This is a genomic window from Paenibacillus sp. FSL L8-0663, from assembly GCF_038008125.1.
Classification (GTDB): Bacteria; Bacillota; Bacilli; order Paenibacillales; family Paenibacillaceae; genus Paenibacillus; species Paenibacillus polymyxa_D.
In genome coordinates this window covers 934728-992398 of sequence record NZ_JBBOYM010000001.1, presented here as the reverse complement: position 1 = coordinate 992398, position 57671 = coordinate 934728, and the positions used below count along the sequence as shown (strand labels likewise).

53 protein-coding genes and 1 riboswitch (2 of these 54 cut by a window edge) are annotated in these 57671 nt (G+C 43.7%); of the genes, 18 read left to right on the top strand and 35 right to left on the bottom strand.

Features of this window, described 5'->3' with window-relative positions; genetic code table 11:
* Positions 1-457, top strand: partial view of a shikimate kinase gene (locus MKY75_RS04430; protein ID WP_029517614.1) — the 3' portion only. It extends 116 nt beyond the left edge of the window; the window shows 457 of its 573 coding nt (coding positions 117-573); its start codon lies off the left edge, out of view; its stop codon occupies positions 455-457.
* A 104-nt stretch (positions 458-561) separates the two neighbouring features.
* Here MKY75_RS04430 and aroD read toward each other — a convergent pair whose 3' ends face one another.
* From aroD to MKY75_RS04415, 3 genes are all read right to left on the bottom strand, one after another.
* Positions 562-1326, bottom strand: coding sequence for a type I 3-dehydroquinate dehydratase (gene aroD / locus MKY75_RS04425; protein WP_069012909.1), 765 nt, complete (start codon positions 1324-1326; stop codon positions 562-564).
* A 102-nt stretch (positions 1327-1428) separates the two neighbouring features.
* The gene (locus MKY75_RS04420; protein WP_165149983.1) at positions 1429-2685 is read right to left on the bottom strand and encodes an MFS transporter; all 1257 of its coding nucleotides are present in this window, start codon (positions 2683-2685) and stop codon (positions 1429-1431) included.
* Between the two features lie 129 nt (positions 2686-2814).
* On the bottom strand, positions 2815-3726 hold the full coding sequence (locus MKY75_RS04415) for a LysR family transcriptional regulator (protein ID WP_322252480.1): 912 nt from the start codon (positions 3724-3726) through the stop codon (positions 2815-2817).
* A 216-nt stretch (positions 3727-3942) separates the two neighbouring features.
* Here MKY75_RS04415 and MKY75_RS04410 point away from each other — a divergent pair, with 216 nt between their 5' ends.
* Together MKY75_RS04410 and MKY75_RS04405 are read left to right on the top strand one after the other, a co-directional pair.
* Positions 3943-5133: an MFS transporter gene (locus tag MKY75_RS04410; protein WP_029517617.1), complete on the top strand. Its 1191-nt coding sequence runs from the start codon at positions 3943-3945 to the stop codon at positions 5131-5133.
* A gap of 29 nt (positions 5134-5162) precedes the next feature.
* Positions 5163-6053: a shikimate dehydrogenase gene (locus tag MKY75_RS04405; RefSeq protein WP_029517618.1), complete on the top strand. Its 891-nt coding sequence runs from the start codon at positions 5163-5165 to the stop codon at positions 6051-6053.
* Positions 6054-6204: 151 nt separating this feature from the next.
* Here the strand turns inward: MKY75_RS04405 and MKY75_RS04400 are convergent, their stop codons facing one another.
* The 8 genes from MKY75_RS04400 to MKY75_RS04365 form a co-directional block, all read right to left on the bottom strand.
* Positions 6205-7431: an RtcB family protein gene (locus MKY75_RS04400; protein ID WP_340884442.1), complete on the bottom strand. Its 1227-nt coding sequence runs from the start codon at positions 7429-7431 to the stop codon at positions 6205-6207.
* A gap of 247 nt (positions 7432-7678) precedes the next feature.
* Positions 7679-9112 (bottom strand): purple acid phosphatase family protein, encoded by a 1434-nt coding sequence (locus MKY75_RS04395; protein ID WP_029517620.1) that lies wholly within the window; start codon positions 9110-9112, stop codon positions 7679-7681.
* Positions 9113-9360: 248 nt separating this feature from the next.
* The gene (locus tag MKY75_RS04390) at positions 9361-10362 is read right to left on the bottom strand and encodes a Gfo/Idh/MocA family protein (RefSeq protein WP_029517621.1); all 1002 of its coding nucleotides are present in this window, start codon (positions 10360-10362) and stop codon (positions 9361-9363) included.
* A gap of 197 nt (positions 10363-10559) precedes the next feature.
* Complete coding sequence (locus tag MKY75_RS04385) at positions 10560-11201, bottom strand: deoxynucleoside kinase (protein WP_013308920.1); 642 nt, start codon at positions 11199-11201, stop codon at positions 10560-10562.
* Entirely contained in the window at positions 11201-11821 is a 621-nt protein-coding gene (locus MKY75_RS04380; RefSeq protein ID WP_029517622.1) for a deoxynucleoside kinase, read from the bottom strand. Before MKY75_RS04380 ends, MKY75_RS04385 begins: the two co-directional genes overlap by 1 nt.
* A gap of 145 nt (positions 11822-11966) precedes the next feature.
* Complete coding sequence (locus MKY75_RS04375; RefSeq protein WP_029517623.1) at positions 11967-12566, bottom strand: response regulator transcription factor; 600 nt, start codon at positions 12564-12566, stop codon at positions 11967-11969.
* Positions 12563-13696 carry a sensor histidine kinase gene (locus tag MKY75_RS04370; RefSeq protein ID WP_029517624.1) on the bottom strand — a complete coding sequence of 378 codons (1134 nt, stop codon included), beginning with the start codon at positions 13694-13696 and terminating at the stop codon, positions 12563-12565. The genes MKY75_RS04375 and MKY75_RS04370 overlap by 4 nt, the downstream gene beginning before the upstream one ends.
* Before the next feature lie 68 nt (positions 13697-13764).
* Positions 13765-14826: a fatty acid desaturase gene (locus MKY75_RS04365; RefSeq protein WP_029517625.1), complete on the bottom strand. Its 1062-nt coding sequence runs from the start codon at positions 14824-14826 to the stop codon at positions 13765-13767.
* Positions 14827-15039: 213 nt separating this feature from the next.
* A riboswitch (ZMP/ZTP riboswitch) is annotated at positions 15040-15124 on the top strand.
* 113 nt (positions 15125-15237) lie between these two features.
* On the opposite strand from MKY75_RS04365, the gene MKY75_RS04360 reads away from it, so the two are divergent.
* From MKY75_RS04360 to MKY75_RS04350, 3 genes are all read left to right on the top strand, one after another.
* A complete protein-coding gene (locus tag MKY75_RS04360; RefSeq protein ID WP_029517626.1) occupies positions 15238-16104 on the top strand; it encodes a bifunctional 5,10-methylenetetrahydrofolate dehydrogenase/5,10-methenyltetrahydrofolate cyclohydrolase in 867 nt (288 codons plus the stop codon).
* The gene (locus MKY75_RS04355; RefSeq protein ID WP_069012904.1) at positions 16101-16736 is read left to right on the top strand and encodes a cyclodeaminase/cyclohydrolase family protein; all 636 of its coding nucleotides are present in this window, start codon (positions 16101-16103) and stop codon (positions 16734-16736) included. The genes MKY75_RS04360 and MKY75_RS04355 overlap by 4 nt, the downstream gene beginning before the upstream one ends.
* Before the next feature lie 213 nt (positions 16737-16949).
* Entirely contained in the window at positions 16950-18452 is a 1503-nt protein-coding gene (locus MKY75_RS04350) for a stalk domain-containing protein (protein ID WP_069012903.1), read from the top strand.
* A gap of 116 nt (positions 18453-18568) precedes the next feature.
* Here the strand turns inward: MKY75_RS04350 and MKY75_RS04345 are convergent, their stop codons facing one another.
* Together MKY75_RS04345 and MKY75_RS04340 are read right to left on the bottom strand one after the other, a co-directional pair.
* Complete coding sequence (locus MKY75_RS04345; RefSeq protein ID WP_340884440.1) at positions 18569-19561, bottom strand: ABC transporter substrate-binding protein; 993 nt, start codon at positions 19559-19561, stop codon at positions 18569-18571.
* A gap of 193 nt (positions 19562-19754) precedes the next feature.
* Entirely contained in the window at positions 19755-20147 is a 393-nt protein-coding gene (locus tag MKY75_RS04340) for a winged helix-turn-helix transcriptional regulator (RefSeq protein ID WP_068938572.1), read from the bottom strand.
* 143 nt (positions 20148-20290) lie between these two features.
* On the opposite strand from MKY75_RS04340, the gene MKY75_RS04335 reads away from it, so the two are divergent.
* Positions 20291-20965 carry an NAD(P)H-dependent oxidoreductase gene (locus tag MKY75_RS04335; RefSeq protein WP_029517631.1) on the top strand — a complete coding sequence of 225 codons (675 nt, stop codon included), beginning with the start codon at positions 20291-20293 and terminating at the stop codon, positions 20963-20965.
* A 101-nt stretch (positions 20966-21066) separates the two neighbouring features.
* Here MKY75_RS04335 and MKY75_RS04330 read toward each other — a convergent pair whose 3' ends face one another.
* The 4 genes from MKY75_RS04330 to MKY75_RS04315 all read right to left on the bottom strand — a co-directional run bounded on the left by MKY75_RS04330 (position 21067) and on the right by MKY75_RS04315 (position 26915).
* Positions 21067-23922 (bottom strand): S-layer homology domain-containing protein, encoded by a 2856-nt coding sequence (locus MKY75_RS04330; protein WP_340884438.1) that lies wholly within the window; start codon positions 23920-23922, stop codon positions 21067-21069.
* Between the two features lie 422 nt (positions 23923-24344).
* Positions 24345-25052 (bottom strand): hypothetical protein, encoded by a 708-nt coding sequence (locus tag MKY75_RS04325; RefSeq protein WP_039272436.1) that lies wholly within the window; start codon positions 25050-25052, stop codon positions 24345-24347.
* A gap of 136 nt (positions 25053-25188) precedes the next feature.
* Positions 25189-26115, bottom strand: a complete 927-nt coding sequence (locus MKY75_RS04320) for a hypothetical protein (protein ID WP_029517091.1) — start codon at positions 26113-26115, stop codon at positions 25189-25191.
* Between the two features lie 383 nt (positions 26116-26498).
* Positions 26499-26915, bottom strand: a complete 417-nt coding sequence (locus MKY75_RS04315) for a MerR family transcriptional regulator (RefSeq protein ID WP_029517092.1) — start codon at positions 26913-26915, stop codon at positions 26499-26501.
* A gap of 340 nt (positions 26916-27255) precedes the next feature.
* Here MKY75_RS04315 and MKY75_RS04310 point away from each other — a divergent pair, with 340 nt between their 5' ends.
* Positions 27256-28296, top strand: a complete 1041-nt coding sequence (locus MKY75_RS04310) for an NAD(P)-dependent alcohol dehydrogenase (RefSeq protein WP_250267495.1) — start codon at positions 27256-27258, stop codon at positions 28294-28296.
* Between the two features lie 584 nt (positions 28297-28880).
* Here MKY75_RS04310 and MKY75_RS04305 read toward each other — a convergent pair.
* From MKY75_RS04305 to MKY75_RS04295, 3 genes are all read right to left on the bottom strand, one after another.
* Positions 28881-30260, bottom strand: coding sequence for an amino acid permease (locus MKY75_RS04305; protein WP_061831603.1), 1380 nt, complete (start codon positions 30258-30260; stop codon positions 28881-28883).
* Positions 30261-30642: 382 nt separating this feature from the next.
* Positions 30643-31089, bottom strand: a complete 447-nt coding sequence (locus MKY75_RS04300) for a GNAT family N-acetyltransferase (protein WP_340884437.1) — start codon at positions 31087-31089, stop codon at positions 30643-30645.
* A gap of 48 nt (positions 31090-31137) precedes the next feature.
* Positions 31138-31605 (bottom strand): MarR family winged helix-turn-helix transcriptional regulator, encoded by a 468-nt coding sequence (locus MKY75_RS04295; protein WP_029517097.1) that lies wholly within the window; start codon positions 31603-31605, stop codon positions 31138-31140.
* A 197-nt stretch (positions 31606-31802) separates the two neighbouring features.
* On the opposite strand from MKY75_RS04295, the gene MKY75_RS04290 reads away from it, so the two are divergent.
* From MKY75_RS04290 to MKY75_RS04265, 6 genes are all read left to right on the top strand, one after another.
* The gene (locus tag MKY75_RS04290) at positions 31803-32678 is read left to right on the top strand and encodes an SDR family NAD(P)-dependent oxidoreductase (protein ID WP_340884436.1); all 876 of its coding nucleotides are present in this window, start codon (positions 31803-31805) and stop codon (positions 32676-32678) included.
* A gap of 165 nt (positions 32679-32843) precedes the next feature.
* Positions 32844-33524, top strand: a complete 681-nt coding sequence (locus tag MKY75_RS04285) for a hypothetical protein (protein ID WP_029517099.1) — start codon at positions 32844-32846, stop codon at positions 33522-33524.
* The gene (locus tag MKY75_RS04280) at positions 33521-34936 is read left to right on the top strand and encodes a phage baseplate assembly protein V (protein ID WP_340884435.1); all 1416 of its coding nucleotides are present in this window, start codon (positions 33521-33523) and stop codon (positions 34934-34936) included. Before MKY75_RS04285 ends, MKY75_RS04280 begins: the two co-directional genes overlap by 4 nt.
* 12 nt (positions 34937-34948) lie before the next feature.
* Positions 34949-36211: a pentapeptide repeat-containing protein gene (locus tag MKY75_RS04275; RefSeq protein WP_340884434.1), complete on the top strand. Its 1263-nt coding sequence runs from the start codon at positions 34949-34951 to the stop codon at positions 36209-36211.
* Positions 36208-36738: a hypothetical protein gene (locus tag MKY75_RS04270; RefSeq protein ID WP_176715766.1), complete on the top strand. Its 531-nt coding sequence runs from the start codon at positions 36208-36210 to the stop codon at positions 36736-36738. Before MKY75_RS04275 ends, MKY75_RS04270 begins: the two co-directional genes overlap by 4 nt.
* A gap of 5 nt (positions 36739-36743) precedes the next feature.
* On the top strand, positions 36744-37160 hold the full coding sequence (locus tag MKY75_RS04265) for a DUF4280 domain-containing protein (protein ID WP_029517103.1): 417 nt from the start codon (positions 36744-36746) through the stop codon (positions 37158-37160).
* A gap of 113 nt (positions 37161-37273) precedes the next feature.
* Here MKY75_RS04265 and MKY75_RS04260 read toward each other — a convergent pair whose 3' ends face one another.
* Entirely contained in the window at positions 37274-38752 is a 1479-nt protein-coding gene (locus tag MKY75_RS04260; protein WP_069012890.1) for a protein adenylyltransferase SelO, read from the bottom strand.
* A gap of 115 nt (positions 38753-38867) precedes the next feature.
* The gene (locus MKY75_RS04255; RefSeq protein WP_340884432.1) at positions 38868-39317 is read right to left on the bottom strand and encodes a VOC family protein; all 450 of its coding nucleotides are present in this window, start codon (positions 39315-39317) and stop codon (positions 38868-38870) included.
* A gap of 142 nt (positions 39318-39459) precedes the next feature.
* Between MKY75_RS04255 and MKY75_RS04250 the strand changes: the two genes are divergently transcribed.
* Entirely contained in the window at positions 39460-40398 is a 939-nt protein-coding gene (locus tag MKY75_RS04250; protein ID WP_340884431.1) for a helix-turn-helix transcriptional regulator, read from the top strand.
* A gap of 91 nt (positions 40399-40489) precedes the next feature.
* On the opposite strand, the gene MKY75_RS04245 is transcribed toward MKY75_RS04250, so the two are convergent.
* From MKY75_RS04245 to MKY75_RS04235, 3 genes are all read right to left on the bottom strand, one after another.
* On the bottom strand, positions 40490-40861 hold the full coding sequence (locus MKY75_RS04245) for a hypothetical protein (RefSeq protein WP_254327189.1): 372 nt from the start codon (positions 40859-40861) through the stop codon (positions 40490-40492).
* Between the two features lie 160 nt (positions 40862-41021).
* Entirely contained in the window at positions 41022-43196 is a 2175-nt protein-coding gene (gene gnpA, locus MKY75_RS04240) for a 1,3-beta-galactosyl-N-acetylhexosamine phosphorylase (RefSeq protein ID WP_340884430.1), read from the bottom strand.
* Positions 43197-43208: 12 nt separating this feature from the next.
* The gene (locus MKY75_RS04235; protein ID WP_340884429.1) at positions 43209-44228 is read right to left on the bottom strand and encodes a glycoside hydrolase family 88/105 protein; all 1020 of its coding nucleotides are present in this window, start codon (positions 44226-44228) and stop codon (positions 43209-43211) included.
* A gap of 348 nt (positions 44229-44576) precedes the next feature.
* On the opposite strand from MKY75_RS04235, the gene MKY75_RS04230 reads away from it, so the two are divergent.
* Entirely contained in the window at positions 44577-45518 is a 942-nt protein-coding gene (locus MKY75_RS04230) for an AraC family transcriptional regulator (RefSeq protein WP_340884427.1), read from the top strand.
* A 189-nt stretch (positions 45519-45707) separates the two neighbouring features.
* Complete coding sequence (locus tag MKY75_RS04225; RefSeq protein WP_238796277.1) at positions 45708-47132, top strand: pyridoxal phosphate-dependent decarboxylase family protein; 1425 nt, start codon at positions 45708-45710, stop codon at positions 47130-47132.
* A 198-nt stretch (positions 47133-47330) separates the two neighbouring features.
* On the opposite strand, the gene MKY75_RS04220 is transcribed toward MKY75_RS04225, so the two are convergent.
* From MKY75_RS04220 to MKY75_RS04190, 7 genes are all read right to left on the bottom strand, one after another.
* A complete protein-coding gene (locus MKY75_RS04220) occupies positions 47331-47900 on the bottom strand; it encodes an SF0329 family protein (RefSeq protein ID WP_340884425.1) in 570 nt (189 codons plus the stop codon).
* A gap of 54 nt (positions 47901-47954) precedes the next feature.
* Positions 47955-48944, bottom strand: coding sequence for a tRNA dihydrouridine synthase (locus MKY75_RS04215; protein ID WP_013308869.1), 990 nt, complete (start codon positions 48942-48944; stop codon positions 47955-47957).
* 254 nt (positions 48945-49198) lie between these two features.
* On the bottom strand, positions 49199-49447 hold the full coding sequence (locus tag MKY75_RS25555; RefSeq protein ID WP_445671522.1) for an N-6 DNA methylase: 249 nt from the start codon (positions 49445-49447) through the stop codon (positions 49199-49201).
* A gap of 13 nt (positions 49448-49460) precedes the next feature.
* The gene (gene rlmD / locus MKY75_RS04205) at positions 49461-51269 is read right to left on the bottom strand and encodes a 23S rRNA (uracil(1939)-C(5))-methyltransferase RlmD (RefSeq protein WP_340884422.1); all 1809 of its coding nucleotides are present in this window, start codon (positions 51267-51269) and stop codon (positions 49461-49463) included.
* A 222-nt stretch (positions 51270-51491) separates the two neighbouring features.
* Positions 51492-52373 carry a diacylglycerol kinase gene (locus tag MKY75_RS04200; protein WP_013308843.1) on the bottom strand — a complete coding sequence of 294 codons (882 nt, stop codon included), beginning with the start codon at positions 52371-52373 and terminating at the stop codon, positions 51492-51494.
* A 173-nt stretch (positions 52374-52546) separates the two neighbouring features.
* On the bottom strand, positions 52547-53335 hold the full coding sequence (locus MKY75_RS04195; RefSeq protein WP_340884419.1) for a sirohydrochlorin chelatase: 789 nt from the start codon (positions 53333-53335) through the stop codon (positions 52547-52549).
* Complete coding sequence (locus tag MKY75_RS04190; protein WP_007428885.1) at positions 53335-53625, bottom strand: YerC/YecD family TrpR-related protein; 291 nt, start codon at positions 53623-53625, stop codon at positions 53335-53337. Before MKY75_RS04190 ends, MKY75_RS04195 begins: the two co-directional genes overlap by 1 nt.
* A gap of 226 nt (positions 53626-53851) precedes the next feature.
* On the opposite strand from MKY75_RS04190, the gene MKY75_RS04185 reads away from it, so the two are divergent.
* Complete coding sequence (locus MKY75_RS04185) at positions 53852-54367, top strand: tyrosine protein kinase (RefSeq protein WP_307354002.1); 516 nt, start codon at positions 53852-53854, stop codon at positions 54365-54367.
* Positions 54368-54373: 6 nt separating this feature from the next.
* Here the strand turns inward: MKY75_RS04185 and corA are convergent, their stop codons facing one another.
* The 3 genes from corA to MKY75_RS04170 form a co-directional block, all read right to left on the bottom strand.
* The gene (gene corA, locus MKY75_RS04180; RefSeq protein ID WP_029517120.1) at positions 54374-55333 is read right to left on the bottom strand and encodes a magnesium/cobalt transporter CorA; all 960 of its coding nucleotides are present in this window, start codon (positions 55331-55333) and stop codon (positions 54374-54376) included.
* A 573-nt stretch (positions 55334-55906) separates the two neighbouring features.
* Positions 55907-56635, bottom strand: coding sequence for an amino acid ABC transporter ATP-binding protein (locus tag MKY75_RS04175; protein ID WP_029517121.1), 729 nt, complete (start codon positions 56633-56635; stop codon positions 55907-55909).
* Positions 56628-57671: the 3' portion of an amino acid ABC transporter substrate-binding protein/permease gene (locus MKY75_RS04170; protein ID WP_029517122.1), read on the bottom strand. It continues 405 nt past the right edge of the window; the window shows 1044 of its 1449 coding nt (coding positions 406-1449); the start codon falls outside the window, past its right edge; the stop codon is at positions 56628-56630. Before MKY75_RS04170 ends, MKY75_RS04175 begins: the two co-directional genes overlap by 8 nt.

The window sequence follows — 57671 nt, the reverse complement described above, 5'->3', positions numbered from 1 at the left end:
CGTGGACATTGACCAGGAGATTGAACAAGAGTACAACATGCCAACAACAGAGATTTTCAAGACTTATGGAGAGAAGCGTTTCCGTGAGATTGAAAAAGAGCATATTTTGAAGCTGTGCAGCAACACACGCCTTAAAATCATTTCCGTTGGCGGTGGTGCATTTTTACAGGAAGAGGTGAAGCAAGCTTGTTTGGCTTCATCGATTGTTTTCTTCTTGGATTTAAATTGGGATTCCTGGAAAGATCGGCTCAAGATGCTGATTGACACCCGTCCTAATCTACAAAACAAGACTTTAGGGGAAATTGAGGATTTATTCCGTTCCAGACAGGACATCTACGCGGTGAATCACTCCAAGATCGATACAGATCAGTTGGATGCGGAAGAAGTCGCAGACTATATTATTCAAACGCTGAATCTAGGTTGGGAGTTATATGAACCTACTCGGGGATTGAATTAAGAGTTACACCAAAAAGGAGGGCTCCAGCATGCTTATCGCATGGGGGCCCTCCTTTTTGGTTCACTGCGGATATATTACTGACTGGCGAGCATGCCATCCGTCTTTTAAGAATGGCTATGCAGCACCGTCAATATCTCTCTCAGTTCAGTGACAGGAATCTGCCCCGGTGCGGAAGCTTTCTTAGCGGCACCAAAGGTCAAAGCCGAACCAAACAGTTCTCCGGTCAGGCGGCTCACGACACCTTTCCCCGCCATCGACATCGTAATAATCGGCCGATCTGCATGCTCTTCTGCCATAGTACGCGTGGCATCCAGCAAAGTGAGCACATCGGCTGTATTGGTCGGCATCACTGCTATCTTAGGCAGATCGCCTCCCAATTCCTGCGCCTTGCATAATCGGGAAACAATCTCCTCCTTCGACGGCGTCTTATGAAAGTCATGATTAGATATAATCACATACACGTTATGCTTATGTGCTGCTTCTACCAGCGTCTTCACATCAGCCTCCTCATTAAAAAGCTCTACATCAATAAGTTCGACTTGCCCCGTTGCGGCTATTGTACGATTCAATTCCACATAACTCGCCGCACTGATTTCCTTTTCTCCGCCTTCCCGAGCGCTACGGAACGTAAATACGAGTGGAATATTGGCTAAAATAGACCGAATTTCATGTAAGGCAGCCTTTACCTTTTCCAGATCCTCCACATGTTCGAAAAAATCGACTCTCCACTCCACGATATCCAGGTCGAGCGTACGTAAATAAGTAGCTTCTTCCTTCAACTGCTCCAACGTTTCTCCCACCATGGGCACACAAATTTTTGGCGCTCCTTCACCAATCAGGACATCTTTCACCTTTACGATTTTAGCCATCTCTTTCTCACTCCCAAATTACAGTTTCAAGTCGAACATGTACAATAATTCATAGTATAACGCATTCTGAATAAGCATGCAGATGATATGATCCAGTCGTCGTTATTTGGGTTCAAGTGCAATTTTAGGCGACAATTTGCGACTTGCTGGAAAAACTAAACTGTACCGAAAATTAACAAACACCGCCAGTACGATCCCTAGCACATTCACAATAATAGCTAGCATAAAAACACTCGATATCTGAGAATGTTTCAACAGAAAGCCTGTAAACACAGGAATGATCGTGTATGAAAGCGAGGTTGCTGTATAAACAAACCCGGTAATCTGTCCTTTTCGTTGACTAAAAAATTCACTCATTACGGTTAATGTTAACTGAAGTACACCTGATATTGAAAACCCGATAACACTCGCACAAATAATGGAGGCAGCCCCTGACTTGAAAAGGAGAAGCGCTCCAAAAGCCAACAGGGAAATACATGGATAAATAAGAATAATGTGAACTGGTTTAACCCATTTTCTTAACACAATGACCAATACAAACACGGAAACCAGCGAACCCATATTGTAATAAACTAATAATCTGAGAGACTCTGATTCGGTCATACCGATAAACTGTTGTCCAAAAGTAGGCAACCATAACTGCACAATATAAAGCAAGGTAGGTCCCGTAAATCCGAGCAAGATAAGGCATAGCCCTTCCTGCCAAAACCGCGGCTTACTCCGGTCATTTGCCTCCAATTTTCCCGCTAGGCTTGATACAGAATTACCGCCACTTTGCCCCTTGGCGGGCTGCACGCGCATGTCTGGGAACTTCATTTTGAACAAGTACATTGCATTCAAAGCAAATATGAGGGCAGGTAAAAAGAAAGAGAACCCGTAGAAAATATCGTGATTCATAAAAAAGATAATCATTAGCGGTAAAAATGCCGCCCCAACGGATATAAAACCTCTCACCAATACTGTAGCCGAACCAGAGGATTGGGGGAAAGCTTCGATCAGCGCTGGATAAGTACCTGAATCAAGAAAAGAATTCGCTACGCCTGCCAGCACAGCCAGTACGATCGCCATCTCAAAGCTGGAACTCAGCGGTATACCGACCAAGAATACAGCCATCAGTAACCCTGCTGCCACAATAAACGGCTTACGACCATAACGGTCGGAGAGCACCCCGGATATGTACAGGGTAAACAGCCTGCCAAATCCCATCGCAGAAACCAAGAGACTGATGCCTGCCTGATCTGTATGCAAATGCTCTGTTAAAAAGGACATGTGCGATGCCAGCATAATATTAAACATGCCGAACAAAAGATAGTTTACATAAAGTCCTGTCGCCACTGGAAAAGAAGTACGTTTCATCATGAATTCACCTGCTTTTGTAAGTAAGTCTTGTAGTATCAAAACGTGAATCATTTCACATTGCTTGTGTCGATGATGAAGTATAGAACACAATTTAAAATTTATCAAGTTTAAATATTGCGAGACTCCGGCTTAGACACGCTGATGCGTTTTCAGATAAAACTCCTTGCCATAACTTAGGGCAAAGTTCCGAAACTCTACTACTGCCGGGGATAAATATCTATTTTTAATGCTGGCTAGGTAGATAAAACGCTCGTATTCTGGATTAATAATAGGCAATGTTTTGACGTTAAAATAATCTAACGATGAAATGCGGGGCATAACTCCGATCCCGTAATTGATAGACACCAGTCCTGCCATTGCCGTATCTTCTTCAATCTCGCAAATAATCTGTGGCGTAACGCCCGCCTTGGCAAACAAATTCTCAATAATGGGCCGAACCCCACTCTTTTTGTTGAAGAAAATCACCGGATAATCAGCTGTATCCTTAAGATCAATTTGGTTTAAAGTCGCCAGTGGATGATCAGGCGAAACAATGACCACCAGTTCCTGCTGAGCCAACGGAATAAACTCCACATCCGGTTCATTTTCCACGTGAGAGCAGAACGCCACGTCATAGTGTTCCTGCTTCAGGCCTTGAATAATATCGTTCGTATTCCCTTGGTGAAACGAAAAGGAAATGTCTTTACGGGCATCCAGAGCTGAAAAGGCTTGGATTATTGCTGGAATGAAGTGTGAACCTAGTGTGTAAATGAACGCCAAATCTATATTCCCATGACTTGGACTCACTAATTCCCGTAAGTTATGCTCCCCCTTTTCCAATTCATCCATCGCGTGCTCCACATACTTCAGAAAAAATCGTCCGTATTTGTTTAACCGAATATTTCTCCCCTGCTTTTCAAACAGATGAACGCCCAAATCCTTTTCTAATTCTGAAATCGCATGACTTAAACTGGGTTGAGTGATACATAGCCGCATAGCTGCCTGAGTAAAATGCTCCATCTCCGCAAGTACACGAAAATATTGTAAGTGCTTCAGGTTCATAATTATGTAATTCCCTTCTTTAATTCATATTTTAAATTATAGAACCAAACTATGAAAAACGATAAAAATATGCATTGGATTTATAATAACACCCCTTATATAATTAAGACATAGACATTATGTGAATATTTTCACTTGTTTGTGGGCGTACTTTAATACACCTGGACGATGCCTACCTAGGCCATTGATCTAAAATTTATGTTGGGAGTTACACTTATGAAAAATCCTTATATCAGAATGGCAACAGGGCTTTATATCAACTATTTTCTTCTGGGTATGATTAATGTTATTCTCTCGTCGAATATGAGCTTTCTGACCGTGCAATTGAACACGGATAAAGCAGCCATCGGCTATCTGGTGTCAGCGATTGGAATCGGTAAACTGCTCGCTCTCGGAGTAGCCGGAAAAATGTCAGATAAATACGGAAGGAAACCACTGATTGTTATTGCATCATTTGCTTATTTAATCTTCCTAATCGGTATTCCGCTTGCACCTAACTACACCTTGGCATTCGTGTTTGCCATTATCGCAGGGCTCTGCAACTCGATGATGGATGCGGGGACTTATCCCGCACTCATTGAAGGGTTCGGAAAAAAAGCCGGGTCTGCAACCGTCCTAGTCAAAGCATCCATCTCGATCGGTGCCATTGTTATTCCTTTCATGATTGCATTTTTTATTAATCACGATATGTTCTATGGATATTCCTTCTTTATTCCAGCAGGAATTTATCTGCTGAACGGGATTTTCTTGTCAATGACCGCTTTCCCCAACCACAAAGCCGAGGAACAAAAGGCTCCAGCCGAGACTGGTCAATCAACGGATTCGTTCCACAGCGAGCCTAAGTTTTGGCAAGAAGGTTTGTCTCTGATTATTATCGGTTTTACTTCAACTGTATTGTTCATGATCGTGCAGCTATGGCTTCCTACCTTTGGACAAGAGGCTCTTGGCATGGACAAAGCCAGCGCCATTAAGCTGCTTAGCTACTATAGTATAGGTTCACTAGTTTCCGTTATTTTGTTGGCTATGGTACTTGGTAGATTCATTAAGCCCATTACCGTCATGATTGTGTATCCGCTTATTGCCCTGCTTTCTTTGCTGGCTTTAATTGTATGGCACAATCCTGTCGCTACCTTGATCAGTTCATTCTTAATCGGCTTGTCTACCGCAGGCATATTCCAAATTGCCCTTACGGTAATGACGGAATTTTTCCGCAAGAACAAAGGAACTACGACTTCTCTCGTAAACATAGCAGCCAGCCTATCGTTCATCCTGATGCCTTTGGCTACCGGGAGCATGTCCAAAAGTCTGGGAATTACCTCCGTATTCATTCTGGATATTGCGATTGCTGTAGTCAGTATTTTGCTGGCCGTGTTTGTTGCTTATCGATATAAAAAAGTGTTTCATTAAACTACACACGTTACTTGGAGGCTTATATCATGAAAAATGCTGGACGTATTGACGGAAGAACACAATTAATCGGACTGCTAGCTACACCGATCGGACACTCTTTGTCCCCGGCTATGCATAATCTTGCGTTTGAAAAGCTGGGCCTAAATAACGCGTATATGGCCTTTGAAGTAGGCAATGAACAGCTTGAAGAGGTCGTACGGGGGATGCGCGCTCTGAACATACGCGGTTATAACGTGTCCATGCCTAACAAAACAGCTATACTCCAGTATCTTGACGAGCTAGACGACAGCGCTAAATTTACAGGTGCCGTCAACACTGTCGTGAATACGGATGGTAAGCTGAAAGGCTACAGTACAGATGGATCAGGTTATGTTCGTAACTTGCAGGAGAACGGCATTGATCTGAAAGGTAAGAAAATGACACTCGTCGGCTCAGGCGGTGCTGCAACGCCGATTGCTATTGAAGCCGCTCGAGCTGGTCTCGCTGAAATTTCAATTTTCGCTCGTAATGACCAGTTCTTTGCCCGGGCGGAAGAAAATGTCCGTATGATTAATGAAGAGATGAAACATGCCCAAGTCAAGGCGAATATCTATGCATTAGAGAATCAGGAGAAGCTGCGTGAAGAGATTCTTACAAGTCATATTTTCGCTAATGGTACAGGTGTGGGTATGAAACCGCTGGAAGGCAAAAGTGTAATTGAGGATGTGTCCATGCTTCGTTCCGATCTGATTGTAACCGATGTAGTATACAGCCCAGCTAAATCCAAGCTGATGGAACAAGCTGAATCCGTAGGTGCAACCGCCATTAACGGTCTGGGCATGATGCTGTGGCAGGGCGCATTAGCCTTCGAACTGTGGACAGGCCAAGAGATGCCAGTCGCTTATATTAAAGAACAGCTTTTTGCTGATCAACTGTAAGATTTAGAGCTGCTCAACAAGCACATCAAGCCATGAGTTCCTTCTATTATATACGCATATATGTACTTTAAATACGATGCTCGGCGAATGAACACTTCTGCCGGGCATCGTCTTTTTTATGGGTACAGCCCCGTTCTTCCTTCTCTTTTCATTAATCCTTATACGGGTCAAACTCATTGGCCCCAGCCATGCATACCCCGATTGGCTTCAGCACATGCATAACTTCCACGGTCTCGGAATGAGCGTCCAGTACCTCGCGCAGTTTGCGGTAGACGAACGGACTTTCGTCTGTACCTGCTCCGCGCAGCTCGACACCGTAGTTCCGAACAGCCTCCTTCATCTGTACATCCGTGATTTGTCCACCATTCCGTGTGCGGGTTTTCCAATTCATTTTACCGGCTGCCTGGGTACGACTCATAATACGACCTGCGCCATGGACTGTACTATAGTAGGAATCCCGATTTTCTACCGAATCTTTCCCACGCACAATCACCGAGATATCGCCCATGCTTCCTCCAATAAAGCCCATTTGGCCAGGGGCCGAGGGGGTTGCGCCTTTGCGGACTACAATGGTGTCGCGTCCATCATGCTGTTCCTTCCACGCGTAATTATGGTGGTTATGCACCGTAAAATCCGCTTCGGTCCCCATAATACCAAGCACTTGTTCTATCACATAGTCACGTCCCGCATACGCATAGCGTCCGGCAAGGCGCATCGCACGGTAGTACATGTCTCCCAGCTCACTGTTCATATCCAGCAGTACAGGCGGCTGATCCATATGTTCTCCCGGCGCCTTTCCGAGAAACTCCCGTCCTGCAGCCAAATTTAGAAACCCGCTTGCTGTTTTGTGCCCAAAGCCTCGGCTGCCGAAATGATTGGCAATCCAGACCTGTCCTGTCGCTTCCTCCACAAATACATCAACAAAGTGATTACCACTCCCTACTGTACCCAGCTGTTCCCTCGCCAAGGACTTCAGTTTGTCATGTTCTTGTTTCCCAATCGCCGCATATACTGCCCAATCCGGGTCATCGAACAGCTCATGGTCTACCTGAATTGCATTCACACGGCCTACACCAAACGAAATATGACGTGCAATCTCATCCATCACGGCTGAAATACGTTGCATAATATCTGCGGCAAACAGCTTGGATCTTACCGCCTTATTCCCGCAGCCGATATCATACCCTACACCTGAAGGTGAAATTTGTCCGTCATACACCATCACACCGCCAATCGGCTGACTGTAGCCTTTATGATGATCTGCCATCAGTAGCGCCTGAATCACATTACCATTTTCGGCACATGTGCGGGCTTGAGATAGTGCTCCCGGGTCAGGTGATCCCCATACGCGTACTCCATTGATTTCTTGATAAGCCATCGCTTTATCCCTCCATATTTTGCAAGAAAATTTCTATATGTAAAATTGACTACTTTTGAACTTTGGATCTCTTAATAGCATTATGTACGGTTTACCCGCTTCCGAACAGGGCGTAAGTATTACAAGCACAACATCAGACGTCTCTATAAGAAAGTCCCTATAAGAAAATGAAAAAGGATATCCATGCAGCCGACCAGACTGTAGGATATCCTTTTATGATTATTTAGAAACCATTAAATCAATTATACTAATATTTTTTGATGATTCCGAATTGATCCACAATAAAAGGTTTGGCATCATTTTTGTTTTGATCAATTTCGTACGTTACGGCTGTAAGTTTATTTTCGTCTACAGTGATGCCAACAAAATTCTGTACCTGTCCTCGTGTGGGTCTACGATTGTCACTCGGATCCGGGCCATACACTGCCGCATGATTCTCTTCAGCTAGTTCAAAGAGATTATAGTACTTATCTCCAAGTTTTTCACTCGGGTTCTTGTAGTAGACTTTGGGGCCAGCAGTTGCTGGGATGACATAGATACTTCCATCCGGATTCACACTATATTCAATCGTCTTTTCATTTAATGTATCTTTTAATTTGGTTGGCGTTGTTGCTTTACCCTCTTGGTTGATTGGCTTCGTACGAGCGTAAATATGATCGTGCCCCTGCACGACAAAGTCGATATCAAGTTTGTCCATGAGTGGAGCGATTTGGTTACGAACTCCATTGTTATCCATGATGTCAGAATCTGTTGCATGATTAGAGGTAGTGTAGGGACCTTTGTGAATGTTAACAATGATCCACTTTGCACCTGCCTTTTTGGCTGCCGCAGCATCTTTCTTTAACCATGCGACTTGATCTTCAGAAAAATTGGCATATTTCTCTGAGTCCTCATTGGAGTTCAGTACGATAAAGTGAGCATTGCTGTAATCAAAGGAGTAGTACGCTCCTGTTTTAGTAGCAGAACCAGCTGGTTGATTAATATTAAAGTGATCATAAAAAGCGTAGTTCTCATCCTCATGATTACCTGCTGAAGGAACAATGGTTGTATTCAAAAGACTTTTTTGTGAATGTCCCAACAACCAGTCCCACTGCTCTTCTTTGGTACCGGTGTCTACGATATCTCCGTTGTGGACTACAAACTGAGCATTACCTACAGTTTGAAGTGCTTTTTCGAGCGTCTGTGAAGACAATATGGCTTCATCTTCGCTTTTCGCTTGTGTATCAGCTAAATCAATGAAGGTAAATTCGCCGCTCTTAGGAGCCGTTTGAAACGTACCTGTTTCGCTCCATATCCCGCGCGCTGCATCACCCACACGATAATAATAAGCTGTGTCCGCTTGAAGACCTGTAGCTACAGCTTTATGGACAAGCTCTTCTGGAGAATTGGTCGATGGAGAAGAAGTCCCTTCAAATGTAAGAGCACTCGTAAAATCAGCTTCAGAAGCCGTTTTCTTGATTACTTGAACAGTGCTCTTCGTGGAAAGTTTTGAAGTATACCAGGTAAATCCTTTGGAACCTTTTGTGTCTCCATAAAATGTAGCTGTAACTTTACTAATACCATGATCTGTATTCCCTGATGACTCAGCATGGACAGGCAAGGCTGACATGCCCGTAATCAAACCTAGTGCAAGAGCAACAGACATAGATGTTGCTGACCATTTTTGAAACTTCTTAAACATGTGTACACTCCTCTGTGTAGTTAATATGTAAAAGTTATAAATATGATCATATCAATCAAATGTTAATACGTTGTTTTAGGAAATATAGTAATTTGTAAAAACGAGGTGTTAAGTGACCTAGCGATTGAGGAGAAGGATAACTGCTTTACCCTTTTAGGGCTACAAAGCCAAATAAGGCTAACCGTGTATTTGCAAAGTTTGCAAAATCGGCAGCCCTTTGTGCATTGCAATTTCGATCATTCCACTGACTAATGTGCAGAAGTATTTTTCAAATCTGCTTCATAACGAAGGCCGAATTGCTGTCTTGCCTCCTCCATCACTTCAGCGACTGTAAGTGAACACTCCAAAGAGTTAATGGAACTGTTGCGTTCACCAATCTTGATCAGATCTATAAATTCCTGAATTTCATAATACATGGGCTCACGCGTCTGAGCTTTGGTCAGATCCTCAATCGTGCCGTCCCGATAATGAATTTTCACCTCATAGGGCTGACTGATTTTGTCGATCACCATCGTTCCATTCTCACCCTGAATTTCAGCAGGCAGATAGGAATCTGTAATTTTGGAATACATGACGATAGCATCCATATCAGGATACTTCATCACGATACTGCCCTCGCCATCGACACCAGAGGATAAAAGCACACCAACCGCCCGAACCTCCTCAGGTTTGCCGAACAAAGTCACCATAGGATACAAACAATACACGCCAAGGTCCATCAGGGAACCATTGGAAAAGGCCGGGTTAAACGCATTCAATACCTTACCTTGCTTAAAAGCATCAAAGCGGGAGGAGTATTGACAGTAGCTTGCAAAATAACGCCGAACCCGGCCTATTTTATACATATGATCCTTTATTATTTTAAAGTTAGGCATAAGTGTGGATTTAACGGCCTCCATCAGCAGAACATCGTTGTTGCGCGCGGCTTCGATCATACTCTTCACCTCTGCTGCATTAGACGCAAAAGGTTTCTCACACAACACGTGCTTTCCGTGATTCATACATAAGATCGCCTGCTCCGCATGTAAGGAATTGGGGCTGGCAATATATACGGCATCGACCTGGTCACTTGCGGCCATTTGCGCCAGGTCTGTAAAAACCTCCGGCTGGCTGTTATATTTGTCAGCAAAAGCTTTGCCCTTATCCTCTGTGCGTGAGTATACCGCCGTCAGGGAAAATTCGTCCGTCTCCATCGCAGCTTGAATAAACCTCTCTGTTATCCAGTTGGTTCCAACAATACCAAAACGCATCACAGTATCCCATCCTTCCCGTGAGTCATTACAATTCATATGTACCTATTCTCGCATTCCAGCCTAAACTTGTCCACTATACCGTTAGTCATATCTCGTGCTTCAACATGTTTATTCGACAAAAAAAGACTGCGGTCTATCAGCTTAATTTATACTGATTGTACCACAGTCCCTGTCAGTTATTTGGGGTTATATCTCTATTTTTTTGATATTACTTTTCCTACTTCTTCCAAAATAGCATCCATGGAAGCAGGGTCATGTACATCATACTCATCAATGTTCAGACGCAGTACAGGACAGGCATCAAATTCGTTGATCCAATTGGAATATCTGCGATGCATTTGCTCCCAATAAGAACGCTCGGTCTGGATCTCCATCTCGCGACCGCGCTCCTCAATCCGACTCAGAATGGAGGGCAAACTGCCTTCCAGATAGATCAGCACATCAGGGTGAGGGAAAAACGGTGTCATCACCATCGCCTCAAACAGGCTAGTATACGTTTCATAATCGGTAGGATTCATCGTTCCCTGATCGGCATGCATTTTCGCAAAAATGCCTGTGTCCTCATAAATAGAACGATCCTGCACAAAGCCTCCACCAGACAGGAAAATATTCTTTTGTTCCTTGAAGCGTTCCGCGAGAAAATAAATTTGCAAATGAAAGCTCCATCTTTCGAAATCGTGATAAAACTTCTCCAGATAGGGATTATGATCGACCTGCTCCAAAGAGGTTTTAAAACCAAGGCGTCCGGCCAAAGCACCGGTCAACGTGGATTTACCTACACCCACTGTGCCCGCTACCGTAATCAAGGCATTTGCAGGAATGTTGTAATTATTCACTATATAAGCTCCTTTACATCGGAAACAATTTGTTTAAATTGTGCCTGATTTTCTACAAAATCAATTTCATTCCCGTTCACGGTCAATATACGAGGGGAAGGGGACTGTTCAGCGAGAAACTGCATGCCTTTATCATAATCTATGATCAATTGCTCCAGATAGGCAGGGTCCATCTCCTGTTCAAAAGAGCGTGCACGCTTGCGAATTCTCCCCAGCAAGGTATCCAAATCTGCTTTGATATAAATGATAATGTCCGGCTTAGGCATATCATCTGTGAGCAAATGATAGATTTGACGATATTTTTCGAGCTTCACACCCTTAAGCGTACGTTCAGCAAAAATCAAATTCTTGTAGATATGATAATCAGAAATAACAGGCTGAGCTTTCTCGATATATTGCAGACCAGTATCCTCCAACTGCTTATACCGATTGCAGAGGAAGAACATTTCCAACTGGAAACTCCACTCATCTATATTCTGATAAAATTTATCGAGAAATGGGTTCTCCTCGACAATCTCTTTGATTATCGGCCAATGTAGCTCGGTTGAAAGCATCGAAGCTAACGTCGTTTTGCCTGCTCCGATGGGCCCTTCAACGGCTATAAATGGGGCTTGTTTCATGCGGTTCTGCTCCTCCTTGTACTCCAGTCCATCCTGTGGACAACTATCCTATTGTATCACAAGGTAGTACGCTAAAGGCATACCAAATCTATGGATAAAACAAAAAAACAGAGCGCTATATTTTGCTTCATAGCGTCTCTGTTTCTCATTTAAACCAACCTTTTTCATTAAAACGTGTAATCGCTTCGATCCGGTTACTGACACCCAACTTATCGAGAATGACTGAAATATAATTGCGCACCGTCCCTGTCGTTAAATACAGTTCACCAGCAATCTCTTTCGTGTTCTTTCCGTCAGCGATGAGCGCCAAGACGGTCTTTTCACGCTCTGTTAGCGGGTTGACTTCGGCATAAGCATCATCGACCAGTTCCGGAGCATAGATACGCCGACCTGCCATAATACTGCGAATGGAGGAAGCCAGCTCTTCACTGGGACTGTCCTTGAGTAGATAACCGTGTGTCCCCGCCTTGATCGCTCGTTCAAAATACCCAGGGCGGGCAAACGTAGTTAAAATCAGCATCTTGCAGTTCAAGCCTTTGAGTTCTTCAGCCGCATCCAATCCGCTCTTTATCGGCATTTCGATGTCCATAATGCATATATCCGGTTGATGCAGCTTCACCAGTTCTATAGCTTCTTCCCCGTTGCTTGCTTTTCCGACTACTTTCATGTCCTCTTCCAAGTCTAGCAGAGAAGCTAGAGCACCCAGCAGCATACGTTGGTCTTCTGCAATGACAATTCGAATCATGGCCCCACCTCCTCGTTCGGCTTTTCAGGGATATTGGGCACTTTAATGACCAAGGTCGTTCCCTGATCTGAACGCAGCTCCATACATCCGTTCACGAATTCGAGCCTTTCCTTCATACCTTGCAGGCCGTTTCCACGAAGGGTTCCATTTTCTCTCGTAATACCGACTCCATTATCCTGAATCCGAAGAGTTAATTCCTTACGAGACGGCTCAATCGTGATGGAGCAAGCGGTAGCTCCACTGTGTTTCACTACATTGGTTACGGCTTCTTTCATACACATGCTAAGAACATTTTCATTCATTAATGATGTATGCTCCAGCTTCGGGTCTCCCTCTAGAGTTAATTCAATGTGAGCAGCCTTTAAAATCTGCCGAATACGTAGCAGCTCATCCTCTAGTCGCATACCGCGCATTTGAGTAACCATTTCCCGTACCTCTTTTAACGCGCTTCTTGCCGTGAGACGAACATCGTTAATTTCGACATGCGCCCGCTCCGGGTACTGATCCATCAGTTTGCCCGCCAAATCGCTCTTCAGCCCAATGAGTGACAACTTCTGACCTAAGGTATCGTGCAGGTCACGCGCAATTCTTTGCCGTTCCTCCAGCTTAATCAATTCCGATATTTTCTTATTGGCATCCTCCAATTGAACTTGGAGCCGATCGCTTTTGTTGCGATTAAAATTCGTAATCGGAAGGAGAATCACACCGATCAGATTGAGCAGGATAAAAGGAATCTGTTTAATAAAAACGGGATTCTGAGAAACAAAACCATAATTGATCAATCCAATCGTAATAACCATTAAAATAATATACAGCGTCGTAAATGCAGCCTTACTTTTAATATTACCGATCAAATAGGCGATAAATATGGAAAAGTACATATAGCTGAACAGCAGTGTCATGGTAATCGATATGGCAATCTGTACACTGGTCCAAAAGTATATGAGCCAGCCTTTTGAGACAAAAGCCAGTACATAACATGCAAAGAATACCAAAATAATAGCAGTACCCAAAATAATATGACCTGTAGATGAAGAGCTAAAGTAGTAAAAGGGCAGGATATAAAAGACGACCCAAACATAAGGGCTAAGCCCTGTATTTCTTTGGAAGATCTGATACCATTTTTGCATCCTGCCCACCCTCTTCTACTTCACATGACTTATATTCCTTATCTTATCATACCAGGTTTTGTTCAACGTTATTTTCTTTCTGTGCCTACAACAGGTGTAGGCATGGGTTTCGTAACTGCAACACGTTTGCTGAGGAGCGGCTTCACTTGTTTAAAGGTCAAAAAGGTTTTCGTATTTTCATCCCAAAGTCGGAACTTCAACGATTGCAGACTGCTACTCACTGTGATCGTGGTCGCCTTTTGAAGTAACGGTGTCGCTTCATGTGCTTTTTCCAAATTATAATTTGGAACTTTGGGACTCAGGTGATGAACGTGATGAAATCCGATATTGCCCGTAATCCATTGCAATACTTTAGGAAGCTTGTAGTAAGAACTGCCTTCTACGGCTGCATTAATATAACTCCACTCTTCATCGTGCTCGAAATAAGAATCCTCAAATTGGTGTTGTACATAGAATAGCCAGATTCCCAACATACCGGATACAAAAAAGATAGGTGCCTGTACGAGAAGGAAGGCCTGCCATCCAATAGCCCAGCACAACAGTGCATACAATGCAACGATGGATATATTCGTCACATGAGTGTTCATTTTTTCCTTGCGTTTGGCTGTCTTGATATTAAAGCGATAGGAAATCAAAAAAGTATAGATCGGACCTAGTCCGAACATAACCCAAGGATTTCGGTATATACGATAGGCCAACCGTGTCCATGTGGAAGCCTCTGTGTACTCTTCTACCGTAAGCACCCACATGTCACCTGTGCCTCTTTTATCCAGATTACTGCTGGTTGCATGGTGGATCGCGTGACTATTTTTCCATTGGTGATAAGGGCAGAGCGTAATAATACCTGTAATCGTTCCCACAATGTCGTTCAGCTTGCGGCTTTTGAAGAAGGATTGATGACCACAATCATGAAAAATAATAAACGTCCGTACCACAAACCCCGATGCAACAATGGCAATGGGAAGCGTCAGCCAGTACGAAACCGACAGGCTAAGATAAGCAGCATACCACAATAGGATCAGTGGACCCAAAGTATTGATAAGTTGCAGAACGCTGGATTTCGTGTTTATTTTCTCGTAGGGAGCCATATTTTTTTTCAATTGGGCTAATGGGAGTTGTGTCATACTCATTATGATCCTCCTTAAAGATGACGCCTATACCTTGATCCTGTTAGGCGTACATGTTGATCTAATCTCAGTATAAGGAGAACGCTCTAGGCGCTGTAGTCATAAACGTCAGTTCGTGTATATGACATTTGTCATATAGACAAGTAACATAACCCGTTTTCCAAATGTTCGCGGGTTTCTTTTCTGATGATTGTTTGTTAAAATATAAGGTATAATAACGCTGTATGTGACTGGCGAAGTCAGTGGAATGAACCACGAGGGAGCATACAAAAAAAGCGTACCGTTCGCCTGGGAGAAGTATTTGCAGAGGATTCGTCTGTCTTGACGACCTTGTGCAAATACTTTTTTTCGTTTTACAAGACCATGACACCCTGTTGATTCCATTATGCAATAAATTCAGAGGAGGCTCGGACTATGGCTATTATCATGAAATCCAAAGAAGCAGCTGAGCAAGTATATGCAACGATCCGTTCACAGGTAGAAGAAATGAAGCAGCAAGGACACCGTCCCCATCTGGCAACCCTATTGGTAGAAGGTGATCCGGCATCTGCATACTATGCACGGACCAAGCAAAAAATAGCGGAGAAGCTGGGCATCTCATTTCATCTCCATACGTTTGATCGTCATGTTAGCGAAACCGAGCTACTGCACCTGATCGGCAGTCTGAACGATGCATCCCATGTACATGGCATTATGCTGGAACTGCCGCTTCCCCAACATCTTTCCGCCTCCGTTATTAAACAATCCATTGCCCCCTACAAGGATATTGATGGGATTACACCCGATAACAAGCTGGCTACTGTAACAGGTGACGCCGGACTATATCCCGCAACACCTCAAGCCTGTATCGAGCTGCTCAAGCATTACGGTCACACATTGGCAGGCAAAAATGTCACGCTCGTGGGCATCGGACAGACAGTGGGACTTCCCCTTTTCCACATGTTGCAAAGAGAAAACGCCACCGTTACCGCCTGTCATGCAGGTACGCGTGATATTGCAGAGCATCTGAGCCATGCAGACATTGCCTTCGTGGCAGTCGGATGCCCTGATGTGATTACGCAAGATATGGTTCATCCCGGTTTGATTTTGGTAGATGCGGGAATTAATGAGACGCTAGAGGGAAAAATAGTGGGAGATGCCGCTTTAGACGTGGGGGAAAAAGTACATGCTATTTCTCCGGTTCCCGGCGGTGTTGGCACCTTAACGACTGCGATTTTGTACAAAAATCTGCTCAAAGCAATACATCTGCAACACTACTCCAGAGAGGTGGTTTACTCATGAGTGAACTGTCGTGGAATCATTCCATCGGACATTTTCTGAAAGAGGCTGCAAGTGCAGCTCCTACCCCTGGCGGAGGAAGTGTATCCGCACTGGCTGCGGCACTAGGCGCGGCTATGACCTCCATGACCGCCAACCTTTCACAAGGAGAAAAATACGCGCACATCCATGAACAAATCACGGACGTCATTAGCAGCATGGAAAGATTGTCTACACATTGTGAGGAATTAATGGTCGCAGACATCCAATCCTTTGAACAGTATATGACTGCCCTGCGTTTGCCCAAGGAAACAGACGAAGAAAAGCGCTATCGTACCCATTCCCTACAGACAGCGGTGATCGCTGCCATTGAGGTACCCATGCGCCTGCTGGAAGTATGCCGAGACGGATTGTCGCAAGCCTATAACATTGTGGAAGTGTCCAATAAAAATGTGATTTCGGATCTTGGCATCGGCGCGATCCTGTTCGAAGCCGCCGCTCAATCTGCCCTGCTTACCGTCGACATTAACCTTGCTTCGCTGAAAGATTTGGATGTCAAACAATCCTACGAAGCTAAAACAGCCGCACTCCTCCGTGAAATCGGACAAATCAAAGAACAAACCTTATTGATGGTGCGCAGCCGAATAACGGGCTGACCATTGGAAGAACCCGTCCCAAGTCATATTCTGCTTCCATGCTCAAAAATAGCCTCTCAAACCCGCCTCTGCTCGTGGGTTTGGAGGCTATTTTATTGGAATCCAACGATTTGTGGAAAACTTTTCTATATATTCTTCGTCTATTGATAAGGAGATATCCCCCAAGGCGTTATTTAACCTTATATACATTGATGAAGAAATGAGGAAAAACGCATGAAAAGACGTACTCTGTTAATCAGTATGATCGCGCTGTTATTGTTCAGCTCCAGTGCATGGGCGGCCGGTGATGAATCGGCGTCCCGTATTCGCTCCTATGATTCCGGGAGTCTGATTCAATCCGATGGAAGCTTGTGGTTATGGGGCTATAATCAATCCGTACCGACTCGTGTAGAGGATAAGCCAAACGTTGTAAGAACATTTTCGAATATAATCCAGGAAGGCGATCTGATATTTACCTTACAAGATCATTCCGCCTGGTATGTGCCAAGAAACAACATTTCTGAATCCGTGAAATTCATTTCTCTGGAAGGACTACCAAACATCATAAACGTGCGTATTATGAATGATCATGTGCTCGCCCTAAACGCCGAAGGAACCGTATTATCCGCTGATCGAATCGAAAATGGTGGCAACTTTGCTCCTTTTCAAACCCTATCCGGCATCGAAAATGTTACAGAATTGGATAGTTACTATGAAAAAAGACCGCAATATGAGGAACGCTGGATCTTCTTGAAGAAGGACGGAAGTGTATGGAAAAATACAAGGTCCTTGCAGGGCTTCGAGCTTGTTCCGTCATTAAAGGATATTACTGCTATCTCCAAAAACATAGCCTTAAAGAAAGACGGTACTGTATGGACATGGCCCAAAGAATTTGATAAAAATGTAACTCCGTCCGAAACTTTATCCGTATCGCAGATTCAAGCCTTATCGGACATCAAAATAATTAAGACCAATGGAAGTTCCAATCTCGCGATTGATCGACAAGGACGGTTATGGTTCTGGGGTGAAACGGTCACAGGTTACTCAGATAATACAACCTATCACAATGAAAATACCCCTGTGCTATTATCAGGAGTAAAAGATGTTAAAGACGCCTTTTTCGCCGAACGCTCCATACTCGCCCTCACCACAGCTGGGAATGTATATGTTGCGTCTCTAGATGGTGAAAAGTTACCATCCAACGCCCCCTTTACATTGCTTGCTAAAAATATTCAAAGTATCAAAGCAGGTCCACGGCACGTAATCATGCAAAAAGCAGATGGGGCCTTATGGGGCTGGGGTGTCAACAAACACGCGCAGCTAGGTATAGGAGACTATGAGTTTCTGTATAGTTCACCAGTTCCTGTACAAAAACCGATTCTTGTCCGTCTCAATGGTTCGCCTGTCTCTCTGAGTAATGGTGTCATTACCCGCAACGGGCAAGCGTTTATTCCCCTTCGTTCTGTTTTTGATAAACTGGGGGCCGAGATCGCTTATGACTTCAACAGCAAAATAGCAAAAATAGATCAGTCCAAGGCAGAAGATCACCCTGTCTTTCTAGAAATAAATTTCAAAACCAGCCAAGCAAAAGTGAACGGTAAGGCTGTAAAGCTTACCAATCCGCCCTTCATGGTGAATGGTATTGGTTATCTTCCATTAAGGCTGATCAGCGAAACGCTGGGGGCCAAGGTAGATTGGATACAAAAAGAAGATACTATTGAAATTACGACAAAATAGTAAATCAAAAACCAGTCCAAACATGATTCATGTTGGACTGGTTTTTAATGCTATATACTGTGTATAATATGCGATCTCTTATCTATTTCAACAATTTGTTATAGCGCAGAATCTGCTTATTGTTTAGCTTTATTCTCTTTTTCTCTTTCGACCAGCATATCTACGATCATATCAATCTGTCCTGTAATAGCGATTGGATCATAGCGATAATACGTATCAAAATCGTTAAAGAACACTCTATTGTTCTTCACCGCAGGAAGATTCCCCCATACAGCGGACGACTTCAGTTGCTTGAGCGCGTCACCCTTTTTCTCGGGATCATACGTAGTCAGGAACATATAATCTGCGTCATACTGCGGCAATACCTCCATCGAAAGCTGTACCGTTTGTTCCTTGGAGTTCATTGTTTTCTTTGGCAAGTTCAGTTTGAGCGCATTGTACACGGCTTGTCCACCGCGACCCGCATTGTCGCCAAAGATCCAAAGTGCATGCTTGTCCGTCAGCTCATACAGACCGAAAGTTGCCTTTTCGTCAATCACACCTTTAAGACGTGCGCGACCTTCAGCGGCCTTTTTATCAAATGCAGCAATAAATTGCTCAGCCTTCTCCTTTTCCCCGGTGATATCGCCGAACAGCTTGACCGTATCATAAATATTAGTCGTCGTGCCGTACGGAATGTACAGGGTAGGTGCAATTTTAGACAAAGCCTCATAATTCGTATCCTTCATAACCACGATCAGATCGGGTTTGAGTTCCAGCGTCTTTTCCAAATTGGTCGGATCACCCACCTCTTTGGTTCCTTTTTCCTTCAGCAAATCGGTCAGAAAAGGATTTTGAAACGCAGTCGGCTCCACACCCACCACGTTAGCACCCACGGACAGCAGTTCTCCGCCGTAAAAATCCGTTACAATACGCTGTGGCTTAGCAGGAATTTGAATATCCCCTTTAACCGTATTAAAGCTTCTAGTCTCTCCAGTAGTAGCTGACTCTTGCTTATCTCCTGAAGATGAAGCCGGATTACTCCCATTATTATTTCCGCTGCAAGCGCTGATGAATACAGACAATACAAGTAACATAGCTGTCATCATAAAATACGATTTCCTTTTCAACTGATTAGCCCCCTATATATTGTGCAGATGATCTCCCGATACATATGATAATGATTATCAATATCGTAAGAAATATATCAAGCGTCGTCCTTGCTGTCAACTGAAAAACGAACTTTGCACATTCCTTTTTAATAAACCAAAAGACCTGCCAAAATGATGGCCAGGTCTTTTTCGTGGAGCCGTCTTCAAAAACCTACACATTGGGGCTAGGTTGCTGAAGACTGCTTTCTGGTGATCGCTGTTTTGTTTTATATTCTTCTCCCCAATCTTTCATCAAGTTAATAATCGGTATGAGCGTTTTCCCGAATTCGGTGAGAGAGTATTCAACCTTAGGCGGAACCTGCTGGTATACTTCACGGTGAACGACACCATCCTCTTCCAGCTCGCGCAATTGGAGTGTCAGCATACGCTGGGTGATCCCCGGACATATCCGCCGAAAATCACTAAATCGCTTAGTCCCATACATGAGATGATACAAAATAATCCCTTTCCATTTGCCCCCAATCACGTCCAGCGTGAACTCAACTGGACACGCCTGATCATTTCCAGCGGTACATTCCCCAAAGCCGCCTTTCCGATTGCGCATAGGCTTTTCTCCTCCTTAGTATCATTTTATATACTACAGCACATTAATGTGCGTACTTCAAAAACGATCATGTATATTCTAATATTAAGCATGTCACTTGGTAAGCGTCAATTTTAATCACATCCATAAGGAGTGGAATAACGATGGAAACCTTAGCTACTACTAAAGATCAAATCTTATCTGCATACGAGTTCAGACATGCAACGAAGGAATTCGATAGTCATAAGAAAATTAGCGATTCTGACTTCGACTTTATTCTTGAAACCGGTCGTTTATCTCCAAGCTCGTTTGGCTTTGAACCTTGGAAATTTGTTGTCGTTCAGAGTAAAGCTATGCGTGAGAAGCTACTGCCTTACTCTTGGGGGGCCCAAAAACAACTGCCAACAGCCAGCCATTTTGTACTCATCCTCTCTAGACTTCCTGAAGATATGATAGCCTCCTCCGATTATATCAAGAGTATGATGGAGAACGTGCAGCAATTACCAGCTGAAGTGATGCAAGGCAAAGAGAAAGTATATGACGCCTTCCTAAAATCAGATTTTGCGCTGGAGGAAAACAAAAGAGCCTTGTTCGAGTGGGGCTGCCGACAAACCTACATCGCACTGGGCAACATGATGACTGCCGCAGCTCAAATCGGCATTGATTCCTGCCCTATCGAAGGTTTTAATAAACAGGAAATCGAACGCATCCTCTCTGAAGAAGGCATTATGGATGCCAAGCATTTCGGTATTTCTTGTATGGTGGCATTTGGCTACCGTCTCAACGAGCCGCGTGGCAAAACTCGGCGATCTGTAGATCAGGTTATTGAGTGGGTGTAAAACCTTTTCTCTAAAACAAGGGGGTGTCCCCACAGCCATTTCGATGGCTGTGGGGATACCCCCTTTTCATAAAACCTCAGCTCTTAACTCTTTCCAATTACTTACTGATAATTTACTTCTTCTGCAAAGTAAATATCCTTCAAACGATCCTTTACGCGTTGAATTTCATCCGCTGTTAAAGGAGCCGTTGGACATAGCTTGAAGTTCCTTCCGGTGACATAGCTTACGTCCGTGTGACCATCCAAGTTGTAGTCCATCTTCGGAACCGGTTTTCGGGTATAATCGGTAAAGTCAATAATGGACCATGTCGCATCTCCATCCTCTTTGGATAAAATAATCCGCTGTGAGGCATTTTCGGTCCACAAATAGCGCAGATTTGCTGGTGAATTATTGGAATCCATAGCCGTCTTAATACCTGAGCCTCTAAACATGAGCGTAAACTCCGTATGATCATTATTGGATCCTGCTACCGATTCATAAATCTGTTTCAGCCCGTCCACGCCTACAATCTCAACCTTGCGATCAACAGGGAAGTGGTTCACAAAATTCTCCCATATTGGAGCCATGTTATGGGTGTTGGCAAGTGCGTTGATGTCCAAAATAATGGACAAGTAGTTTACCGTATTTATACGTTGATAAGGGTTATCCAAATATTGCTGTACTATATACAGTTGTGGTGCTGCATCCGTCTCAGTCACATATGGGTCAAGCGGATGAAGAGTCCAGCGTGAGGAATCTTTCGTATAGCGCGATCCAATCGGATCAATCGTAACCGAGTTCATGAATACGGTACCGCTATTATCTGCTAGTCCCTGTGCGGGAACAATTGGATTGTCCTTATGGGACCAGTAAGGCATCAATGGAGAGCCCTCACCATACATACCGTTCACATTATATTGTGTAGCCGACCATCCCATCGCGGAAGTAATCCGATAGTGATCTTTAAGCCATTGAGTCTGTTCGGGATTTACCGTAAAGCTGGTCAATGATTTCGGAAGATACTTCCGATATTGGTCTGTATCCATGCTTTCAAACACCGATGGTGATCCCATTGTACCGGATTGGTGCAGCTCATTGAATGCATTGTAACGATACATGTATAGCCACTCATCCATCTTTACTTCCCAAACAGGAAGCCCGGGCTCGGTCTGGTTCGGGTACCCCGCCAGAATTCCGACTTCATCTCCATACTGATCGACGAATTCCAGAACCTGTTTAAGCTGCGGTCGATTCGTTTCTAAAAAAACAAAACCGTTTTGCATGGCCCACGTCACTTTGATATTGGGACCAAAGTGGTCCATCAGCAATTGACGCGCTTGCTTGATTTGATCTACCGTAGTCGCGCTTCCCTGCAGCATGATGGAGACAGCAAAGTATTGCTTTTTGCGTTCTCCCGGTACTACTGTTAATTCCGCATCGGATGTGAAGAGAACCCCTTGAGATGGCGACTCAACCGTGATTTTTAATGGAATGACCGAATTTACTACCGGAATCAAATGCAGGTTAGCAATTTTTCCATCCTCATCAAATATCCCTCTGGAATCCTCTACCCGAAGTATCAAGTCTGAGGGCAGCCATCCAGGAGCTATAACCTCTCCATTAGCATTATGAAATACGTAGGACATATTCCAAGCAGCAGGATCTAAAGTAGCAGCCTCTGAAATGGTATACGTAGCCAAGTATACGGACCTGATTACGTTCGGTGGCTCTGCCGGCGGAGTCTTCCCTTTCACGATCAGCTTGGCCTGAGCTGTAAGGACCTGATAAGGTTTGGCAACGGTGACCTTCATTTCTACAGGAATGAAGCTGTCCGCAACCGGAATATTTTCGGGATGTGCAATTTTCCCTTGTTCATCAAAAATACCTAACCCATCACTAAATGTGTACGTAACACTTGTGACGCTGGCAGCAGGAATGCTTACGGGTCGCCCTTTATTGTAGAGCTGAAAAGATAGCTGATACGAAGGGTATGTCTCCGGTTGATTTACCAGCTCCTGCGCCTTGATCACGACCTCATCTACCAGAAAATCCGAAGAATGATCCGGTGGATCTACCGGAATTACTGGTGGTTTGGGTTTAGGTCCCGGCGGTGTCACCGACGGTTCCGGCTTCGGTTCTGGTGGTGTCACCGGAGATGCTGGTGAATCAGGGCTTGGGCGATGCCTTTTAGGCTCCTCGACTTCCGAATTCACGGGTTGTTGACTAATTTCCGGCGTCACATCGACCTCGATCTTCTTCGATTCTTGTTGGCTGTTCGTCTGAGGCATCGTTGCAGTTCCATCTCCTAATGACCCTAGCAAACGCTTGGCACGTTCTCTCAGACCGTCACCGCCTAACCATATTCGATAAGCAACCAGCGTGGCGTCCTGCCGTCTCACAGACTCTTTAGGATGGAAATAGTGATTCGTATCTCCCTCGATCAGTTCCAGCCGTTCCATCAGCCATACGCTCGTTTGTGCATAATCTGATATATCAGATTGATCCACAAAACTGGATATACCAGCCGATCGGGTATCTTCAGTAACACCAAAATAGCGGGCATACCAAACGGCCATATCCTGACGAGTCATATTGTGCTTGGCACCGAATAATTGATCACTAATTCCTTTCGTAATGCTCTCTTCCTGTAAGGCCTGTACATAAGGTAGAGCCCATGGTGACACATCACGAAAAGAAGTTACGCCTCTGTTATTCGATGTTCGCTTTAAGGTTTTAGCGAAAATGCTTGCCCATTCCTGTCGCGAGATAAAATGTAAAGGTCGAAAGCTCCCATCCTGATAACCCGTAACATAACCTTGAGCAGCCATGGCCTCAATCGCATCAGCTGCATAGGAATGTTCGATATCGTTAAAGGCTCTGTCCGCAAAAACAGGCGCACTATGTATACAGAACAACCAGACAGCCAGTAAACCAGCCATGTAATGCCTAATTTGTTTTAACTTTTTTTCATAATTCATTATTCGGAATCATTACACCTCCTTTACTAGATAGCACTGAGCCACTTTCGCCTGTACTTTCATATCAACTTTGAAAATTAGTCTCTCTTGTTTTCAATCGGTTTTTCATTACTGTTAACACCAAACTGTATATACTTGAATTATCGGAATAATCTCCCTAGGATTGAATAAAGCCAGTAAAAAAAGTAGTTTTGGCAATCTACTATCCTGTTTATTCACCATCTTTTTTTAAGCCGTAATTCCCTATCACTAAACAATGGTTTTCATTGGTAATTAAATATTTATCATCTTTTTGTGTTACTATGTTGATCCCGTATACAAATAAAAAAAGAGATAACATCTGTATCCGCATTCGCTTGAAGAATACAAAATGTTATCTCGTTCTCGTGTACATATATACTTATAAAATCCTGTCTGCTGTTTTAATTCTCTTTAAACTCAGAACCCTTATAAACATAAAAGTAGCCGTTTAAAGCCCCATTTTGTGGATAGGCAGCAGGATCTTTGCCTTTTATTTGACCAACCAACTCTCGATTTATAAACGCAGGGGGGCCTTCCTCAACTAGCGCTTCAGCAGACATTCCAGTGATTGATTTTACTGTGTTGGACCAGAATGTAACTAAGTAGACATCGTCAGCATTAAAATGATAGCGTCCTTCACTTGGAGTTCCCTCATAAAACAGCTCTGCCAAAGAAGCTGCCTCAGACCCTCTCATAAAAATTCGAATCTCATCGGTTCCGTTCCATGTATGAGGAATTCCGCCTTTTGGATTAACGTATTCTACAGTTTCTGGCTCCTTGTCGCTAATAAAATCAACAACTGCATATTTATAAACCTCATCTGTTACACTCTTGGTTGCAATTTCAGTTGTTTTCTCTGTTCTATAGCCACTGAACTTTCCATACACATTCGGGGTTTTGCCAATAGCAGCTAAGGCCTTTTCCTGATCCATGAATCCGGCTCTTCCAGCTACTGGTGTCAGCCTGTACGTCTTGATTTCAGTCCCCTTGTACTGATCCCAAGTGTATTCGTAATAATATTTCGCATAAGATACTCCACTGTTCCAGCCTACGGATAACAGCATGAGAATACCTATCATGAATACTAACGGCCATTTTTTCAACTTCATACCCTCAACCTCTTTTCTCCAAGTACACTCAAATCATCATTAGCATTATAGCTTTTCAATAAATCTATCGACAGTTAAATATTAGAAGAAAGTGTGGATAAATTATGTCCTTGATAATTTACTATTTGCCTGTGTTTTACTGATCGGTTGCAGCTTTGAGACGTTTTTCCATTTCTGTAGACACCATAATGTTTAATAGCCCCATAAGATTATTGGTCTCATCTCTTGCTTTTTGATAGGCCGCAGCGAAGGCTTTTTCATTCGCGGCAGGGTTTTTAATGTCACTTAGTTTCTTCCACTCGGGCTTAACGCGTTGATCGTACATATCGTACAAGCTGATGTCTGTAGGTGTCTGGGCAACAGGCATCATAGACTCAAATTTCGAGGCAACCTTAAAAAATCCCAGCGTATTTTGGACCGATGGACTAGAATAATCATGCGTCTTCATCGCTTCTTCTAAAATATGAAGTCCCTCTCGTGACAAATAGAGCATTTTGACGAGTCCTCTTTCAGTATTAGAGGTTTCCTCCCACTTCTTGTAGGACTCACCTGGAGCAACTCCCTCTGTAAAAAAATTATAAGCTTCATGAATAAATTCATCTGTATTCAGGTGGATGGGTTCTTCTGTATATAAATTCACGACAGAATCACTGTAATTTGCAATGTTTACATGTTTCCCAGTTGGATCGGAAACCCGCCGAATCGGATGATCCTGCACTCGTACCAGTCCATAACGATCGGCAAAGGTAAGAAGCTGCTCCTGCGTCGTATTTAACCCTATTTGTCCTGCTGGCTGATCGGGTTTCGTTGCTTCTTTAGCCACGTCGGAATACGTCTTTCCATTACTTTTTGTAGCTTGGTCTGTAGTATTGCTCACAACACCATCCACACCAGCCTGTTCCGCATTGTCCGCCTTGGCATTCTGGGTAGTCGTAGTGGTTGCCGTTGCTGCTCCAGTCGTAGATTCACCTTCAATTTGCTTCTTGGAGTCACCGCATGCGGTCAGCATAGCAGTTAAACTTATTACAGCAGTCAACAAAATAATATACGCTTTTGCCTTCATCAGTATCTTCCTCATTTCCTTATGTATCATTCTTTCGTGGTTTGATAGTAGACTTCAATAATATGGAATTAATCTTATCAAAAATAAAAATGAGAGAATACTGGACCATACTCCTGATTATCTTCGATGATTCTATAGTAATTCGTTGTTTTCTGAACTAAAGTCGTGGCTCTCAACCTACATAATGGGCAAATTGCCCGTTGACTTTCGGAATACTTGATCCTCGGTACTACTCCTGCCTGTTCAAGTTACATCATATTTGGTTCCTAGTTTTCTAAAACCGATCGTGCTGTTTTAAATCAGTAGGTTGTAGTAAATCGAATATTACAAACGAAAGCACCTGTAATTCATATAGAAATGGATGAATTACAGATGCTTATCTATTAGTTAGTAATGAGACTCCCTATTTTATTGTTTTTATGAATATTTTCCGTTCCGGCATCCAATGCAGTTTTGTAATATGAGCATTTATGTTCAATAACTTCCATTGTTTTTTTAAGTTCTTCCATTTGTGCTTCTACAGTTGCTTTTCGTTCCATAAACATGTCATATCTTTGTTGTAGTGTGGAATCCCCACCAGAACACCAATCAATGAAATTTTTAATTTCTTTGATCGGCATCCCGGTGGATTTTAGACATTCAATTATTTTTAAAGCGTCGATATCGGATTCTTTAAATAATCTTGTTCCGCTAGATGTCCGTTCTACAAAAGGCATAAGTCCCTCTTTGTCGTAGTAACGCAAAGCGTATGCTGTAAGATTCAATTCTTTTGCAACTTCGCTGATAGAATACGTCTTCATCATGTATCTCCTATTCTTAATGACATAGACTTCGAGTTAACTCTATGATATAAGGGGGATTCTATCAAGGTATTTGTAGAATGTCAAAGTCCCCTTATAGGAAAAGTAGAATCAGATGCTATCTAACGAAATATAATTAGCAAGAAAACAACATTACTGAATAGACGCTTATAAACCTGCGCTTGACTTAGAGTTAACTATAAGGATTAACATTGATTTGCAAGAGAAAAAGTATAAATGGAAATGAATGAAGGGGAACTTCAACCGACTTCAGCTAGTTTTCAATTTATACCGATATAACTGCATTCTCTTGAAAAATAAAAATAATTGGAGGCTATTTATGATAACTGCTAAAGCACGAGCTGTCGATGGCCCAGACAAACCGTTTCGATCGGCTGAAATTAAACGACGGGATCTTGATTCACACGATGTTCTGATTGAAATTAAATATGCCGGCATATGCCATTCTGACATCCACACTGCTCACGGCGAATGGGGCCCAGTGAACTACCCTCTCGTACCTGGACATGAAATTGCAGGGATTGTCACGGAGGTAGGATCTGAGGTTACAAAGTACAGCGTTGGTGACCGGGTAGGGGTTGGCTGTATGGTTGATTCCTGTGGCGAATGTGAGAACTGTCGTAAAGGAGAGGAACAATACTGCCTTAAAGGAAATGTCCCTACCTATGCTGGTGTTGACAAATACGGCGAGCCTACACAAGGCGGATATTCTACCCACATTGTCGTAACTGAGGATTTTGTAGTAAAAATTCCAGATAACATTGAGCTTGACGTGGCTGCTCCATTACTTTGTGCAGGTATTACGACTTATTCACCGTTGAACCGCTGGGGTGCTGGTCCAGATAAGAAAGTGGCCGTTGTGGGAATGGGAGGCCTTGGCCATATGGCTATCAAGATCGCACATGCTATGGGTGCTGAGGTAACCGTTCTATCCCAAACATTAAAGAAAAAAGATGATGGCTTGCAATTTGGTGCGGATCACTATTATGCTACAAGCGAACCAGAAACATTTGAAAAACTTGCTGGGCACTTTGATTTGATTATTAACACGGTAAGTGCTGCCATCGATATGGATGCTTATTTTGCACTACTCAATCTAGATGGAACTTTGGTGAATGTCGGTGCCCCTGGGGAGCCGTTGTCACTAAATGTGATGTCCCTAATCGGACATCGCCGTTCATTTGCTGGTTCAATGATAGGAGGCATCCGTGAGACACAGGAAATGTTGGATTTTTGTGCAAAACACAATATTGTTCCTAAAATTGAAGTGATATCGGCCGACCAGATTGACGAAGCCTACAAACGAGTGTTAGCTTCTGATGTGAAGTATAGATTCGTGATTGACATTAGCACAATGTAAGCTATGTAAATCATAAGTTATACAAGTGATTTTAATTGTGAAGGTGTCCCCAAAGTATTACTTGGGACACCTTCACTTTATTCTGTGTACCATCCTATTGTCCATTTCCTCTTTTTGCATTTATTTGTAATCCAAAGATTCCACCCTTAGAATATAATACATTAGGAATAAATAGGAAGGTGGAACTTATCTATGTTTAAGAAAATGGATATTTACAAAATCCTCACTTTAATATTTGCATTAGTTGTTATGATCTCTTCCTCTTTATCACTCGCATACCCGGACACCTATAGGGACTCATACAAAATCACGCAATTTTTTCTAGGGTTTATATTTTTATTTTCGGGAATTACAGAGTTTAAGGCCAATCGTAAGAGTATAGCAATAATCAACTTCTCCATTTTCGTTCTCACCTTTTTTGTATCTATATTTACACTTGTAGTGCGAACAGGCTAACCACACGGTTTTATACCTCAGTAATAACCTTCCATAGCCCTCTCTCTCGTCATGTAAAAGAAAAGCCGAGCGAACTCAGAATCATCTGAATTGCGCTCGGCAAATGTTACGTATTTAGCAATCTTCTTTTAGTTTTCCTCTAATTCTTCAATTCTCTGCCGCTTTCCTATGCCAAAGACAAAATATCCAACAATGACGATCGCCATGAATGTTGCCCCGACAATCAACGACAAGCGTGTGTCTGGATTAAACCACATTCCAACGATCACAAGCAACAAAAAGACAATGGTGATGTAATTACTGATTGGAAAAAAACGAGATTTAAAGGTGTGATCCTTCATTTCATCCTTCCACTTTTTCCTGAATTTAAATTGACTGATGGCTAATGCAAACCACGGTACCATGCCTGGAAGAACACTGGCGCTGTAAATATACAGAAACAGTTTGGAATCAGGCATTAAATAGTTAAATAACACCCCTACCAGTAGCAAGGAAATGGTCGTTATTATACTATTTCTAGGGACGCCGCTTGGAGAAACTTTCCCAAAGAACTTAGGAGCTTGTCCGTTCTTAGCCAATGTATATAACATTCTGCCCGCACTGTAAATACCACTGTTACAACCAGACATCGCAGCTGTAAGTACAACAAAGTTAATGATACCCGCAGCAGCCACAATTCCTACCTTGGCAAAAGTCAGAACAAATGGACTACCGATCTCGCCTATTTGGTTCCAAGGATAAATCGTAACAATGACAAAGATTGCACCCACGTAGAAAATCAGAATACGCCAGATGATGTTTTTAATGGCTTTTCGCAGTGTCATTTTCGGATTTTCTGCTTCACCTGCCGTAATACCCACCATCTCTATCCCTTGGTAAGCCGCTGTTACAATGCAGAGTGCAAATAGAAACCCTTTCAAACCACCTGCAAAGAAGCCGCCCTGGCTGTACAGATTGGATAGACCTATCGGTTGTCCACCGTTACCGAGGCCAAAGAAGATCATCCCCGTACCCACTACTAGCATGAAGATAATGGCGACAATTTTAATCATCGCAAACCAAAACTCAAATTCCCCATAAAATTTCACAGCCGCCAAATTGGCCAATGCAATAATAATTACACCTGCCAAAGCCGGCAACCATTGCGGGATATCCGGGAACCAGTAGCCCACATATACCCCAATCGCAGTGACTTCTGCCATCCCTACGGTAACCCATAAAAACCAATAGCTCCAGGCGGTCAAGAAACCGGCTAAAGGGCTGATATATTTATGAGCAAATGTAGCGAATGAGCCTGTCACCGGTTCAAGAATCAGCATTTCCCCCATGATCCGCATGACAAAAAACATAATAATCCCAGCTAAGAGATAAGCCAACAGTACTGAGGGACCTGCCCATTTTATCGTACTTGCCGACCCCATAAACAAACCGACGCCAATCGTGCCTCCAAGCGCAATCAACTCAACGTGCCGTGGCTTTAGCCCTCTCGTTAATTGTTTCGATTCCAAAAGAACGCTCCCCTTCGTATATGTTCATCATCAAACGCTAATGATCCGGAAAACTGCCCCCAAACATTATTAATTTTTCAGACTGACGTGGTCGTGAGTGAACGACTACAAAGTAGTTCCACGATTCTTAAATATACAAGGAAACCACGTCCTATTTACCGTCCAAACCTTACTGTTTCTAAGACCGAATCCGTAGCATTAGATGCATTGTATGACAAAAAACGCCTAAATACAACTGCTAATTCGCATACATATTTAGGCATGAAATGGAAAGGAAGGTGATTCATGTTTTCTGAACAATGGTCAATTTAATGCGATGCATTAGAGTGCTAAACATAACTAGTTTTTCAATGATAAATATCACGATATTAAGCCTATGTATTTATTTGAGACTTTTTATAAAATTTTTCTGATCCTTGGTAAACATATAGCCACGTCGTTCATAGACCCTGTGAGCCTGTATCCGACTTGGGTGAGATAACAGTTTGATCCCGGAAAATCCATGGGACTTTCCCCACTGTTCAAGACGCTCAATCAACATGCTACCTACACCTTGATTTCTATACTTTTCTTTAACAACAAATCCTAGTATATTCACCAAAGATTCAGAAAAAAGTAATTCATGTGGGCTTCCATGAATATATCCTAATACCTCGTTGTTTTCTTCATAAACAAAGATTACATCTTTTGATTCCTTTATAATCATTTCAATCTTCTCTTTTACTTTTACTTCAGGAAATAGATATAGATTGGGATTAAAGTCTTGGTTTAACAAATAAATATCATGATAATCAGTTGCCCTAATTTCCCTAACATTTTTTTCTTTCACTTTTTGAAAGCCCCCTATTTTCATCATCCGATGCTTTATGTCGAATCATTACTCCTCGCAATCTTGACCGTTAAAACAATTCAGCATACCAATAAACGCTTCAAGTTTGGAATTCTCCCATGTTGAAATACGTTGATAAAACTCATTTTCTTTTTCTTTTAAAGCTTCTAGGGCTTTTTCACGACCATTAGCTGTCAGGGATATTAACACTCCCCGACGATCCTCAGGGTGAGTTTCACTTTTTACATAATTCAAGTGTTTAAGCTGAGTAACAAGTCGGCTGACAGAGCTTCGATCCATAGCGGTGGATTCCGCCAAAAATGTAGCGCTTGCCGGACCGTACGAAAGAAGGCAGCGTACGATCAGAAAAGCCGCAGGTTGTAATGATGGATCGAAAAGTGCCGCTGTTCTTACATTGAGTGCATGTGACGCGCTTATAAGTGCATTAAGTTGTTCACCAAGATTCAGTTCTAATTGCTCTCTTGTAGAATTTGAATGTTGAGTTTTATGATCCATATGTCTCCACCTTATTTGAATGAGTTCGAATATATTTGACATATATCAATTAAAATACATATACTTGATATATATCAATCATATTTTCGGCTTTGGTAAGTGTCAAGCAGAAGATCTACAGTATAAAGCATCTACAACCGTAAAGCGTAAGCATGAATAAGAATGTAATTGGATCGAGAATTAGGAGGATGATGTATATGTCGACATACCCGACTATTGTAATCACTGGTGCTACTAACGGTCTTGGACAATTAGTAGCAATTGAATTAGCCCAACGCGGAGCGCATCTAGTCTTAACAGCCAGAAATGAAAAGCGTGCTGAAACGACTAAAAATATTCTAAAAGATCTGGCGCCAAGTACAAAGGTAGACTTTTTTTTCGGGGACTTGTCTCTTATGAAGGATGTCAGGCGTATTGGTGATGAAATTAAAGCTAATTATCCAAAGATTGATGTATTAGTGAACAATGCTGGATTACATGGATTTGAACAGCGAATAACCTCAGAGGGTTTGGCAGAAATGATAGCCGTAAACTATCTTGCCCCGTGGCTGTTAACGCATACCCTACTCAATTCACTAATGGAATCCACAAATGCTAGGATCGTCAATGTGGCTTCTGAAGCGTCACGCAACCATGGCGAATTAAAATTACCGGAGGATTTAACAGATATATCTGCATTTACCGCAAGAGGTTCATCTAAGATATACGGAAAGACTAAACTTCTTAATATCATGTTTACAGAAGAACTTGGACGCCAGTTGGATGGAACCGGAATCGTAGTTAACGCACTTAATACAGGATTTAACGTTACTGGCCTTGGCCGTGAGTTGGGATTTTCTTCAGTACTTGCAAAAATATTGAACGCTTTGCACATCGGAGACCCACGGAAAGGAGCAGAGATTATTATTCGTTTAGCAACAGAATCTCAATATCGAGAAGTGACAGGTGGATATTTTAATGTTGGCACTGGTAAGCCGATTGTGCCGACATATCCTGGTGGGGATAGCAAGATGCAACGCCTACTTTGGAGTACTACTACCGAATTGTTACGGCAAAAAGGGGTTATGGCATGAAATAGGAGCTATTATCAAATAATGCCCCCCAACGAATGGTTCATTTTGTAAACTAAATCTCTCTTTTAACCGATAAATACATATGCTGGTTCTGTACTTAAATATCTCCTTCCATCTTTACATATTCAAGTACAAACGTGTATTTTTCCTAAAAGGGGGCTTCCTATGAACTATCTAGACGAGCATATACTTAGCCTCAAAGCTAAAATGGTGGATCGGAAGACAGCTAATAACGATAATGTGAAATCCATTCCAGCTCAAACTCAGAAATCGGAACAGTACGGTTCCATGTTTGAAGAAACAAAGCTACTTCATATTGAAAACGATTATCTCGCATTGGAGCCCATTACAATACTACACGGAGAAATTGGTTTCTACATTCCCAAGTCCTTTACTCCTATGCCAATGGAGCAAGCTATAATCAAATATCCTTCAGAGCATCGACCAAAGGTCATTTATACCTCATCTGAGGAGACTATCAATATCACTTTTAATCCTACAGATACTGCTCTGGAAGCGGAAGAGCTGCCCGATTTTGTAGAGCAAATGGCGGATATTTTACGGTCTGTACAACCGATTCGCAACTGGTTAGGTACCGAAATGGTTATCAACGGTTCCGGACTTTCAGTTGGGCAGATTCGTTTTGTGGCGGCGGGGATCGACGGTAATCTATACAACGAAATGCTATTCTTCATCCACAATGGACGAGTTGTCATAGGTTCCTTTAGCTGTCTGGAGGTAGATCTCGAAATCTGGTTACCTGTAGCAGAATACTGGGTTCAATCCCTTTCTGTCCTTCCACCCTCCACCTATTCTACAAATGAGAAAGGAATGACTACACCATGAGTCTGGGATACGATCAAATTCACATTCACCCTTATGAACAAATGGACTTAGAAGAGCTCACCTTAACGAAAAAAGTTAACGAGCATACTCGGCTTTATTTTACAGGTGTTATCCCCGAAGACTTGCAAGACAGTTACGTGGAAACGACAGAAAAAAATACCATCATTGAAGTCAGTCAACAAGATGAGTCTGGCGCAAGCAAACCGCTATTTAGTGGGATTGCCCTCTCGGTCGAGGTAAAAGTCGTGCGAGGTGTGTACTATCTGGAGGTGGAAGCTATTTCCCATACGTACCGGATGGACATGAAGCAGCGTACTCGTTCTTTTCAGTATACGAAAATGACGATTCCTCAAATGCTGGAGCACATAGGTAAGGACTATGAAGGACTGGATGTGATCGACGGAGCTACTGGGGGAGAAGCCATCGGGCGGCTTGCCATTCAGTATCAGGAGACAGACTGGGCTTTTTTAAGACGCATAGCCTCCCGTTATCATACGAGTCTGATGCCTGTAGCCCGTTTTGACAGTCCCAAATTTTATTTTGGTATTGAGGACAGCCCTGCACAGGCGATACTGGATCATACCCGTTATACCGTACGTAAGCAATTGCTTCCTTTTCGTTATTTTCAGGAAAATGAACAGACCAAACTGAGTGAACACGATTTTATTTTTTATGAGGTAGAAACGGATGAGGTACTCGACTTGGGCGCTCAGTTGAATTTTCAGGGGCATAACCTGTATGTCATGGAAGCCTACACCGCCATGAGTCAAGGACTGCTGCGGCATCAGTATGTGTTGGGTTCTTACCAGGGATTTCGGCAAAAAAGCTACTACCAGGATAAGCTGGCAGGAGCCTCATTAAGCGGTGTTGTACTGGACGTACGTCAGGATCAGGTACGCATTCATCTGGATTGTGATGAACAACAAGACGCAAGCAAAGCACACTGGTTCAACTATTCTACTGTTTACAGTGGCGGTGGCCATACTGGCTGGTACGTCATGCCAGAAAAAGGCGATTCCGTTTCTCTCTATTTCCCCGGTAGTCGGGAAGAAGACGGCGTGGCAGGTAGTGCGGTGAGACGGGCAGATCGCAAGAGTACGCATAACCATTTTTCCAATCCACAAATGAAAATATGGCGTACCCCGCATGGTAAGGAAATTCGGCTGGGACCGGATGAACTGGTCGTTACAGGCAAGGACGGCGCTATTTACATCAAACTGGATGATAAAGAAGGCATTCATATCACCAGCAGCAAGCAAGTGAATATTTCGGCAGGAGGCAATCTCAGCCTGTCTGCGGGAAAGACGATGAGTCTGTCCGCAGGTAGTCAGCTCCGTATGGATTGTAACGGCAGTCATATTGAATTAAGCGGGTCAGCGGATATGAAAGGCAGCGAAGTGAAGTCAAATTAAGGATGATTAGCAATGGAAAAGCAAACAGATGTGTTAGATCAGCAACAAGCAGCTCTTCAACAGGCTTGGTCTCTCATTCGCAAAGAATGGGCGTTGAAATGTAAATCAAAACAAACACAACGATTACAGCATATAGTAGAACATTTTCGGGCCTTTTGTGAGCTCGTTCGGCAAAAGCAACTCACAGGTCGTAAAGGTCATATCGGTTACATCACCTACTCCATGCTGCGCACCACATGGCTTGAACAGAAGCCCGTTTATCTTGTTGAAGCTACGGATGCCTTATGGATGCTTGATGCTGAACCCGTTCAGTTGGAATACGATGCAAGTTGGATTTTTCTCTATTGGACTCAATTACATGAACAACTTGGGGCTGAAACCTTGAACCAGCAAGTCTCCCTTTCCGAACTTGAATTAGAGCAGATCATGCTGGAAGCAGCGGGATATCTTCATACGATGATCGTTAGTCTGATTCGTCAGGCTATGAAGCAAGCAGTCCACCTACCAGAGTTTGAGGCGTTGGATCGTGAAGAAGCTTTTGAGATTCGCGTCGGAGAGTATATGGATCATAGTGTCTCCGTGTACCGGGAAGATCGAAGACCCGTGGATGCTAACATCATAAAGTCTTGGCTGGAGGAAAAAGAAGAATCGGCCTACAGCTACCAAGCACTGTCTCAAGTGCAACTGTCGGATGGAGATTACAGTTCCTTGGATTTTCGTTATACAGTCTTTCGCCAGATCGGGATGCAACAAAGCCGATTGCATCACTGTATCCTCGTAGGCACGGTATGGCAAGAAGCTCAGCTAGATGGAACCGACTTTTCGCACAGCCTGCTTCACGGAGCCGATTTCCGTGGCTGTTCCCTGCAAGAGGCTGTACTGGACGAAGTTTTAAGCAATAGCGAATATGGATCGGATGCTTGGCTGGATTGGGAACCGTTAGGATTGGATGGAGTGGATTTTACAAGAGCTAATTTACAGGGAGCTCGTTTTCAACATGCACAGCTTCAAGGAGCTACTTTCCAAGATGCCGCGCTGCAAAGAGCTTTATTTAACGGCGCGGATCTAACAGGTGCCTGCTTTGTAGGAGCTGATGTCACTGACGCTTCGTTTATAGGTGCATGTTTAGTAAAAGCTAATTTTACAGGGGCAAAGCTACACCGGGCAATCTTTACAGATATCCAACTAAGCGAAGCCATTGGTCTTGCTGCTGTAGAAGCACCCCTGGTTACACAGGTAACAGATACAGTGAGTAAAGGGGAGTGGATGTCATGAGATATTTTCGACTCATGGTGGACGAGCGCGTAAAGCATCGGGTAGAGACTGCGCCCCTGTCTCCCTTGCAGGTGGAAGAACTCCTTTCGGGTCATACCATTCAGGCGGAGGACACTCCCCTGTTTTTAGCAGTACATACAGATCCACGAACCGTATATCCGGATTTTCTGGAGTTCCCTTTGCCACTGGTTTCAGACTCCATGAAAGTCCTGTTGGAAAAATATATGCCGGAGCTGGAATGGAAGGTCGCTATACTTACCGATTTTCAGAAGGCCAGGCAGGATGTGTACTGGATATTGCGTCCACCTGTGGTGGATTGTCTTTCCTCACAAACCGAGTGGTATCCTGACCATACCTTGAAGCAGTTGGTACTTAAACACGGAAAAATCCAATCGTCTATATTTCGGATCGCCGGCTTGTTGGAAGCTCATATCTATATCAATCTCGCGGTAGCGGAAAGTCTGCTGCGTCGTCCATTTACAGGTGTTCGTGTGCAAAAAGTGGAGATGTCCACAAAGGAGGAATAATCCGTATGGAAGAAGCAAGTGTGCAGCCTGGATCAGGTGCGAAAAAAAGCTATGTCGTAGCAGGTGCGATTTTAAGCTGTAGTTATGGTACACAGCCTACGCGTTTGAAGCGCCCTTTTAGCCACGGGGTGTATGTCAAAAATAAAGCCCAGATGAATATTGGAGATTATGTGCCTGGAGTGAACATAAAATCTTTTGGAAATTGCTCCAGTCCGCTGAATCCGGCTGTGCAAGCCAGTGAGATGGTCGATATTTATGGGGTGAAAAAGGCTCCGTGTATTCCTGTCCTTACGATGCCTTGGCTGAACGGGAAAAGTGACATGCGCATCGAGGGCCAGCCCGCTCTTACGCAGAACTGTACGCATCAATGTCTTTATTGCGGACACATACAGATCGAAAATGACGGTCAGGAGCTGGATTAATCAGTTGCAGCCTACCAAAATAAAAACAAAATGCGCTGATGAGAGAATGGCTATCTTCTCCACCAACGCATGAAATAGGTTATCATCGAGTTGTTCAACATGATTACATTACATTAGGTACCGCAAAAGGTTCGGTATGAGCAGTTGGATTTCTCAGGCAATGTAGAGTAAATAGCCTGTTCGTCAGAATAAGCATAAGGGTTCGAAAGAACTTCAAGGAGTTGCTCCATCACATGGTAGTCTTCTCGTTCCACCGCAGCTTCCAATGCTTCTTCTACTCGGTGGTTGCGCGGGATGATTGCAGGATTGCTGCTGCGCATCAGCTGATGCGATGAATCTTGGGATTCCTGCTGTCTGCCCAGTCTCGCCTGCCACTGCTCGTGCCACTGGGTGAATTCCTCAGTGCTGAACAGAACCGTATCCTCCAGCTTGTCCAAAGTTAGGGCACGGAAGGTATTGGTGTAGTCAGCACGATGCTTCTGCATGATATTCAGAAGATCCTCAATAAGAGATTCATCCTCCTGCTCTTCGTTAAAGATCCCTAGCTTCGCTCGCATTCCTGCAAGCCAGTGACTGTGAAACATTTTTACAAAATCTGAAATTGCATCCTCAGCCAGTGTGACAGCCTGCTCCCTGTTGTCATGCAGCAGTGGCAAGAGCGTCTCAGCAAATCTCGCGAGATTCCACGCAGCAATATGCGGCTGATTGGCATAAGCATAGCGTCCCTGCCTGTCGATGGAACTGAATACCGTCTCAGGATCATAGGTATCCATGAAGGCGCAAGGACCATAATCAATGGTTTCTCCGCTAAGGGTCATATTGTCGGTGTTCATCACCCCGTGAATAAAACCAACCAGCTGCCATTTGGCAATCAGCTCGGCCTGACGCTTAATCACTTCCTGAAGCAGTGAAAGGTAACGGTTTTCGTCATTGGCAACTTCCGGGTAGTGTCTTTCCAATGTATAATCAGCCAGAGCACGGAGATCTTCGGACGTGCCCCATGCTGAGACGTATTGAAAAGTTCCGACGCGAAGATGACTGGCAGCCACACGGGTCAGAATGGCACCGGGCTGCTCGGTTTCCCGGATGATCGTCTCACCTGTGGATACCACCGCCAAGCTGCGGGTGGTAGCAATACCTAGCGCATGCATCGCCTCACTAATGATGTATTCACGAAGCATCGGACCAAGTGCCGCACGCCCGTCACCACCACGGGAGTATGGCGTTCTGCCAGAGCCCTTGAGCTGAATATCAACCCGTTCACCCAAGGGATTGATCTGTTCGCCAAGCAGCAGAGCACGACCGTCTCCTAACATGTTAAAATGCCCGAATTGATGTCCTGCGTAAGCTTGAGCAAGAGGCGTAGCCCCTTCAGGAATTTGGTTGCCGGCCAGCTCCGCTACGCCATCATTCCTTTGCAGCGCCGTGCCGTTCAACCCCAGTGATGCTGCCAACGGATGATTAAGTATAATCAGCTTTGGTGAGCGGACAGGAGTTAGGTTGAGCTTTGTAAGCATGGATTCCGGCAGACGAGAGTAACTGTTGTCGAAGTTCCACCCTATTTTATCTGCTATTTCTTTTCTCTCCGTCATAGTGTCTCCTTTTCTGCTGTGGTATCTTGGATTTTCCCCTTTTAGTTTTTACCTCTGTCCATTTATTATCCACTTTTCACCATGCTATTGTGCTTTTTAGCTTTTAACAACCTTTTTATTGTAATCGATTATCAAACATTAATTGTATTTGAATACCGAACGGGTCTTCAATAATACCGTAGGCTTGGCTAAACATATTATTAGATAAAGGCACGATAATTTTCACACGATTATCTGTAATTAAGCTATGATAAAAATGTTTAATTTCTTCTAAGTCAGCACTTTGAATACATAATGAAGTGTTATTACCAACTGTATATTTTTCACTGGGATTCATTGTATCTTCTGCTATCATTACTTTTGTTTTTCCGATGGATAAGACAGAATGAGAAATATAATTTTCATTTTCATCCGTAATCTGTATGGAACTGTCACGTTGGGCCATGTCTTGATAGGTAACCAGAAACAATTCCTCTGCGTTGAAGTGTTTTTTGTAAAAATGTATAGCTTCCTTTGCCTTTCCGTTCATGGATAAGAAAATAGCTACTTCCAGTGTTGTACTCATGGTATCAATCTCCTTTATATATAATCTTAGTCAGGATTTTGTAAAATCCTCAGGTAGATATCTTATGAATTTGATATATTCCCTTAAGCTTATTATCATATAAAAAGGTATCAAAACATGACACCTTTATAAGGAGGTTTAGATGAAGAAATCAGAAAGATTAAATGATATGATCAGATACTTAAACAGTCGAGAGTTCTTTAATTTAAATGACCTGATGGATAAATACCATATTTCAAAAAGTACAGCTCTACGTGATATTCATTCATTAGAACAATTAGGTATGCCTATTTTTTCGGAACATGGCAGACATGGACGATATGGTATCTTAAAAAATAGATTGTTATCCCCCATTATTTTTACGATGGATGAAGTATATGCACTGTACTTTGCAATGTTGACGTTAGAAGCTTATCAATCCACCCCCTTTCACTTAAGTGTTAATAAACTAAACGAAAAGTTTGAACACTGTCTTTCTAAAATACAAATAAACCAGATTCATAAAATGAAAAAGGTTCTACAATTTGAAATATATCAGCATACTCATGTTAGTCGTTATTTAGATAAAATTCTAACAAGCATTCTTAATGAGAGCACCTGTAAAGTTAAATATGTAAAAAATAATCAGAATAAAAGTTACTATGTTCAATTTTTCAAAATTTCCGCTAAGTTTGGTCAGTGGTATGCTACTGGCATAGAGTTAAATACGAATAAATATAGAGTTTTCAGATGTGATCGAATCACCTTTGTAGAAGAAGAGGACATCAATTCTGGCTTTTCTATAGATGAACTCTTTAGTCGTTCATTAGAAATGTATCAATCCGAGAAGAGCATTGACTTTGAAGTAGAGATTGTAGAACAAGCGAAGGACATTTTCTATAAAGAACATTATCCCTCTATGAAAATAGAAAATGGTGATAAGACAGTCATTAAGGGATTCTATAATCCTGGAGAAGAAGAGTTTATCGCTCATTATTTTATGAGATATGGTCATTATGTACGATCTGTGAAGCCTGAATCTTTAAAACAGATTATTAAAGAAAAAGTTGAGCATCTCTTGAACCACTATCAAAAATTATAAGATCATCGAAGGTTTGTTCAACATTTCCTCTACCTTTTAGCAAGGAAAAGAAGGATCAAGCTCCTTTTCCTTGCTAACTATGACATTTGAATTATGGCTTCCGTTTGGCGATAACAGCATAGGATACCGTTCTTGTGAATCCAGTTGGATTCCATGCAGTAAAGAACCATCTGTCTTCCGCCGCAGAATAGTTATCGAGAAGATACCCTTGCTGATTTCCAGAGAAAATCCATGAACCGCTAATCAGATTGTAGTCGTTACCGTTAATCGTAGTGCTTCTAAAGCTATTTGGCGGAATAGTGACCGGAGAGAAGGTGAAACGTGCAAATCCATCTCCAAGTTGAGTTACACGAATGGCTTTTTTAAGATTCATAATCACGTGACTTCTTTTTTTTAGCTTTCTTCCCAACTTTGCTTCCGCATTTTTAATTTTCATTAAGGTTGCCTTTCTCAAAGAAATCATCTCCTTAATCATTTTACTTATAGTTAATGATGGAGTAGATACTTTTGAATGGACAAAATCCCCGGTAAATTGGCTTGATTTTCTGGAGGTGCTGAAACAAAAAGCCCTTCCTTAAAATAAAGGAGGGCTTGATACCGCTACTTCTCATTATTTTCCGTTCCTATACCGATTTTGTTAAGCCGATATGGGTGATCATGGTATCATACGGATCTAATTCCATGGTTTGTTTTCCATATTCCGTATCAATCGTCGTTCTTTGAACTTCATCGCTATTGTTAATAACAACCAACATTTTACTTTCTGGATAATAAGCACACTCTGTATATAGGTTATCTGTAATGTACTTCGTTTCATGTAACTCATTGCCTGCAAACCGAATTATATTCAGCAGCAACCTTGTGTTTTCCCAGCTGAATTCGAAAGAAGGAAGGTAGATCCCTTTTCCTTTACCGAAGGCATGAGTAGACAATGCTATCATACCACTCGTTTCCTCCACTACCGCAGCTGACCCATCCGTAAGATAAATGCTATTCTTTGGCGTTATATTGGCTCCTTCAGGCACCAAACCATACTCATCCCTAACCTCATAAGTCCATTTTCCATGACCTACCCTGGAGCCTGTATCCTCATCTAGTCCAAGAACATGTGCCATTCTGAAAAAGCTGTCGTGGCCTTCGACCGCAGAAGGCTGGTTGATGCCAATAAAGGTACCACCCTCATAAACCCATTGGGTCAGTAAGTCCACACACTTGTTGTCATTCCAGTACTCCCCACCACTCCATGCTGAACCAGCAGAGCCGGCATTGATCACTACATCACAATCCTGTAGAATTCCCTGACGGATATCTTCAAAATCAATGAATTGCACTTCAATCGGCAATCCGGATAAAGCCTCATTGACATGAATCAAATCATGCATATACGTTTCATGGAAATGTCCGGACAAGGTCCACGATCTCAATTTTCCCCAGCTATGCAGAATAGCTACCTTCGTCTTCATGTGATAGGGTTTGCCTTCGTGGTGCAGTTCTTTAATTTCTCTAAATTCATTGGCAATCTTTTCGATGTAATCACAAAAATCCGGGTAAGGCTCTACAAGGTGCAAATATCCGCCCAGTCCAATCCGGTCAATAGGCTCCCGCAGCAAGGCGCGCCGGATATTAATCCAATACTTTTTGGCATCCAGCGTGGGGTTTCCCCCTTCCATAAAGGTAGGAAGCCCGCCTAAACCAACCGGAAATAAGTATGGATGCAGCCGAATCTCATGCGTATTCACTTTTACACCTGAACAAAGCCTCGCCTCGTAACCTGAGAACACACATTTAATCAACCCGTCAAATCCAAACTCTTGAAAACGGTCATTGTAAGGCTCCATGCCAACCCAACTGTCATCATAGAAAACATAGGCCAGCTTGTCGTGCCTATGCACAATGTCAATTAATTTCTTGCCAAATTCGATTACAAAATCATTGATAAATGCCATCCAATCCAGCTTGCGCTGCTCAGCCGGGATATGACTGACGCGATATTTCCCGCCATTCACAAAATCCTCGGCAGTCATCGAATACCCGTATTTCTTGGCAAACAGATCAAGCGCCCTTGAGCTTACCGTAAAATCGTATGAACCCCAGTCAGAGAACAGATGGCGATTGCGCTCATTACTGCCCCAGATCCAGACGAAATTATAAAATAAGGAGGTGAACCGAACAACCGTGGTTTCCTTATGATGAAGACACCAATCTTCCATCCAATCCAGCAGATATTGTTGCGTTTCTGCATAGATAGGATCAATCTGCATCAAATGCTCTTTGTCCCAATGATTCGTTGTATGATTGTACATGGAAATCTCTTCCCAGATCCGGTAAGCCATGAAGCTTACCGTGTATTTATGCCAAGGAACAATTCCGGTAATGACCACATTTCCGGATTCCCTTTCATAATTCCACTGTTCTCTTGGAACTTCCTCTCCGGTCGTTCTGTCAAAAACCTGCCAATAGTTAAACGCTTCTTTGGAGTCATTCACTTTGAATTGTTCAGCAAAAAAATCCTCCATCAGATAGATGGATACATAATCCTGTACGGCTACCTTCGGATTTGTAATTAAAAAACACTGCTGCAGCTTATCTAAATTGTGGGTCGCCCACTCGTTATGATCTCTGATGATACAGATTGTAGAATAAATGCCGTATCCAGCGTTTATAATCTCATCGGACAATTGCGTGCCGTCACTATCACGGATGACATCGGCACCCCACCGTTCAGCTAATTTCAGGGTCAATGCCTCATAACCAGATTCTCCCGGTAGCGTAAAGGCCCCCGTAGTTTGTTTGGACAACTTGGTTCCCTCCTAATTCAACATATCAGACAGAAAAGCCAAAGCCAGGCCTTGACCCCAGCCCTGAATCCAGTCTTTTGGAATATTCCGATACCCATCCCGATCTTTCATGACCGCTGTGCCGCCCGATACACCTAGTACCCGTCCGTCCTCGCTAATATGGTTCAAGATGCCCTCCAATGCCTTTTGCACGTATTTGGTATGCAGCGGATTGCCGTTATTGATCATGGCCGCCGCGATACCGCAAGATGCAGACACTTCTTCGTAGGACTCCTCGTCATCCAGTACCGTCCGCCACAGGCCGTTCTCCGTTTGAACACCCTTCAGTGCCGCCAGTTGATCCCGAAGCGAACACTCCACGTCCATGCACTGTGGATACAAATACCAGTCTTTCAAATGAATTTTGACTTGTGACATGGTATATGCTCCCCAAGCATTCGCTCTCCCCCAGAAAAATCCGGACATGTGATCCTGTTTGACATTGTTGTAGCCATGGTACCAGAGACCGCTACTAGGGTCTTGTAGGTATTTGATATGCCAGTAATATTGATTTAAGGCATCTTGGATCATTTCCTCATCCTTTAATTTGGTTCCTACACGAAGCAGAAAAAATGCCGCCATAAACAACGTATCTGCCCATGCCTGTTCTGGAAAATCATTAGCAACGGATACCGTATGCTGCAGAACATGGTCTCCAAACCTGAGGGCATTGTTTTGGATGTAATCCACCTTGCTCATCACAATATCCCAATATTTTGGGTCCCCTGTTTCTTCATACAATGTGATCAGCATATGACCCATGGCACATGTGTTAACCGTCCAGTGCGGCAGACCCAGCTCAATGTATTCATCTGCCCACTGGACAAGCATATTCAAATACTCTTTATTCCCTGTTTGGGTATAGGCTCTGGATACACCATAATAAGCCACACCGCAGGGCCAATCCCACGTTAAATCCATCGCCATTGTTTTTCTGACAACTTTATCGATGACTTTTAATATCTCTTCCTTGTCATAAGTTAATTGAAGCATCTATGTTCTCCTCTCTTTTGCACACGCCCCCAAAGGCGCTTGAGAGCTGTTCGTCACTGTTTTGGAAACGCTTTACTTATTCCATTGTACGCAGTAAAATAGTCTCCATCTAAGCATATTCGCAACAAAACTGCGCAATTCCAATCATTTATGTGAGAATTTTGCAAAAATTCAATAAGCGACTTCCAATAAACAATATATAGGTCGAAATGGTCTAGTTCGTCTATATATTGCACCTTGGAGCGATTGGAATCGAATTTTGAAAAATCCTGATGTATTTCTGCTGGCTAAACTTGACGTAACGTTGACCTACAATCAACTCAAATCCAAGTTGTGGGGGTATTGAATATGCCTAGAAAAAAGAAGCCCATTATAGAATATCGACACTACAGCTTGCCCATAAATTTCCCTGTCTTGCTATTAAGCGGTGAGCGTTGGAAGATTTCAGATATTAAAAGTGAACATCTCCATTTCCATAACCATGTGGAGATTGGTATATGCTATTCGGATAGCGGCATCATGGAGATCAAAGGAGAATCTGTCTCCTTCAAAGCCGGCGATGTGACCTTTATCCCCAGGTATCTTCCTCATACCACGTACAGTTCGCCAAATACAGCCAGTCTTTGGTCTTATATCTTTTTTTCGCCAGAGGACCTCTTTCAACATTCATTTAAAAGTGCTTACAGCAACTTCGAGCCAAATTTGTGGGTGGTGAAGGGAAAAAACTGTATATTGAATAAGGAGCAGTATCCCAAGGTTTATACACTTGCGACTTCGATCGTAGAGGAATTAAAACAGCAGAATCCTTACTATCAGGAAAGTGCCTACGGCTTATTGCTATCCCTATACATAGAACTCCTTAGAATTCATTCCAGGAATGAACTGTTGGCAGATCAAGAAACAGAGCATAGCCTGAAAAACGATTTTGTCATTTCTCCGGTGCTGGAGTACATTACGAAAAACTATATGAACCCCATTACGATGGATTTTTTGGCCGACCTGTGCCATTTAAGTACAACTCATTTCCGAAGAAAATTCCATGAAATTATGGGGACGTCGCCTCTCGATTTCCTAAACAGCACCCGGATCGAAGAGGCCTGCAAGCAGTTAAAAAGCACGGAGGATTCTATTCTTTCGATCTCCGAACAAGTCGGTTTTCACTCCATTTCCAGCTTCAACCGTTGCTTCTCCAGGCTTATGGGAAAGCCGCCAAAAGAATGGCGTAAAGGGGCACAATCTGAAGCGCAATCTGCGAAAGCGTCTATACTGGAGTTTACGGGATGGGTTTAGCATAACAGCAGAAATAAACTTGATAAAACGAACTCAACATCATGAATATGGATTAAACCTGAGCCATATAAATATAGTCTGCATGTGGAGCCTAAAAATAAACGTAATGATGAAATCGGTGAATCTCACAATATGACAACAGATGTTATATTATACTTTGGTTGAAGTTAAACAAAGGAGATGCTTATGATGAATCAAGAACTAAATCAACAATTAGGTGAGATTATTGAGCAGTTCATACATTCATTTATAGCAGAAAACAATAACATTCGATCTCAAAAAGTAATCAACACTGCAGATGGGGATACAATAGCTCATTTAAGGGGAATTGGTTTTCCGAAAAAAGGAAGACCGATACAAGAGGTCGTCGATGAAATGAGGAAAAACGTCTATCCTCACCAAACCTTCATGCAACACCCTCGCTTTTTCGCATTGGTTCCTGGTCCAATGTCTCTTTACTCGTGGTTAGGAGATATCATGACTAGCGCCTATAATACCCATGCCGGAAGCTGGATGCTGAGTTCGAGCGCAAGCCTTTTAGAGGGGGAAGTGATACGGTGGATGTGTGACCAAGCAGGATATCCCAATACTGCTGGAGGCTTATTTCTGTCGGGCGGATCGCTGTCGAATTTGACCGCTTTAGCGGCTGCACGCAATGCAAGGTTATCCGAGCAGGAATATGCCATTGGAACTGCTTATGTTTCAGATCAAACTCATTCATCGGTCGCCAAAGGGCTACGCATCCTCGGATTCCGTAGTGATCAAATCAGAAAGGTTCCAAGTGATAAAAATTTTCGTATGGATGTTTCAGCCTTAGAGAAAAAAATAATGGATGATCAGGCGACTGGCATGAAACCTTTTGCGATCATTGCCACGGCAGGCACAACCAATACAGGAAGCATTGACCCGCTAAACGATATTGCTGACCTATGTGAAAAACATAACATTTGGTTACACGTGGATGGAGCTTACGGTGCATCGATTTTGGCCTCTTCGAAATATAAGCCCCTTTTGAGCGGAATATCGCGTTCAGATAGCATTACCTGGGATGCACATAAATGGTTAATGCAGACCTATTCCTGTAGCGTAGTTTTAGCCAAAGAAAATCAACAGCTCAGAAACTGCTTCAGCACACATCCAGAATATTTGAAAGATGCCGAGACTAATGAAGAACATATTAATTATTGGGATCTGGGTCCTGAATTAACGCGGCCTGCTCGAAGTTTGAAACTATGGGTGACACTACAAGCTTTAGGAACTAATGCTGTCGGTGAAGCCATAGAGCATGGAGTTCAACTCGCAGAATGGGCTGAAGATGAAATCAAAAAACATAATCATTGGGAAATTGTATCCCCCGCTAAGTTAGCGATTGTTAACTTTCGATATGCGCCAACTGGATTATCTGAGCAAGAATTAGATTCACTGAATAGAAGGATCTCCCAAGAAATGACGACAAACGGATACGCCTCTGTGCTTACAACACAACTTAATGGAAAAACGGTTCTCCGAATCTGTGCAATTCACCCAGACACTACGGAAGATGAGATAAGGAATACAATTCAGCTTTTATCGAATATAGCAAGATCATTGAATGAGAGAAAAGTTTTTTTATGATGATAAATTATGAAAATGAAGTGCTACACTTTCTGTAAATAAATGAAAATGCTCAGCATTACGAAAATAAGAGGGGCACACCGCCCCTCTTTGCTGTTTTCCCAGACATCCAAATTATTTGCCATTGTGCAATGCAGCAACAATGAACAGCACTTAATCCTGACACGACGTGCCCCCATCAATGAAAGTTATTTATTTTCATAACGTACTACGCCGTAGTTCATAAAAATACTGCACAATGGGATGCTTTAACTTCATCTTCTCGGTCATGTTTAATATTCGTTTTTTTCCAACTCGTCTGTCCACTAAAGCTAAAATATTCAATAAGATATCATTACTCTCTAAGCTTTCCTCTATAGAAGTAGTTAAAAATTTATTAGCTACAACATTAAAATTAGACTTGCTTAATGAGGCCTGTGCTGAGAAAAGCTCCTTTGCATGTTCTGATATTTTTCTACCTCTTGCAATTACTTGTAGACGCTCCTCGGGAACGTTACCATTAGTATCTTTTCTGACCGTTTCAATGTCTTCATTGCTGATAGGAACTTGGATATCTGGATCATTCTTGATTTCCAACTCCGTCTGATACCATTTGATCGAACTAGTGATATCATTCATATTGAGTATGTTCTTCTTATCTACAGTTATATAACAGATTCCAGACTTATCAGGCAAATAACGGTAACTGGTCGCTCGGTATTCGACTCTTCCGTCTAACGCAGGACAGCGGAAGCTCTCCAGTTGTTGCTTCAATTTACTCCAGGACATATATCCTCCTATGTTTTCAATGCCTACTAACAGCCCGTCTCCCAACTTGGCAATTTAATTTCCACGTTCCTCTACCTCATCATGATCCTTGCTTCCAAACTCATCAAGCAATGTACGCACTTCACTTGTTGATTTGGCGTTCATTAAGCTGTTTCTGAGTTCACTTGCCCCTCGGAATCCACGGACATATATTTTGAAGAAGCGGGCGAGAGGGCTGAACGAACGTGGCTCCTGCGCTGAATAATGATCATGGAGATCTAGATGAAGCCGTAGCAGTTCAAGCAATTCCTCACTGCTGTGTTCCTTCGGCTCCTTCTCAAACGCAAATGGATTCTGGAAAATACCACGCCCAATCATAATGCCATCCACACCATATTGCTCAGCGAGCTTCAAGCCGGTCTGACGGTCCGGAATATCTCCGTTAATGGTCAGCAGTGTATCTGGTGCCACCTCATCACGAAGTTTCTTAATCTCCGGAATTAGTTCCCAGTGAGCGTCTACTTTACTCATTTCCTCTCTTGTCCGCAGATGAATGGACAAATTCACAATGTCTTGTTTCAAAATATGGGTCAACCAGTCGCGCCATTCGTCTACGGTAGTGAAACCGAGCCTTGTTTTTACACTGACGGGCAGTCCCCCGGCTTTGGCGGCCTGAATGATATCCGCTGCGATTTCGGGACGGCAGATCAGGCCGCTTCCCTTCCCATTCTCGGCTACATTCGCTACAGGACAACCCATATTAATATCGATGCCTTTGAAGCCTTCTTTCGCCATACCGATGCTCATTTCACGAAAATATTCCGGCTTATCTCCCCAGATATGGGCCACCATGGGCTGTTCATCCTCTGTAAAAGTCAAACGCCCGCGTACACTTTTGTTCCCCTCCGGGTGACAATAACTCTCTGTATTCGCAAACTCCGTAAAAAACACATCCGGTCTGGCTGCTTCACTTACGACATGGCGAAACACAACATCCGTCACATCTTCCATCGGTGCCAGTATAAAAAAAGGTCGTGGCAAATCACGCCAAAAATTATTCGTCATATCAAAAACTCCTCTATAAATACCAGGACAAATCTTTGGTCCCAAAATGGTAAAGCTAACCTGTTCATGTCCTTGCTTCTTCTTCACATATAACATGTTTAAGCAACGTAGTTCAAACGGCAGTATATGTTAAGCATAGACATCTAAATGAGTATATCATACTCAATAGAGGAGCATACTCCCCAAAAGACTCGCAAAAAAAAGGAAGAGCGCAGCCCCTCCTTGCCATCTTCTATAACGTACTGCACCGCAGTTCATAGAAATACTGCACGGCATAACTTCCCCCAGCCTACGTCGTTCCCATGCGAATAGCTTAAAAAAAGAGCCGAGGAATAATATCCTTGGCCCACTTCGTCAATTTCTACACATGAATACCCAACATTTTCAGCTGATGCCACACGAGCATATTTATCAACATCTACACGATTTAGGTACGTTTCGATAATCTTATTGATGTTTTTATCAGTAAGTTTGTTTTGATTTTCACCTTTTTCAAACGCCAATACACCTCAACTATTAGCCTTTTCTGACCAACAGCGCAACACTCTCCACATGAACCGTATGCGGGAACATATCCACAGGCTGCACTTCCACTGTACTGTACCCACCATCCTCCAGTATCCTTAAATCCCGTGCCAGTGTGCTTGGGTTACAGGATACATACACCACACGTTCTGGCTTCATCTCCAGAATGGTGTCGAGCAGGCGTGGATCACAGCCCTTACGGGGCGGATCGACGACGATAACGTCGGCGGTGATGCCTTGCTCTTTCCACGCAGGAATGACGTCCTCGGACGCGCCTACCTCAAATTTCACATTACGCATTTCGTTCAACAGCGCATTACTTCGTGCATCGTCGATGGCTTCTTTGACGATCTCCACCCCATACACCTGGTCCGCATGCTGAGCGAGGAACAGAGAAATCGTACCGATGCCGCAATACGCATCAATCACCGTTTCTTTGCCTGTGAGCCCGGCATATTCGACGGTTTTGCCATACAGCACTTCCGTTTGTACGGGATTCACCTGATAAAAGGATCTTGGGGAAATCGCAAACTGTACGTTTCCAATGTAGTCGTAGATCACGTCACGACCCCACAGTACACGAGTCTCGTCGCCAAAAATAACGTTCGTTCGCTTTGTATTCACGTTCTGGCATATGCTTGCCACGTGTGGAATATGCTCACGGATACTGCCGATCCACGCATCTGCATGCGGAATATCTCGTCCATTCGTGACGAGCACCAGCATCATTTCACCCGTGCGAAAAGCGGTCTTTACAACGACATGGCGCAGTAGCCCACGTCCGGTTTCTTCATTATATGCACTGATGCCCAGCATTCGGCCAATCTCTTTCACACGTGCGACAACTTCGTCATTACGCTCGTCCTGAATGAGACAGGTGTTCATATCCACAATCCGATGGCTGCCACGTGCGTAGAAGCCACCGACAAGCCCGCCCTCTGTGACACCAATCGGCACCTGGGCTTTGTTGCGATATCGCCAAGGCTCACTCATACCGAGTGTAGGATGCACGACTACGCCATGTACACGCGATATGCTGTCGGCATTTCCATCCGCATTCATGGCCGAATCAGAAGTCGTGACTGTATCGGCCTCACCATCTGTATCTGCAGAAGTAGCCAAAACCTGTGCAGTATGCTCACTGGGCTCTGTAGCCACGCTCAGCTTCCCGATACGCTCCAGCACATCCACGACATGCTGGCGTTTCCAGCTGAGCTGCGCTGCGTAGCTCATGTGCTGGATCTGACAGCCACCGCATTGATCGTAGATAGCGCACGGAGCTGCAATCCGGTCAGGGCTAGCCTGCGTGATATCCAACAGCTTGGCATAGCCATACTGCTTTTTCGTTTTCAGCACCTTTACTCGCACCTTTTCACCCGGTAACGCACCTGGAACGAACAGCGTAAAACCCTCGACACGTCCTACACCCTCGCCATCGTGGTTCATGCCGATGATGTCTATCACGGCCTCATCGTTCTTTTGTACAGGCAGATCGCTACGCTCTACACTAGACCGGTTACGATTGGAAGCTTCCTGACTTCGTCCACCGTTGGAAGAACGACGAGTATCTCGTCCGTTCTTTCTCTTCTTCCGATCCGAATCATTCATATTTTCATTCACATTTCCATTTTTATGTTTGATTTCGGCTTGAAGTAGCCCATTTTCAGCTCTGACTTGAGACTGTTCCGGTTCGCTCTCTCTTGTCGCCTTCATAGTCTTTTTGTACTGCTTTCCTTGAACAGGAGTTGCTGTTGCTGCATTCCGGCGGCTTTTTCCACGTCCGCTACGGTTATTCGTCATGAATGTCACTTCTTTCTGATCTTCTTTTTATGCGGTATTTTCTTTCGTACGTCTAATTTGAATGGTCATCTAAACATACAAACATCAACTCGAAAATGCCGTTACTCCCCACGGAGAACGGCAAGAACCAATATGCTCACACAAAAAAACAACTACCTACTCTGCATTCCATATACTATATTGCGTTGCCGTCCGGAAGCAGAAATATTTCCTCATCATTCCTCACCGGAAAACATTCAAATGATGAGGTAAATTCCGGAATGTCGCTGGCAAGGTGCCTCCCAGTTCGCCATCCAAATTAAGCTGGACGTAGCCAGGTGAAGTCACTTCCATGTAATCTGTTTTGAAATAAACAATCTTCTTGTCCTGCAAATGCTCACCACGCAGCGCGAGTGTTACCAATCGGATCATTTCCGCCAGATTGCATTTCCGCACAGCGATGACGTCAAGCAGTCCATCATCTATTGTCGCCCCAGGAGCAAGCTTTTCAAACCCGCCCACCGAATTCGTATTCGCAATCAGGAAAAGCATAAATTCGTCGTGGATCACTTCCTGACCCGATGCCTTGATGATCAGCTCCTGTGGAGCAAGGCTGACCATTTTCTCCATACCTTTAAAATAGTACGCCAACTGGCCAATCATCGTCTTTAGCTTGCTTGGAACTTCATACGTAAGCTCGGTTAAAGTTCCCCCGCCTGCAATGTTGATAAAGTAGCGGTCGTTCGCTTTTCCGATATCCAGTGGCTTCGGATTTTGACGAATAACGAGGTCGCAATAATCCTCCCAGTGCTTGGGGATGCCCAGTGCTCTGGCGAAATCATTCGTCGTCCCCAGAGGAAACACACCTAGGGGCGGGCGGTTTTCTCTTTCAGCCATCCCGTTAATGACCTCATACAATGTACCGTCGCCACCAGCGGCGATAATCATATCATACCCGCGCTCAATGGCCTCTATTGCGGCACGTGTTGCGTCCCCTTCACCCGTAGTTGCATGGCAAGAGGCTTCAATACCACCTTCATCCAGGCGCTGCAAAACATCCGCAAGACGACGCTTCATTTCCTCACGCCCAGAGGTCGGATTATAGATTAATCTAGCTCTTTTCATTCCGTTACGCCACCCGTATATTTAATGATATTTATATTCACATCGCAGTTCATCATATTCAGTCTGTACAAAATATCATCATACTGGAAAAAGACCTCTTTTACAATAAAAGAAGCCAGACTTTGCCCAAATAAGGAAATTTAAGGCTAAAATGACGCTATAGCCGAACCAGACTATCTATGACTTGACCTCGCTTGCTTCTGCATGCTTTGCAATAATTCATGAATTTGCCTGTCCATCCAGCTTGTGAGCAAAGGATGCGGCAATAAAGGATCTCCTGAATAACGGTATTCGAGCCCCTGCAAGCGTTTAGGAATCACATGACTTGTAAAATATCCCGAACTTAAAAATAGCGGTGCCACAATAACATCATGACCCCGCTCCTGATTCCAATACGCTGCCTTGTCGTACACACTCTCGGGATTTAGCAAAGCGTGGTCCGTGATAATACCGCTCACGCTTTGCACCGTACGGGCCAACGAAGAAATCCCCTGCTCCCAGCGCTGAAAAAAGCCGTTGTGCACACTGCCGTGACCTACGAGTAAAATAACCTCTCTCGCAGGGTCGGCTGATAGCGGGCGAACCTTGTCCCACACCATGCGGGCAACATCTTCTCCGTCATCCAGCGGGCTGCCAAAGTGCACTCGCGCCTTCATTCGAAACGGCATCAAATCTGTTTCTTTGTCCGGCGCATCTTTGACACCCAGCGCATAGCTAATCTCATCTACATGCGTACTGCCTGATGACACAAACAAAGGAATAACCAATATATCTGTTACACCCAAGGCTTCCAAACGGTCAATACCATCTTGAATCAATCTTTCTTTAACCGTTTCCAAAAATGAAACCTCTACCGGTATTTCTTCCGGCAATTGAAGCCTTGCAACTGCCTGATCCACCTGTTCCACCCAATATGGCTCCCTAGAGCCATGGCTGATGACCAGTATCCCAGGACTCCGCATTAGCGTCCCAGACGTTCCAGAGTCATTTTATACCCGTCATTACCATAGTTCAGACAACGTTTAACACGTGAAATGGTAGCTGTACTGGCCCCTGTCTCTGCTTCAATCTGATTATATGTGCTGCCTTTGCCTAGCATACGGGCAACCTCCAGACGTTGGGAGAGGGATTGAATTTCGTTAATCGTGCACAGATCATCAAAAAACACATAGCATTCTTCCAAATTTTTAAGAGTTAAAATAGCTTCGAACAATTGATCAATACTTTTATCATTAAGCTTTTTAAGCTGCATGGATTATCATCTCCCAAGGTTACGATCTCTCCTCATTGTACCTGAGGAATAGTCAGTTTTTCAAGCATTAACGGTTTCACGCATTACAGAACAACATTATGATCATAGAAACGTACCGTACGAATGCCCAAATCCGCTTTTATACCTGATTTCGGGACACGCGCCTAAACCCACTGTGCGTTTGTAACATACAGTAGAGTATCAACCTGCAAAGGAATGTGATCTCATGCCTGGACATTACTATCATCGGAGGGCGCAAACGCGTGCCATTTCCGATCCGTATAGTTCAACTCCTTATCCTGGACTCGATCCATACAGCGAGGTTCCGCAAGTCGATTCCTCCGCACTGGTTCCTTACGAGGCGCCAGCGAGTATAACAGACTCTGCCGTGGTTACACCAGACCCCGCCCCTGCCAAAGGAGGACTGCTTGGCGGCCTTGGCAATCTTGGTAATCTCAACGATATTAAAGGTATTATTGACCGTATGGGTGGTATTGACGGGATTGTTGCTACGGTCGGCAAGGTACAAAAGATCATGTCTAGCGTGCAGCAATTTGCTCCGATGGCAAAACTGATTATGGGCTCGCTCCCAGCATTCAACAAAAACGCAAGCAAAAAATCTACAACACAAATTACTGAGGAACTGGATGAATATACACCACCACGCCGACGCCGGAAAAAGACACAGCGCAAAAGTACCACTACCCCGCGCAGACGTCCGCGCAAACGCACAAGAAAGTAGACTATACTATTTGAACCAGCCTCGGCGCATAAACCAGACTACCATGGCAACACTCAACAAAAACATGAAAAACAGTACGCCAAAATATCCATATTTCCAGCCCAACTCGGGCATATTCGAAAAATTCATACCATAGATTCCTGCAATCAGCGTCAAGGGCATAAAAACGGTCGTAATTACGGTTAGCGTCTTCATAATTGAATTCATGCGATTGGAATTGAGCGATATATAACTGTCTCTCAGGTCGGCTGTCATCTCGCGGTCGGCCTCCAGCATGTCTGTCAGCTTCAATAAATGATCATATATATCGGTAAAATAAGCCATATGATCTCCTTGGCCCTGCACATGCTGCGAATTCAAAACTCGGTACATCAGATCACGCATAGGTACGATGGTACGGCGCAGCTTGAGCAGCCTGCCACGCAGGTCAAACACCTGCTTCATTAATTCCTCTACGGATTCGCGACCGCCCAAGCCCTCCAGCTCAGCCAATTCATCCTCAATCATAAAAAGGCTCGGAAAATAGTTATCTACCAGTTTGTCCATCACCGTGTAGGCTGCAGCCAGCGGTCCTCGCGACCATATTTTGCGTTCATTCGCATGCTGGACAATCCGCTCCCAGGCTTGATCCAGCTCCTCTAACTCATGATGGTGATATGTTACCAAAAAACGAGCGCTGATAAACATATCCACTTCTTCCGCAGCTAACGTATCTACATCGAGCGCATGCACGACCAGAAACTGCACATCCTCGTAATAATCCAATTTGGGACGTTGCAGAACATGCATACAATCCTCCACAGCCAATGGGTGAAAATGAAAATAACTTGTCAGCAGCTCCGTCTCGCGATCTGTAGGCTCGCTAAAATCTACCCACATCCATATGTAATCCTCCATGACGATCTGATCCAATGGTTTTCCCACTGTTACCTGATGATCATGGCCTATAGCCAATGTACGTATCACCGTACGTCCCCCTCGCTTACACTTCCGTCTGATATGTTATTTATATTTTATATAAGCCAATCAGCATTATACAAATCTCACGCCCTACATTTCCATACACTAAATAAGAAAAGGATATCTCCGGGTCAACAAGCCATCCCAAGATATCCTTTATCCTCGTGCAGAGCAGTTCTTATCTTCAAAGCAAGCCTTCCACTTCAGAATTTTGCAAAATTCTCACTTATGAAAATAAACATCATAAGCCACAAAGCGGTCGGATGCTTACCTCGCTATATCCCCCTCGGCGCAGCAAGCACCGAGCTGCGTCGCGCCCTCTTCCCCTGCACCCACTCATTCAAAAGTGAGGCAGGCTCATGGCACGAAAAGGGCAATCAGCGAGCCGTAGCGTAGCGGTCCATTTGAATCTGGAGAAGCGGAGCGTTCGCCTTTGCCCCTGTATTTTAACCTTTTCATGTGTTATACAATCCAAAAAAATTCAGGGGCAACAGCGATCGAAAGATCAAATGGAACGCGGAGCGTCTTACAACGAGATCCCCGCCTACATCCACAAACCCTGCCTCACTTTTAATCCTCTTACAATACTTTTTCTAAGAAACTAATGGTCCGCTCGTTTTTCGGATTACCAAATACCTCTTGTGGCGTTCCTTCTTCTACGATGTAACCACCGTCCATAAACACAACACGGTCGCTTACTTCGCGTGCAAAACCCATCTCATGCGTTACGATCATCATCGTCATGCCTTCACGCGCCAGATCATTCATTACGCCAAGCACTTCGCCCACCATTTCAGGATCGAGCGCCGAGGTCGGTTCGTCGAACAGCATAATGTCCGGGTTCATGGCCAGCGCACGTGCAATCGCCACACGCTGCTTCTGACCGCCGGAAAGCTGCCCTGGCAGTGCATCTGCCTTATCGGCCAACCCCACACGATCCAGCAGCTTCATGGCCGTTTCCCGGGCCTCTGCCTTGGACTGTTTCCCCAGTTCAGTCGGCGCGAACATAATGTTCTTAAGTACGGTCATATGCGGAAACAGATTAAAATGTTGAAATACCATACCTATATTTTCACGGACTTTGTTAATGTCCACGTTTTTGTCACTCAAGTTGTAGTCATCGACAATGACCTCACCTGCGGTAATTTCTTCAAGCATGTTCATACAACGCAAAAACGTACTTTTCCCCGAACCAGACGGGCCAATGACACACACAACTTCGCCTTCACGTACTTGCATGTCGATGCCTTTTAGCACTTGATTACTACCATAGCTTTTTTTCAGGTTTTTAACGATAATTTTACCCACGGCGAACTCTCCCTTCAAGACGGTTGGAAATTTTGGTCAGGACTGTAATGACGATAAGATACATCACCGCTACTACCAGCCAAATATCAAAGGATTGGAATGTCCGCGCAATAATGATCTTACCCGATTGGGTCAATTCGACCAGACCGATAACAGACAAAATGGACGTATCCTTCAACGTAATAACCAACTGATTGATAAACGACGGGATCATGATTTTCACAGCTTGTGGCAAAATGATTTTAAGCATAGCCGTCCGATAGGGTAGACCAAGCGAACGGGCTGCTTCCATTTGTCCCGGATCAATGGACTGAATACCACCACGGATAATCTCAGTTACATACGCACCCGCATTCAGGGATAGCGTCAATACAGCCGCAACAAAAAGTGGCATTTTGAAGTCCAGTGCCTGTGGAATACCAAAGTAAATAAAGAAAGCAAGCACGATCAGCGGAATACCGCGGAATATATCGACGAAAACAGTTGCAATACCACGGAACACCTTGTTATGGCTTACTTTCATAAAGCCAAACACCAAACCTAGGATAAAGGCTACGAGTAAAGATACAAGTGTGTACAACAACGTATTTCCCATGCCTTTAATCAGCGAAGGCAGCGAAGCGGAAATCAGCCCCCAGCGGCTGGTCTCTACAGGCGCCACACCTTTGCCCGATTCGCCAAGGTATTTAGCCAAAATCTTATCGTATTCCCCGCTATTACGCAGATTAACAAGCCCTGCATTAAATTTCTCCAGCAACTCCTTGTTTTTGCCTTGGTTAACAGCAAACCCGTAAGAAGCACCTTTTTCCTTATCTGTTACCAGCTTAAGGCCGTTATTCTGGTTTACACCGTATGCCAGTACCGGATAGTCATCAAAGCAGGCAACCGAATTACCTGTTTTAACTTCATCATACATTTGAGAAGAATCGTCGAACGGTACTGTAGTAAAGCCGTATTTGGCCTTAATGGACTCTGCGAATGTATAACCTTCCGTTCCTGTTTTGACAGCGACACGCTGCCCTTTCAAGTCCTCATA

What these genes read in the sequence shown, in the direction of transcription:
- aroD (WP_069012909.1), bottom strand. Translation starts at nt 1,326, where the DNA reads ATGGCTAAAATCGTAAAGGTGAAAGATGTCCTGATTGGTGAAGGAGCG.
- MKY75_RS04420 (WP_165149983.1), bottom strand. Translation starts at nt 2,685, where the DNA reads ATGATGAAACGTACTTCTTTTCCAGTGGCGACAGGACTTTATGTAAAC.
- MKY75_RS04415 (WP_322252480.1), bottom strand. Translation starts at nt 3,726, where the DNA reads ATGAACCTGAAGCACTTACAATATTTTCGTGTACTTGCGGAGATGGAG.
- MKY75_RS04410 (WP_029517617.1), top strand. Translation starts at nt 3,943, where the DNA reads ATGAAAAATCCTTATATCAGAATGGCAACAGGGCTTTATATCAACTAT.
- MKY75_RS04405 (WP_029517618.1), top strand. Translation starts at nt 5,163, where the DNA reads ATGAAAAATGCTGGACGTATTGACGGAAGAACACAATTAATCGGACTG.
- MKY75_RS04400 (WP_340884442.1), bottom strand. Translation starts at nt 7,431, where the DNA reads ATGGCTTATCAAGAAATCAATGGAGTACGCGTATGGGGATCACCTGAC.
- MKY75_RS04395 (WP_029517620.1), bottom strand. Translation starts at nt 9,112, where the DNA reads ATGTTTAAGAAGTTTCAAAAATGGTCAGCAACATCTATGTCTGTTGCT.
- MKY75_RS04390 (WP_029517621.1), bottom strand. Translation starts at nt 10,362, where the DNA reads ATGCGTTTTGGTATTGTTGGAACCAACTGGATAACAGAGAGGTTTATT.
- MKY75_RS04380 (WP_029517622.1), bottom strand. Translation starts at nt 11,821, where the DNA reads ATGAAACAAGCCCCATTTATAGCCGTTGAAGGGCCCATCGGAGCAGGC.
- MKY75_RS04375 (WP_029517623.1), bottom strand. Translation starts at nt 12,566, where the DNA reads ATGATTCGAATTGTCATTGCAGAAGACCAACGTATGCTGCTGGGTGCT.
- MKY75_RS04370 (WP_029517624.1), bottom strand. Translation starts at nt 13,696, where the DNA reads ATGCAAAAATGGTATCAGATCTTCCAAAGAAATACAGGGCTTAGCCCT.
- MKY75_RS04365 (WP_029517625.1), bottom strand. Translation starts at nt 14,826, where the DNA reads ATGAGTATGACACAACTCCCATTAGCCCAATTGAAAAAAAATATGGCT.
- MKY75_RS04360 (WP_029517626.1), top strand. Translation starts at nt 15,238, where the DNA reads ATGGCTATTATCATGAAATCCAAAGAAGCAGCTGAGCAAGTATATGCA.
- MKY75_RS04355 (WP_069012904.1), top strand. Translation starts at nt 16,101, where the DNA reads ATGAGTGAACTGTCGTGGAATCATTCCATCGGACATTTTCTGAAAGAG.
- MKY75_RS04350 (WP_069012903.1), top strand. Translation starts at nt 16,950, where the DNA reads ATGAAAAGACGTACTCTGTTAATCAGTATGATCGCGCTGTTATTGTTC.
- MKY75_RS04340 (WP_068938572.1), bottom strand. Translation starts at nt 20,147, where the DNA reads ATGCGCAATCGGAAAGGCGGCTTTGGGGAATGTACCGCTGGAAATGAT.
- MKY75_RS04335 (WP_029517631.1), top strand. Translation starts at nt 20,291, where the DNA reads ATGGAAACCTTAGCTACTACTAAAGATCAAATCTTATCTGCATACGAG.
- MKY75_RS04330 (WP_340884438.1), bottom strand. Translation starts at nt 23,922, where the DNA reads ATGAATTATGAAAAAAAGTTAAAACAAATTAGGCATTACATGGCTGGT.
- MKY75_RS04325 (WP_039272436.1), bottom strand. Translation starts at nt 25,052, where the DNA reads ATGAAGTTGAAAAAATGGCCGTTAGTATTCATGATAGGTATTCTCATG.
- MKY75_RS04320 (WP_029517091.1), bottom strand. Translation starts at nt 26,115, where the DNA reads ATGAAGGCAAAAGCGTATATTATTTTGTTGACTGCTGTAATAAGTTTA.
- MKY75_RS04315 (WP_029517092.1), bottom strand. Translation starts at nt 26,915, where the DNA reads ATGAAGACGTATTCTATCAGCGAAGTTGCAAAAGAATTGAATCTTACA.
- MKY75_RS04310 (WP_250267495.1), top strand. Translation starts at nt 27,256, where the DNA reads ATGATAACTGCTAAAGCACGAGCTGTCGATGGCCCAGACAAACCGTTT.
- MKY75_RS04295 (WP_029517097.1), bottom strand. Translation starts at nt 31,605, where the DNA reads ATGGATCATAAAACTCAACATTCAAATTCTACAAGAGAGCAATTAGAA.
- MKY75_RS04290 (WP_340884436.1), top strand. Translation starts at nt 31,803, where the DNA reads ATGTCGACATACCCGACTATTGTAATCACTGGTGCTACTAACGGTCTT.
- MKY75_RS04285 (WP_029517099.1), top strand. Translation starts at nt 32,844, where the DNA reads ATGAACTATCTAGACGAGCATATACTTAGCCTCAAAGCTAAAATGGTG.
- MKY75_RS04280 (WP_340884435.1), top strand. Translation starts at nt 33,521, where the DNA reads ATGAGTCTGGGATACGATCAAATTCACATTCACCCTTATGAACAAATG.
- MKY75_RS04275 (WP_340884434.1), top strand. Translation starts at nt 34,949, where the DNA reads ATGGAAAAGCAAACAGATGTGTTAGATCAGCAACAAGCAGCTCTTCAA.
- MKY75_RS04270 (WP_176715766.1), top strand. Translation starts at nt 36,208, where the DNA reads ATGAGATATTTTCGACTCATGGTGGACGAGCGCGTAAAGCATCGGGTA.
- MKY75_RS04265 (WP_029517103.1), top strand. Translation starts at nt 36,744, where the DNA reads ATGGAAGAAGCAAGTGTGCAGCCTGGATCAGGTGCGAAAAAAAGCTAT.
- MKY75_RS04260 (WP_069012890.1), bottom strand. Translation starts at nt 38,752, where the DNA reads ATGACGGAGAGAAAAGAAATAGCAGATAAAATAGGGTGGAACTTCGAC.
- MKY75_RS04255 (WP_340884432.1), bottom strand. Translation starts at nt 39,317, where the DNA reads ATGAGTACAACACTGGAAGTAGCTATTTTCTTATCCATGAACGGAAAG.
- MKY75_RS04250 (WP_340884431.1), top strand. Translation starts at nt 39,460, where the DNA reads ATGAAGAAATCAGAAAGATTAAATGATATGATCAGATACTTAAACAGT.
- MKY75_RS04245 (WP_254327189.1), bottom strand. Translation starts at nt 40,861, where the DNA reads ATGATTTCTTTGAGAAAGGCAACCTTAATGAAAATTAAAAATGCGGAA.
- MKY75_RS04235 (WP_340884429.1), bottom strand. Translation starts at nt 44,228, where the DNA reads ATGCTTCAATTAACTTATGACAAGGAAGAGATATTAAAAGTCATCGAT.
- MKY75_RS04230 (WP_340884427.1), top strand. Translation starts at nt 44,577, where the DNA reads ATGCCTAGAAAAAAGAAGCCCATTATAGAATATCGACACTACAGCTTG.
- MKY75_RS04225 (WP_238796277.1), top strand. Translation starts at nt 45,708, where the DNA reads ATGAATCAAGAACTAAATCAACAATTAGGTGAGATTATTGAGCAGTTC.
- MKY75_RS04220 (WP_340884425.1), bottom strand. Translation starts at nt 47,900, where the DNA reads ATGTCCTGGAGTAAATTGAAGCAACAACTGGAGAGCTTCCGCTGTCCT.
- MKY75_RS04215 (WP_013308869.1), bottom strand. Translation starts at nt 48,944, where the DNA reads ATGACGAATAATTTTTGGCGTGATTTGCCACGACCTTTTTTTATACTG.
- rlmD (WP_340884422.1), bottom strand. Translation starts at nt 51,269, where the DNA reads ATGACGAATAACCGTAGCGGACGTGGAAAAAGCCGCCGGAATGCAGCA.
- MKY75_RS04200 (WP_013308843.1), bottom strand. Translation starts at nt 52,373, where the DNA reads ATGAAAAGAGCTAGATTAATCTATAATCCGACCTCTGGGCGTGAGGAA.
- MKY75_RS04195 (WP_340884419.1), bottom strand. Translation starts at nt 53,335, where the DNA reads ATGCGGAGTCCTGGGATACTGGTCATCAGCCATGGCTCTAGGGAGCCA.
- MKY75_RS04190 (WP_007428885.1), bottom strand. Translation starts at nt 53,625, where the DNA reads ATGCAGCTTAAAAAGCTTAATGATAAAAGTATTGATCAATTGTTCGAA.
- MKY75_RS04185 (WP_307354002.1), top strand. Translation starts at nt 53,852, where the DNA reads ATGCCTGGACATTACTATCATCGGAGGGCGCAAACGCGTGCCATTTCC.